The 57,671-nt window shown below is 29.9% G+C and carries 52 protein-coding genes (2 of these 52 running past the window's edge); 50 read left to right on the forward strand and 2 right to left on the reverse strand.

Features of this window, described 5'->3' with window-relative positions:
• From DMB68_RS16550 to DMB68_RS16795, 50 genes are all read left to right on the forward strand, one after another.
• Nucleotides 1-2,334, forward strand: the 3' portion of a protein-coding gene (locus DMB68_RS16550) for an SLBB domain-containing protein (protein ID WP_110347752.1). 90 nt of this gene lie to the left of the window's left edge; the window shows 2,334 of its 2,424 coding nt (coding positions 91-2,424); its start codon lies beyond the left edge, outside the window; it ends in the stop codon at nucleotides 2,332-2,334.
• 112 nt (nucleotides 2,335-2,446) lie between these two features.
• Nucleotides 2,447-3,502, forward strand: coding sequence for a Wzz/FepE/Etk N-terminal domain-containing protein (locus DMB68_RS16555; RefSeq protein WP_110347753.1), 1,056 nt, complete (start codon nucleotides 2,447-2,449; stop codon nucleotides 3,500-3,502).
• Between the two features lie 10 nt (nucleotides 3,503-3,512).
• On the forward strand, nucleotides 3,513-4,478 hold the full coding sequence (locus DMB68_RS16560) for an SDR family oxidoreductase (protein WP_110347754.1): 966 nt from the start codon (nucleotides 3,513-3,515) through the stop codon (nucleotides 4,476-4,478).
• 55 nt (nucleotides 4,479-4,533) lie between these two features.
• The gene (locus DMB68_RS16565; RefSeq protein ID WP_110347755.1) at nucleotides 4,534-5,808 is read left to right on the forward strand and encodes a nucleotide sugar dehydrogenase; all 1,275 of its coding nucleotides are present in this window, start codon (nucleotides 4,534-4,536) and stop codon (nucleotides 5,806-5,808) included.
• A gap of 20 nt (nucleotides 5,809-5,828) precedes the next feature.
• Nucleotides 5,829-6,737: a hypothetical protein gene (locus DMB68_RS16570; protein WP_110347756.1), complete on the forward strand. Its 909-nt coding sequence runs from the start codon at nucleotides 5,829-5,831 to the stop codon at nucleotides 6,735-6,737.
• An 8-nt stretch (nucleotides 6,738-6,745) separates the two neighbouring features.
• Entirely contained in the window at nucleotides 6,746-8,167 is a 1,422-nt protein-coding gene (locus DMB68_RS16575) for a lipopolysaccharide biosynthesis protein (RefSeq protein ID WP_110347757.1), read from the forward strand.
• A 20-nt stretch (nucleotides 8,168-8,187) separates the two neighbouring features.
• Nucleotides 8,188-9,342, forward strand: a complete 1,155-nt coding sequence (locus DMB68_RS16580) for an EpsG family protein (protein WP_110347758.1) — start codon at nucleotides 8,188-8,190, stop codon at nucleotides 9,340-9,342.
• A gap of 131 nt (nucleotides 9,343-9,473) precedes the next feature.
• Entirely contained in the window at nucleotides 9,474-11,297 is a 1,824-nt protein-coding gene (gene asnB / locus DMB68_RS16585) for an asparagine synthase (glutamine-hydrolyzing) (RefSeq protein ID WP_110347759.1), read from the forward strand.
• Nucleotides 11,287-12,357 carry a glycosyltransferase gene (locus DMB68_RS16590; RefSeq protein ID WP_165830155.1) on the forward strand — a complete coding sequence of 357 codons (1,071 nt, stop codon included), beginning with the start codon at nucleotides 11,287-11,289 and terminating at the stop codon, nucleotides 12,355-12,357. The genes asnB (DMB68_RS16585) and DMB68_RS16590 overlap by 11 nt, the downstream gene beginning before the upstream one ends.
• Nucleotides 12,358-13,500 (forward strand): glycosyltransferase, encoded by a 1,143-nt coding sequence (locus DMB68_RS16595; protein WP_110347761.1) that lies wholly within the window; start codon nucleotides 12,358-12,360, stop codon nucleotides 13,498-13,500.
• 82 nt (nucleotides 13,501-13,582) lie between these two features.
• Nucleotides 13,583-15,469: an asparagine synthase (glutamine-hydrolyzing) gene (gene asnB, locus DMB68_RS16600; RefSeq protein ID WP_110347762.1), complete on the forward strand. Its 1,887-nt coding sequence runs from the start codon at nucleotides 13,583-13,585 to the stop codon at nucleotides 15,467-15,469.
• 134 nt (nucleotides 15,470-15,603) lie between these two features.
• Nucleotides 15,604-16,737 (forward strand): glycosyltransferase family 4 protein, encoded by a 1,134-nt coding sequence (locus DMB68_RS16605; protein WP_231131669.1) that lies wholly within the window; start codon nucleotides 15,604-15,606, stop codon nucleotides 16,735-16,737.
• Nucleotides 16,734-17,633, forward strand: coding sequence for an NAD-dependent epimerase/dehydratase family protein (locus tag DMB68_RS16610; protein ID WP_110347763.1), 900 nt, complete (start codon nucleotides 16,734-16,736; stop codon nucleotides 17,631-17,633). The genes DMB68_RS16605 and DMB68_RS16610 overlap by 4 nt, the downstream gene beginning before the upstream one ends.
• Nucleotides 17,633-18,604 carry an MraY family glycosyltransferase gene (locus DMB68_RS16615; RefSeq protein ID WP_110347764.1) on the forward strand — a complete coding sequence of 324 codons (972 nt, stop codon included), beginning with the start codon at nucleotides 17,633-17,635 and terminating at the stop codon, nucleotides 18,602-18,604. Before DMB68_RS16610 ends, DMB68_RS16615 begins: the two co-directional genes overlap by 1 nt.
• Nucleotides 18,594-19,019 (forward strand): WxcM-like domain-containing protein, encoded by a 426-nt coding sequence (locus DMB68_RS16620; RefSeq protein WP_110347765.1) that lies wholly within the window; start codon nucleotides 18,594-18,596, stop codon nucleotides 19,017-19,019. The genes DMB68_RS16615 and DMB68_RS16620 overlap by 11 nt, the downstream gene beginning before the upstream one ends.
• Nucleotides 19,012-20,151, forward strand: coding sequence for a DegT/DnrJ/EryC1/StrS family aminotransferase (locus DMB68_RS16625; protein WP_110348046.1), 1,140 nt, complete (start codon nucleotides 19,012-19,014; stop codon nucleotides 20,149-20,151). The genes DMB68_RS16620 and DMB68_RS16625 overlap by 8 nt, the downstream gene beginning before the upstream one ends.
• 17 nt (nucleotides 20,152-20,168) lie before the next feature.
• Nucleotides 20,169-20,717, forward strand: coding sequence for a dTDP-4-dehydrorhamnose 3,5-epimerase (gene rfbC, locus DMB68_RS16630; RefSeq protein ID WP_110347766.1), 549 nt, complete (start codon nucleotides 20,169-20,171; stop codon nucleotides 20,715-20,717).
• Complete coding sequence (gene rfbD / locus DMB68_RS16635) at nucleotides 20,717-21,562, forward strand: dTDP-4-dehydrorhamnose reductase (protein ID WP_110347767.1); 846 nt, start codon at nucleotides 20,717-20,719, stop codon at nucleotides 21,560-21,562. Before rfbC ends, rfbD begins: the two co-directional genes overlap by 1 nt.
• A 65-nt stretch (nucleotides 21,563-21,627) precedes the next feature.
• Nucleotides 21,628-22,512 carry a glucose-1-phosphate thymidylyltransferase RfbA gene (gene rfbA, locus DMB68_RS16640; protein ID WP_110347768.1) on the forward strand — a complete coding sequence of 295 codons (885 nt, stop codon included), beginning with the start codon at nucleotides 21,628-21,630 and terminating at the stop codon, nucleotides 22,510-22,512.
• An 82-nt stretch (nucleotides 22,513-22,594) separates the two neighbouring features.
• On the forward strand, nucleotides 22,595-24,562 hold the full coding sequence (locus DMB68_RS16645; RefSeq protein ID WP_110347769.1) for a polysaccharide biosynthesis protein: 1,968 nt from the start codon (nucleotides 22,595-22,597) through the stop codon (nucleotides 24,560-24,562).
• Between the two features lie 109 nt (nucleotides 24,563-24,671).
• Entirely contained in the window at nucleotides 24,672-25,538 is an 867-nt protein-coding gene (locus DMB68_RS16650; protein ID WP_110347770.1) for an ABC transporter permease, read from the forward strand.
• Nucleotides 25,539-25,598: 60 nt separating this feature from the next.
• Nucleotides 25,599-26,867 (forward strand): ABC transporter ATP-binding protein, encoded by a 1,269-nt coding sequence (locus tag DMB68_RS16655; RefSeq protein WP_110347771.1) that lies wholly within the window; start codon nucleotides 25,599-25,601, stop codon nucleotides 26,865-26,867.
• Nucleotides 26,868-26,871: 4 nt separating this feature from the next.
• Nucleotides 26,872-27,945: a DegT/DnrJ/EryC1/StrS family aminotransferase gene (locus tag DMB68_RS16660; RefSeq protein WP_110347772.1), complete on the forward strand. Its 1,074-nt coding sequence runs from the start codon at nucleotides 26,872-26,874 to the stop codon at nucleotides 27,943-27,945.
• The gene (locus DMB68_RS16665) at nucleotides 27,942-28,646 is read left to right on the forward strand and encodes a WbqC family protein (protein WP_110347773.1); all 705 of its coding nucleotides are present in this window, start codon (nucleotides 27,942-27,944) and stop codon (nucleotides 28,644-28,646) included. Before DMB68_RS16660 ends, DMB68_RS16665 begins: the two co-directional genes overlap by 4 nt.
• A gap of 2 nt (nucleotides 28,647-28,648) precedes the next feature.
• A complete protein-coding gene (locus DMB68_RS16670; RefSeq protein ID WP_110347774.1) occupies nucleotides 28,649-29,362 on the forward strand; it encodes a methyltransferase domain-containing protein in 714 nt (237 codons plus the stop codon).
• Nucleotides 29,349-29,792, forward strand: a complete 444-nt coding sequence (locus DMB68_RS16675) for a flavodoxin family protein (protein WP_124019446.1) — start codon at nucleotides 29,349-29,351, stop codon at nucleotides 29,790-29,792. The genes DMB68_RS16670 and DMB68_RS16675 overlap by 14 nt, the downstream gene beginning before the upstream one ends.
• A 7-nt stretch (nucleotides 29,793-29,799) precedes the next feature.
• Nucleotides 29,800-30,780 carry a leucine-rich repeat domain-containing protein gene (locus DMB68_RS16680; RefSeq protein WP_110347776.1) on the forward strand — a complete coding sequence of 327 codons (981 nt, stop codon included), beginning with the start codon at nucleotides 29,800-29,802 and terminating at the stop codon, nucleotides 30,778-30,780.
• Nucleotides 30,765-31,772, forward strand: a complete 1,008-nt coding sequence (locus DMB68_RS16685) for a glycosyltransferase (RefSeq protein WP_110347777.1) — start codon at nucleotides 30,765-30,767, stop codon at nucleotides 31,770-31,772. Before DMB68_RS16680 ends, DMB68_RS16685 begins: the two co-directional genes overlap by 16 nt.
• Before the next feature lie 139 nt (nucleotides 31,773-31,911).
• On the forward strand, nucleotides 31,912-32,805 hold the full coding sequence (locus tag DMB68_RS16690; RefSeq protein WP_110347778.1) for a glycosyltransferase family 2 protein: 894 nt from the start codon (nucleotides 31,912-31,914) through the stop codon (nucleotides 32,803-32,805).
• The gene (locus tag DMB68_RS16695) at nucleotides 32,805-33,539 is read left to right on the forward strand and encodes a glycosyltransferase family 2 protein (protein ID WP_110347779.1); all 735 of its coding nucleotides are present in this window, start codon (nucleotides 32,805-32,807) and stop codon (nucleotides 33,537-33,539) included. The genes DMB68_RS16690 and DMB68_RS16695 overlap by 1 nt, the downstream gene beginning before the upstream one ends.
• Nucleotides 33,540-33,596: 57 nt before the next feature.
• Nucleotides 33,597-34,682: a glycosyltransferase family 2 protein gene (locus DMB68_RS16700; protein WP_110347780.1), complete on the forward strand. Its 1,086-nt coding sequence runs from the start codon at nucleotides 33,597-33,599 to the stop codon at nucleotides 34,680-34,682.
• A 14-nt stretch (nucleotides 34,683-34,696) separates the two neighbouring features.
• A complete protein-coding gene (locus tag DMB68_RS16705; RefSeq protein WP_110347781.1) occupies nucleotides 34,697-35,791 on the forward strand; it encodes a glycosyltransferase family 4 protein in 1,095 nt (364 codons plus the stop codon).
• An 89-nt stretch (nucleotides 35,792-35,880) separates the two neighbouring features.
• Entirely contained in the window at nucleotides 35,881-36,978 is a 1,098-nt protein-coding gene (locus tag DMB68_RS16710) for an acyltransferase family protein (protein ID WP_110347782.1), read from the forward strand.
• 14 nt (nucleotides 36,979-36,992) lie between these two features.
• Nucleotides 36,993-38,051 carry an N-acetylneuraminate synthase family protein gene (locus tag DMB68_RS16715; RefSeq protein WP_110347783.1) on the forward strand — a complete coding sequence of 353 codons (1,059 nt, stop codon included), beginning with the start codon at nucleotides 36,993-36,995 and terminating at the stop codon, nucleotides 38,049-38,051.
• The gene (neuC, locus tag DMB68_RS16720; protein WP_110347784.1) at nucleotides 38,041-39,201 is read left to right on the forward strand and encodes a UDP-N-acetylglucosamine 2-epimerase; all 1,161 of its coding nucleotides are present in this window, start codon (nucleotides 38,041-38,043) and stop codon (nucleotides 39,199-39,201) included. Before DMB68_RS16715 ends, neuC begins: the two co-directional genes overlap by 11 nt.
• On the forward strand, nucleotides 39,202-39,903 hold the full coding sequence (locus tag DMB68_RS16725) for an acylneuraminate cytidylyltransferase family protein (protein ID WP_110347785.1): 702 nt from the start codon (nucleotides 39,202-39,204) through the stop codon (nucleotides 39,901-39,903).
• Nucleotides 39,884-40,825 (forward strand): NAD(P)-dependent oxidoreductase, encoded by a 942-nt coding sequence (locus DMB68_RS16730; protein ID WP_165830156.1) that lies wholly within the window; start codon nucleotides 39,884-39,886, stop codon nucleotides 40,823-40,825. Before DMB68_RS16725 ends, DMB68_RS16730 begins: the two co-directional genes overlap by 20 nt.
• A gap of 83 nt (nucleotides 40,826-40,908) precedes the next feature.
• Nucleotides 40,909-42,321, forward strand: coding sequence for a UDP-glycosyltransferase (locus DMB68_RS16735; protein ID WP_110347787.1), 1,413 nt, complete (start codon nucleotides 40,909-40,911; stop codon nucleotides 42,319-42,321).
• Between the two features lie 44 nt (nucleotides 42,322-42,365).
• Entirely contained in the window at nucleotides 42,366-43,799 is a 1,434-nt protein-coding gene (locus tag DMB68_RS16740) for an MBOAT family O-acyltransferase (protein ID WP_110347788.1), read from the forward strand.
• Nucleotides 43,799-44,680, forward strand: coding sequence for a hypothetical protein (locus DMB68_RS16745; RefSeq protein ID WP_110347789.1), 882 nt, complete (start codon nucleotides 43,799-43,801; stop codon nucleotides 44,678-44,680). The genes DMB68_RS16740 and DMB68_RS16745 overlap by 1 nt, the downstream gene beginning before the upstream one ends.
• A gap of 2 nt (nucleotides 44,681-44,682) precedes the next feature.
• Nucleotides 44,683-45,846, forward strand: a complete 1,164-nt coding sequence (locus tag DMB68_RS16750) for a glycosyltransferase family 4 protein (protein ID WP_110347790.1) — start codon at nucleotides 44,683-44,685, stop codon at nucleotides 45,844-45,846.
• The gene (locus DMB68_RS16755; RefSeq protein ID WP_110347791.1) at nucleotides 45,843-47,381 is read left to right on the forward strand and encodes a glycosyltransferase family 2 protein; all 1,539 of its coding nucleotides are present in this window, start codon (nucleotides 45,843-45,845) and stop codon (nucleotides 47,379-47,381) included. Before DMB68_RS16750 ends, DMB68_RS16755 begins: the two co-directional genes overlap by 4 nt.
• Nucleotides 47,378-48,361: a glycosyltransferase family 2 protein gene (locus DMB68_RS16760; RefSeq protein WP_110347792.1), complete on the forward strand. Its 984-nt coding sequence runs from the start codon at nucleotides 47,378-47,380 to the stop codon at nucleotides 48,359-48,361. The genes DMB68_RS16755 and DMB68_RS16760 overlap by 4 nt, the downstream gene beginning before the upstream one ends.
• A gap of 2 nt (nucleotides 48,362-48,363) precedes the next feature.
• On the forward strand, nucleotides 48,364-49,293 hold the full coding sequence (locus tag DMB68_RS16765; protein ID WP_165830157.1) for a methyltransferase domain-containing protein: 930 nt from the start codon (nucleotides 48,364-48,366) through the stop codon (nucleotides 49,291-49,293).
• A 192-nt stretch (nucleotides 49,294-49,485) separates the two neighbouring features.
• The gene (locus tag DMB68_RS16770) at nucleotides 49,486-50,277 is read left to right on the forward strand and encodes a hypothetical protein (RefSeq protein WP_110347794.1); all 792 of its coding nucleotides are present in this window, start codon (nucleotides 49,486-49,488) and stop codon (nucleotides 50,275-50,277) included.
• On the forward strand, nucleotides 50,261-51,100 hold the full coding sequence (locus tag DMB68_RS16775) for a class I SAM-dependent methyltransferase (protein ID WP_110347795.1): 840 nt from the start codon (nucleotides 50,261-50,263) through the stop codon (nucleotides 51,098-51,100). The genes DMB68_RS16770 and DMB68_RS16775 overlap by 17 nt, the downstream gene beginning before the upstream one ends.
• A gap of 98 nt (nucleotides 51,101-51,198) precedes the next feature.
• Nucleotides 51,199-52,233 carry a glycosyltransferase gene (locus DMB68_RS16780; protein WP_110347796.1) on the forward strand — a complete coding sequence of 345 codons (1,035 nt, stop codon included), beginning with the start codon at nucleotides 51,199-51,201 and terminating at the stop codon, nucleotides 52,231-52,233.
• Entirely contained in the window at nucleotides 52,230-53,300 is a 1,071-nt protein-coding gene (locus tag DMB68_RS16785; RefSeq protein ID WP_110347797.1) for a glycosyltransferase family 4 protein, read from the forward strand. The genes DMB68_RS16780 and DMB68_RS16785 overlap by 4 nt, the downstream gene beginning before the upstream one ends.
• 29 nt (nucleotides 53,301-53,329) lie before the next feature.
• Nucleotides 53,330-54,679, forward strand: coding sequence for an O-antigen ligase family protein (locus tag DMB68_RS16790; protein WP_110347798.1), 1,350 nt, complete (start codon nucleotides 53,330-53,332; stop codon nucleotides 54,677-54,679).
• Nucleotides 54,680-54,739: 60 nt separating this feature from the next.
• On the forward strand, nucleotides 54,740-56,134 hold the full coding sequence (locus DMB68_RS16795; RefSeq protein WP_110347799.1) for a sugar transferase: 1,395 nt from the start codon (nucleotides 54,740-54,742) through the stop codon (nucleotides 56,132-56,134).
• 2 nt (nucleotides 56,135-56,136) lie between these two features.
• Here DMB68_RS16795 and DMB68_RS16800 read toward each other — a convergent pair whose 3' ends face one another.
• Together DMB68_RS16800 and DMB68_RS16805 are read right to left on the reverse strand one after the other, a co-directional pair.
• Entirely contained in the window at nucleotides 56,137-57,267 is a 1,131-nt protein-coding gene (locus tag DMB68_RS16800; RefSeq protein WP_110347800.1) for a lipoprotein N-acyltransferase Lnb domain-containing protein, read from the reverse strand.
• A 25-nt stretch (nucleotides 57,268-57,292) separates the two neighbouring features.
• Nucleotides 57,293-57,671: the 3' end of a putative type IX sorting system protein PorV2 gene (locus DMB68_RS16805; protein ID WP_449404079.1), read on the reverse strand. 689 nt of this gene lie beyond the right edge of the window; 379 of the gene's 1,068 nt are visible here — the last part of the coding sequence; its start codon lies beyond the right edge, outside the window — the gene reads right to left on this strand; the stop codon is at nucleotides 57,293-57,295.

A 57,671-nucleotide genomic window follows, 5' to 3' on the forward strand; every position in this document is an offset into this window, starting at 1 on the left:
AGTACTTTAAAAGTAGATTACTTATCTGATGCTGATATTGCTAAAATACGAACTCAACTGCAAAGTAATAACACGACTATTGAGCAGGCAGAACCTATGGCCATATCAAAAGGGATGAGTGTTACAGAATTCGCAAAATTAAAAGCAAGAATAAATGAAGTGCCAGCAAGTCCCTCTAATAAAAAAAACATTGAAAAAAATAGTGCCGCAAACAAAAAAGAGTCTGGACGTACGCAGGATAAAATTGTAAATAATAAGGTTAAAGATTCTGCTAATGCATTAATATTTGGTTCTGAATTGTTTGATAATCCAACTTTAAATTTTGAGCCTGATTCAAATTTAGCTACTCCAATGAATTATGTTTTAGGTCCGGGAGATGAACTTCAGGTAAGTGTTTATGGCGTTCAGGAGTATAATGCCAGTATACCCGTTAGTGTCGAAGGAAAAATTACTATTCAGTATGTTGGTCAAATTTCAGTTTCCGGAATATCAATTGAAGCTGCAACGCAAAAAATTAAAGCAGCAATTGCAAAAGTCTATAGTACGGTAAGATCTGGCCAGTCTCAGGTAAGTGTAAGTTTAAGCAGAATCAGAACTATTAAAATTACTATTGTTGGTGGAAAACAGCCTGGAAATTATTCTATATCCTCTTTAGCAACAGTTTATAATGCTTTGCATTTAGCAGGAGGCCCCGGAAAAAATGGCAGTTACAGAAATATTGAATTAATCAGAAATAATAAAGTTTATAAAAACATAGATATTTATCGTTTTTTAGTTAAAGGAGATCAATCTGATAATGTGAATTTAAAGGAAAATGATGTGATCCGAATTCCGGTTTATGCACAAAGAGTTACTGTAGAAGGACAAGTAAAGAGACCTGGGATTTTTGAAATGAAAAAAGGTGAAAAATTTTCAGACTTATTAAATTTTGCTTCCGGATTTAATGAATTTGCGTATACAGCATCAGTAAATGTTTTACAAAAAACTGGAAAAGAATTTAAGGTTCATGATATTAATGAAAATGAATTTTCTTCATATATACCACAATCCGGTGATGTTTTTAGAATAACTAAAATTTTAAATAGATTTGAAAATCGTATAAAAATAGAAGGAGCTGTTTTTAGACCGGATTATTATTCTTATACTGAGGGAATGAGAATTTCAGGTCTTATTACCAGAGCAGAAGGCCTTAAAGAAGATGCTTATACCAAAAGAGCCAGAATTATTCGTTTAAAATCGGATTTAACAACAGAGATAGTTAATGTTGATTTAGCAAGTGCTTTGTCAGGAGATATCAATGCTGATATTGAATTAAAAAGAGAAGATGAAGTAACAGTATATTCGATTCTGGATTTTAGAGAAGAATATAAAATTACTATTGATGGAGAAGTAAAAAATCCGGGAGTTTATGATTTTTATGATAATTTGACATTGAACGATTTAGTTGTACAGGTGGGAGGGCTAACAGGTTCAGCTTCAAAAAGAGTAGAAATAGCGAGAATGATAAAGTCTGATGAAATTGATGATGCTAATCCTAAACGTATTGAGTTAGTAGAATTAGAAATCACAGCAGATAATAATGAGCAGGTGAAAAACTTTGTTTTAAAGCCCTTTGACGTTATTAATATTAGAAGAATGGCTGTTTATGAAAAACCACAAATGGTGTCAATTAGTGGTGCAGTTGCTTATCCGGGAAAATATGTTTTGGCTAATAAAAAAGAATCAGTTTATAATGTAGTGATGAGAGCAGGAGGTTTAACATCTGTTGCTAACTTAGAGGGAATGAAAATTAAGAGACCTATTAAACAAGAACAAATTGATGACATAAAGAGAGTAGATTTGAATTTGTCTAAAAACGATACTTTAAAACAAGATCTTGTTAAAAAATTAAAAGAAGAATTAAAATATGCGACAATTCCTTTGGATTGGAAAAAAATTGTAGAAGACAAAGCACATTATTCGAATGTTACTTTGTTTCCAAATGACGAAATAGAAGTGTCTACATTTAATGAAGGTGTTAAAGTTACTGGAAATGTCTTGCTTAATTCTGAAATTCCATACAGAAGTGGTAAGAGTTTTAAGTATTATATAAATGCAGTTGGTGGAGTTGACAGCAAAGGATGGAAGAAAAAAGCATACATTATTTATCCTAATGGAAAAGCTTCAGTAACAGGTTCATTTTTATTCTTTAGATCTTATCCAAAAGTATTGCCTGATTCTCAGATTGTAGTGCCAGAAAAGCCAGAAACAAGAAAAATGAGCACTGGTGAATGGGTGAGTATTGGTAGTGTAATTAGTAGTTTGGCATTATTAATTGTAACTGCATTTAAATAAAAATGTTACTAAATAAGAAATATAATATTTAAGATTAAATTATGTCATCTTAAGTTACATATAAAAACATAAAGAATACATTTCCTTACCAAGCTAGAAAATTTTACCGAAAATGGAACAACAACAGCAAAACAATGAAATTTCGTTGTATGAAATATTAAAAAATGTAAGGGATTGGTATGCCTATTTGCTACTTCAATGGAAAAAAATTATAATTATAGGATTTATCGGCGCTTTACTTGGCGTGGGGTATTCTATTCTTAAAAAACCTATTTATACTGCCAGACTTACATTTGCGTTGGAAGACGGGAAATCTAGCGGTGGGCTTGGGGGGGCATTAGGATTGGCAAGTACTTTTGGTATTGATGTTGGTAGTTCAGGTGGAAATATATTTGTTGGTGCAAATCTAAATGAATTGTTTAAATCGCGTTTGATGGTTGAACGTACTTTGTTACAGCCCGTGTTGCAGGATGGAAAAACCATTTCACTTGCTGAAAGATTTATTCAAATAAATAAATGGCGTAAAAATTGGGAGAAAAAATCAAATTTAGCAAAGTTGACTTTTGACCCCCTTGCTGACAGGAAAAAATTTACGCGTACACAAGACAGTATCTTGGGAGAAATATATAAAAGTCTTGTCGAAGGTAGCCTAACTGTAGGTCAGAAAGAGAAAAAGATTGATATAATTACAATGGAAGTAAAGTCTAAAGATGAACTTTTTGCTAAAGATTTTTGTTTGACTCTTGCTAAAGAAGTTTCTGAATTTTATGTAAATACCAAAACTAAGAAATCACAAGAAAATTTAAAAATTTTGACCAAACAGACCGATTCGATACGAGGTGAGCTCAATGCAGCCATTACGGGGGTTGCAATTGCAAACGACAATACTTTTAACCTAAATCCAGCCTTAAATGTACGTAGAACCCCATCTGCACGCAGGCAAGTTGATGTTCAAGCCAACACAGCAATTCTTACCGAATTGATTAAACAATCAGAATTGGCAAAAGTAACACTTAGAAAAGAAACTCCGTTAATACAAGGGATTGATAAGCCTATTTTACCATTAGAAAACAATAAGATTAGAAAAAGTACTGGGTTTTTAGGAGGTGGTTTCTTATTTGGATTTTTAGCAATTATTTTTTTATCAATAAAAAAAATCTATTTTTAAATATATACAAATGAATATTTTAATAACGGGAGGAGCAGGTTTCATTGGTTCAAATCTAACAGAGTATTTTTTAAGTAAAGGACATATTGTAACTTGTCTCGATAATTTTTCGACGGGACATAAACATAATATACGTGAATTTTTGAATAACCAAAACTACAGATTATTAGAAGGAGATATTCGAATAGTAGAGGATTGTGAGAAAGCTGTTATGAATATAGATTATGTGTTTCATCAAGCAGCTTTAGGTTCTGTCCCAAGATCAATCAATGATCCAATAACAACAAACCAAGTCAATGTTTCAGGATTTTTAAATATGCTTACTGCCTCAAGGGATGCAAAAGTAAAGCGTTTTATATATGCGGCAAGTTCATCTACTTATGGAGATTCACAAGGTCTTCCTAAGGTAGAGGAGGTAATTGGAAAACCACTATCTCCGTATGCAATTACAAAGTATGTAAATGAATTATACGCTGAAATTTTCAGCAAAACTTATGGTATTGAAACTATAGGTTTAAGATATTTTAATGTATTTGGGAGAAGACAAGATCCTAATGGTGCTTATGCAGCAGTTATTCCAAAGTTTGTTATGCAATTAATGAGGCATGAGAGTCCCGTGATTAACGGTGATGGTAATTATTCTAGGGATTTTACATATATAGATAACGTTATTAAAATGAATGAGTTAGCTATGACAACTGAAAATCCAGAAGCTATAAACACAATTTATAATACAGCATATGGAGATAGAACTACCCTAATTGAATTAGTAGGTTTATTGAAAAAATACTTATCCGATTACGATACTAAAATAAGCAATATTGACATAATACATGGTCCTAATAGAGTAGGTGATATCCCACATTCTTTAGCTAGTATTGCCAAGGCACAAAATTTATTGGGTTATAACCCACAGTTTTCTATTGAAGATGGCTTAAAAGAAGCTGTTGAATGGTATTTTAATAATTTGAAATAAATAAACTCAACAACCTAATTAAAGAGTAGGTTTGGCTATTAAAAAGATATTTCATATGAAAAAAATTGCCGTTATTGGATTGGGTTATGTTGGGCTTCCTTTAGCCAGATTATTCGCTACTAAACATCCAACGATTGGATTTGATATAAATAAATTTAGAGTTTCTCAGTTAAATTCCGGACACGATAGCACACTTGAAGTAGAAAGTACTGCTTTAAGAGCTGTTTTAGTGGATAAAATGCCCCAATCAAAAGGATTATTTTGTACAGATGATTTAACAGTACTCAAAAATTGCTCGGTTTATATTATTACTGTTCCAACTCCGGTAGATAAAAATAATAGACCCGACTTGACACCACTTTATAAAGCAAGCGAGACAGTAGGGAAAGTTCTTAAAAGAGGAGATATAGTAATTTATGAGTCTACAGTATATCCTGGAGTGACCGAAGATGAATGTATTCCAGTGTTGGAAAGAATTTCGGATTTGAAATTTAATGTAGATTTCTTTGCAGGCTACTCTCCTGAAAGAATTAATCCTGGGGATAAAGAGCATACAGTTGAAAAAATTTTAAAAGTTACTTCTGGTTCTACTCCTGAAATAGGAAAAATTATAGATAATTTGTACAAGAGTGTTATTACTGCTGGTACATATTTGGCTCCAAGTATTAAAGTGGCAGAGGCAGCTAAAGTTATAGAAAATTCACAAAGAGATATTAATATTGCTTTTGTAAATGAACTGGCTAAAATTTTTAATTTAATGAATATTGATACGAACGCTGTGTTGGAAGCTGCTGGAACGAAATGGAATTTCTTACCTTTCAAACCTGGCTTAGTTGGAGGACATTGTATAGGCGTAGATCCTTATTATTTGGCGCAAAGAGCTCAAGAATTTGGTTACCATCCAGAGATTATATTGGCTGGACGCAGAGTGAATGATAGTATGGGTGAATATGTAGCCTCTCAAGTAGTTAAATTGATGATTAAAAAAGGAATTTTCGTAAAAGGGTCCAGTTTATTAATGTTAGGTATTACGTTTAAAGAAAATTGCCCTGATGTAAGAAATACAAAGATTGTAGATGTGATAAACGCTTTACAGGATTATGGTATTCAAGTTACAATATTTGATCCTATAGCAAATTCTTCTGAGGTTAAAAATGAGTACAATTTAGAAACAGCATCTGTATTGCCACATGATGTATTTGACGCAATAGTTTTAGGAGTAGCACATACTCAATTTAATGAAATTGATATTAGTGTATTACGTAAAGAGAACTCTATAATTTATGATGTTAAAGGACGATTTCGAGGAGATGTAGATGGTAAATTGTAATAAATTTATTAGATGATAGTATGATTTCTAATAGAAGAATTCTTATCCTATATAATTCAGTGTCTTATTTCATTCCTTTAATTGAATCTACAGGTGTTAGATGTTCAACAGCCTTTCGTCAATTGAATTTGATTGAAAAAATCGTAAGAAAATTATCTATTTTTTTACATATGCCAAAACATTATTGGTTTGGTGACTGGAAAAAAGAGTTGAATAATATCGAAACAGTTATTTGTTTTTCGACAAATGACATTGATGCTTTTGAATATATAAAAAAGAAAAATCCAAAAATTCGTTTAATTTTTTGGTATTGGGATCCTGTTTATAGAAACAAGGTTCAGCCTAATGATATTTCAGATACATTATGTGAAAAATGGTCTTTTGACATCAATGATTGTAAAAATTATAATATGATTTATAATACTACATTTTACTTTGATAAAATATTATTACCCGAAATCAATTTAAAGTATGATGCAGTATTTGTAGGACAGGATAAAGGTAGAGGGACTATAATTAATGATTTAAAACTTAATCTTGTAAACTTAAATTTAAAATTATTCTTTCATATTGTCGAAGATATTGATTCGTTAACTAATCCTAGAAGAAATAGACCGATATTATACTCTGATTATTTAAATATTTTATCAACAAGTTCAGCTATAATTGATATAATTCAAAGTGGACAGAATGGCATTTCATTGAGGCCAATGGAGTCAATTTTCTTAAAAAAGAAACTGATAACGAATGATAAAAATATTATAAATGCAGATTTCTATGATAGTAATAATATATTTATATTAGATGTTGACGATATTGATATTATTCACAACTTTTTGAAATCCCCATATAATGATGTTCCTGTAGAAATTATATCTAATTATAACTTTGATAATTGGTTGAACAGATTTTTTAATGAACATCAGTAACTTTTTATATGAGAGAATTTATTAGATCCTTCTTTTTATTAGGAATTGCTACAACTATTGAAAAAATTATAGCTTTTGTATTATTACCTATTTATACAAGCTATTTTGATGTAGTAGAATATGCTGTAATTGATTTAATTTTTGTTTTCATTAGTACTACTTCAATATTTGCAGAATTACAATTAGAAACAGCTTTGCAGAGGTATTATTATGATTTTACAGGAAAAGATAAGAGGATGCTTATATCCACAAATTTTATGGTAATAATATTATTATCAATTCTTTTAACAGCTATTATTATAGTTTTCTCTGAAACAATATCCATAACATTATTTGATAAGCCAAACTACAATAATATTATAAAAATTGCATCTTTACAATTACCGTTTATTAACTTTTCGATGTTGTCATTCATTGTGTTGCGATATGAAAAGAAAAATAAATTATTCCTTATTTTGATGTTAATAAAGGTTATAATAACATTAATATTTACTCTATTATTTGTAGTTGTTTTCAAACTTGGGGTTATTGGAGTATTTTACTCTCAAGTTATTGGATTACTCATCTCATCCTTATTTCTTTTTTTTGCGGTAAAAGAACATCTTAGCCTTAAAAGTTCTTCTTTCTTTTTAAATAAAAGTTTTAGTTATGCTCTACCACAATTTCCTGCAAGAATAGGAAGTACTTTGTTGTCTTTTGCAAATCGGTTTTTCATGGTCAATTATTTAACTTTAACTTCTATAGGGTTATTTTCCTTGTCTTTAAAATTAGCTTCTGTAATTCAATTATTAAATACTGCATTCGTAATGGCATGGGCTCCTTTTATGTTTGAGCAATTCAAAATAATTACACACAGACAGAATTTTGCAAAAGTTCTAATTCTCGCAACATGCCCAATATATTGTATTGTATGTGGAATCACTTTATTTTCAAAAGAGATAATCGAATTGGTGTCGACTAAAGAATTTTATGAATCCTATAAATATATTGGAGGCTTAGCTTTATATTTTTCTCTTTACATATTTAAAGAAATTGTAGATATTGGACCAAAGTACAAAGAACAAACAAAATACCTATCTTATACATTTTTCGCTTCAGTGGTTTTTAATTTGATTTTTTTATTTTTATTAATTAAAAATTTTGAATTACCAGGAGTTGTGCTTGCAATGATACTCACCAATGTATTTTTACTTGTAGTAAGTTGGATTGTTTCAAACCATTTATATTTCATTCCACACAGGCATATTCAATTTATGGTTTTATCTATTCCAACATTTATCATTGCTATAGGATCTATGTATGTATATCCAAGTGTTGTATATAGGATTTCATTGTTCTTTGTAATGTTTTTTCTTTATTCCATTTCTTTTTATAAACACTTAAAAACTTCGAGTTTGAATATAGAACAGTATAATACGGGGTTAAATTAGGATTTAATTCAAAACTTAAAATGTTATATTTTCTTGTTTTTATTTACTTATTTTTCTTAGCTATATATTACGATCTTGGAGATTCAAAAAGAAATAGTAATTTTAGTTACTTTCTAAGTTTATTTATTTTAATTATAATTTCTGGTTTGCGATATAAAGTAGGTGGAGATACCTTACTTTATTTTGAAAGTTTTGAAAAAACACCTTTAGTGTACGAGCTATTTAATTATGATTTTTCAGAAGAAAGATATGATCCATTCTGGATCATATTTCAATCTATTTCAAAGACTATTTGCAATGACTTTGCTTTTTTTCAATTACTTCATTCTATTTTCGTTAACACTGTAGTTTTTTATTTTTTTAGAAAAAATACTCATTATTATTTCACTGCTATTCTCTTATACTTTTGCGGTAATTATTTTTATTTTAATATGGAGATAATGAGAGAGTCCCTGTCAATAAGTTTTTTTCTAATTGCTTATCCTTATCTAATAACAAAAAAATGGGTTAAATACTATTTGATAATTTTTGTTTCTTATTTATTTCATTCTTCTGCGATTATACTTTTTTTCCTTCCTCTTTTAGCTAAAGTTAAATTAGATTCGAAAGGTATTGTCCTACTATTAATATCTTTTGCCTGTTCTAGTTATCTGGGACAATTGATAGAATTAGGTTTATTTGCAGCAAGAATAACTGAAAAATTCGTTATATATTCTCAGACACAAGCGTTAAATATTTTTGGAGTCATAACTGGATTAATATTATATTGTTTTATCCCCTTGCTTTTTATTAATTTTTATAATAGGTACTACGGTAAATATTTAAAATTTGTAACTCTCCTTTTTTCCTATTTTTTTCTTTCTGTATTAGCTTTAAGTGTTCAAGGATTTTATAGATTTTTAAATTATTTCATAATATTTCAAATAATTTTTTTGAGTGATTTTTTTATTACCTTATTGAGGTCTAAAAATGATTTATTAAAAGTTAAATTTTTGTTTTTTGCTTTTTTTGCTTTGTGGGTAGTAGTTCCAAAAGTATTATATTATAACTACGACACCTCCATGTGGTCTAAAGGGACCAAAAAATATAACCTTTATTATCCTTATAGTTCAATCATTGATAAAGAAGAATATTTTTTCCGTAAAGAGATACACGATGGTACTTTTTATGAATAAATACTACACAAAAGATTAGAATAAGAGATATGTTTTTTCAATTTTCTTTGTATAGACTTCTAGACTTATTATAGGTTGAAATTTGTTTTTTCGCTATAGAAATATTTTAATTTGAATAATATTTAAAAATAATGTGTGGAATTTATGCAACAAATATTCCTTTTTGTAAAGAAGAGGTACAAGCTAAATTAGAATCCATTCAATTCAGAGGCCCTGATTACACTGGATTTACATCGATTGATGATTTAATATTAGGGCATTTGAGATTGTCCATTTTAGATTTAGACGAACGCTCACATCAACCTATGCTATTTGAAGAGCTTTCTATTGTCTTTAATGGGGAAATTTACAATTTTCAGGAAATAAGAGAGGAGCTTGAATGTCTTGGTCATAATTTTATTACTTCTGGAGATACAGAAGTATTGTTAAAAGGCTATAAACAATGGGGTGAAGGGATTTTGCCCAAATTAAACGGGATGTTCGCTTTTGTAATTTACAATAAAAACACACAAAATCTTTTTTGTGCTCGTGATAGATTTGGGATTAAGCCTTTTTATTATTCATGGATTGATGGGAAAATAGAAATTTGTAGTCAATTAAGGCCAATTTGTCAAAATAAAATAATAGATCAAAAAGCTATAGGAATGTTTCTCGACTGTACGTATATTCCAAGCCCATATACTATTTATAAAGACGTTTTTAAATTACCACCAGGTAATATTCTTGAGCTTAATTTAAATACAAATGTTTTAGTTGTAAAAGAATATTGGAATTTAAAAAAAATTATTCCTCTTCAATTATCCTATAATCAGGCTAAAGATCAATTACATGAATTATTAAAAGATGCTGTAAAAATAAGATTGCAGTCTGATGTGCCTTTTGGTACTTTCCTTTCTGGAGGTATTGATTCAGCATTGGTATCTAGTATTGCATCAAAAGTTTCTAAAGATAGGATTAAAACATTTTCTATTGGATTTGATGACCCTAAGTATGATGAAAGTAAAATAGCGGCTCAGTTTGCTAATATTATAAATTCGGAACATACAGAAACAATATGCAGGCCTGAAGATATTCTGGAAATGATTCCGAAATTGGTTTCAGTTTATGATGAGCCCTTTGCTGATAGTTCTGCTTTACCATCATTGTTGCTAAATAAAGTAACTAAACAATATGTAACTATGGCCTTATCAGGCGACGGAGGTGATGAAAGTTTTTTGGGTTATAATCACTTTGATTGGGTCAATAAGTTTAAGTTTTTTATTAAAATACCATATTTACTAAGAAAGAATTTATCTAAACTATTGGTTTTTAATGTTTTTAAATCCAGAACGGAACCTATTAAAAGGATTTTTAATATTAAGTCTAAGAATGAATTTATCGCAGGCATTTTTGTGGGCTATAATTCTATTGTAAAAAATAGGAATCTGGATTGGTTATCAAATTACGAGGGCTATAAAATATGGGCAAATGATTGGATACAATCCACAGCTGATTTAAATATAAAATTATGGCTAGAGAATGACAGTAATGTGAAAGTAGACAGAGCGAGTATGGCTTATTCAGTTGAAGTAAGAAGTCCATTTTTAGATTACAGAATAGTGGAGTTTGCACGAACACTCCCAATTTCATATCGATACATTCCTGGACGAAAGAAAAGAATATTAAGAGATATTTTAAAAGAATACATATCAGAAGAAATCTTTGATCAACCCAAAAAAGGTTTTGCAGTACCTATTGGAAAATGGATTCGTGAAGAATTAAGAGAAGAATTTGTTGGAAACTTATCAGATGAATTTTTGAATGAGGTACCTAATCTTAATGTAGTAAAATTTAAGAAAATGTTTAAAGAACATTTAGATGGAAAAGGAGACTATTCCTCTTATGTTTGGAGGGTATATGTCTTGTCTAAATGGTATCAGGAATTTGGGTTTTATAAAAAGACAGATGCAAAATAGAAAGAAAATATTATTTGTTTTGCCTAATTTATGTGCCGGTGGTGCGGAACGTGTTTTGTCATTTGTTTCACAGAAGTTAAATACAAATAATTTTGATGTTAAATTAATTGTGTTGGGCTTTAAAAAAGATGCTGTATATAATGTTAATGAAGTAGAAGTACAATATCTTAATAAAGAAAGGCTGTTGACTTCAATTATAGCTTTGTTTTGTCTTTTTAAAAAAGAAAAACCATCAATTGTAATAAGCTCGATAGTACACGTAAATATTACGATGGGTTTTTTTAGTCTATTTTTTAGAGAGATAAAGTTTGTTGGGAGAGAAGCGAGTGTAATTTCTAAGATGAATGAATTCTCTAAATTGAATTCTAAATTAAATTTAACCTTAATTAAAATTTTTTATCCAAGATTGTCTGCAATTATTTGCCAATCTGAAGATATGAAAACTGATTTTATTAAAATTCTTCGACTTGATTCTTCAAAATTAGTTTTGATTCATAATCCTGTTACACAAAGTTTTATAAGTGCTTTATCAAATAATTTTGGCAATAAGATAAATTTCATAACAGTTGGTAGATTAAGTGAAGAAAAAGGATATTTAAGAATTTTAGAAGGGTTGTCAAAAATTTACAACTATGATTTTCATTATACAATTGTTGGCTCTGGACCACAATTAGAGGATCTAAAAGATTGTGTAAGTAATTATAAATTAAATGGAAAGGTTAGTTTTATTCCTTACACATCTAAAGTTTTAGAGGAAGTTAGTAAAAATGATTTTTTTCTTCAAGGTTCTTATGTTGAGGGATTTCCAAATGCTTTGTTAGAAAGTTGTACTGTCGGCACACCTGTAATAGCATTTAATTGTCCTGGTGGTACAAAAGATATCGTAATTACTGGTGCAAATGGTTTTTTAGTTCAAGATGAGTTAGAATTTATTGCTGTTTTAAATAATATTGATAAACTTAAAACAATAGATAAAAATGCGGTAAGAATGTCTGTAAGTTCTAAATTTAATGCAGAAAAGATTGTACGCAAATATGAAAATTTATTCGAACAGTTATAAATGAAAGTAGCAATTTTTATTTATTCATTAGCTGGTGGTGGTGCAGAACGAATAGTTTCACAATTAGTCCCGTATCTCGAAAGTAAAGAATTAGATGTTTATTTAGTTTTAATGAATAATACTTGTGCTTATTCTTTTACTACTAAGAGAGAACCATTTTTTTTAGAACATTCAAAGCCAACAGAGAATGGTATATTAAAACTGTTGAAGATTCCTTTATTGGCTTATAAGTATCATGTTTTACTTAAAAAGAATAATATAGAAAAAAGTATATCATTCTTAACAAGACCAGGGTTTATATCTGTTTTAACTAAATTCTTTAACAAACAAAGAACTATAATAATTTCTGAAAGGTCAAATTCTAGTAATCAGTATGGATATAAGAATTTACAATCTTGGATCAATATTTTTTTAATTAAAAAGCTATACCCTATTGCCGATCTAATAATAACAAATTCTAAAGGTAATGCTGAAGATTTGATTTCGAATTTTAATGTACCATCTCATAAACTATTCACTGTTTATAATCCTGTTTCTATAAAGACAATTGATGCAATTGAATCTAAAAAAGATTTTTTTGATAAAAATTTTTTTAATTTAATTAGTGTGGGACGTTTAGATAAAGGAAAAAACCATCAATTATTAATTAGATCTGTCGAAAAATTAAAGGATAAAAAAGTAAGACTGTATATTTTTGGTGATGGGGAACTTAAAAATGAACTTCAAAGGTTAATAGGAAATTTAAGATTGGAAAAAAGTGTTTTTTTAATGGGCTTTGATTCTAATCCATATCAGTATTTAAAAGCAGCTGATTTATTTGTTTTCTCTTCAAATCATGAAGGATTTCCAAATGTTCTTTTAGAAGCAATGACTTGCAGTTTGCCTATAATTAGTACTAATTGTCCTTCAGGGCCTAATGAAATTTTGGAAGCTGAAATTGAATATGACTTTAAAGAAATATTTTTCACTAAATATGGTCTTTTGATACCAAGAAATGATGAACAGAAAATGACCGAAGCAATAGTTTATATGATGGGAAATGTCACATATTATGCAGATTGTAAAGCCTCGCTAAAAAAACGGATCTTGGATTTTGAAAATGAAAAAATATTAGAAAATTTTTATAATATATTTTCTGCTTAAGAACAAATAAGGCTTTTAACTTTTTTACAGAAAATAAAGCATTGAAAAATAATAGACAAATAAATAAAATAAACCAACAACTATGTGTGGAATTAATGGGTTTATAAGTCATCATCCAAATATCGAAATGCAAAAAGTGCTCTGTGATATGAATAATGCTATCATACACCGTGGACCAGATCAAGACGGTTTTTTTGAAGATAACTCTTCAAATTGTAAAATTGGAATGGCTATGAGACGATTATCTATCATAGATTTAAATTTAGGGAAGCAGCCTATTTTTACAGAGGATAAACAAAAGGTTGTTATTTTTAATGGAGAAATTTACAACTTTAAAGTTCTTAAAAACGATCTAGAAAAAAAAGGTATTGAGTTTGTAACTAATTCAGACACAGAAGTAATTGTGAAGTTGTATGAATGTTATGGTATTAAAGCATTCTCAATGCTTGATGGAATGTTTGCCTTTAGTATTTATGATAAAACTTTAAATAAAGTTTTAATTGCCAGAGACTTTTTTGGAGAAAAACCATTATATTATACCAAAACAAATGATAGTTTTATTTGGGCCTCAGAATTGAAATCCATTATAAAAGTGCTACCTGTAAAACCTAGTATTAATGCGAGAAGTTTAAATCTTTTTTTGCAGCTAACTTATATTCCTGCACCCTACACTATTTATGATAATATTCATAAATTAGAATCCAATCATTACATTGAATTTGATTGTTCGAATTTTGAATTTGAAATTCACGAAATTGAACAAAAACATAAAGATTATTCTGAAATTTCAAAATTGGAAGCAACAAAAATCACGCATGATTTAATTCAAGATAGTATAAATTCAAGATCTATTTCAGACGTATCTTTAGGAACATTTCTTTCAGGGGGTGTAGATTCGTCAATTATCTCTTTATGTTTGGCGCAGCAATCAAGTACGAAAATTGAAACTTTTTCAATTGGTTTTGATAAAAAATCTTTTGATGAAACTGAAAAATCCAGGACTGTTGCAAAACTTATAAATAGTAATCATCATGAATTTATAATATCTGAAAAAGACTTAACAACAAACATAAATGAGATAATATTAAATTTTGATGAACCTTTTGCAGATTCTTCAGCATTGGCAAGTTATATTGTTTCAAGCAAAACAAAAGAGTTTGTAAAAGTAGCCTTAACTGGTGATGGTGGTGATGAAGTTTTTGGAGGATACAATAAATATTATATGGGGAGATTAAACGATAAGTATATAAATTTAATTCCTAAGACACTACATAATACCTTTTCATCAACAATTAGCAAAGTATTAAATACAAATGAAGATAACAGAGGAGGTCGTTTTAAGATTAATAAACTGTTAAAATCAATAAATTATGAAGGTGATTTTTATTACAATATAATTTCATTAGGATTTTATGAGAATGAAATTAGAGAAATTTTGAAACGTAATAAGTATGTCGAAAATTCATTGTCTTTTTATAAAGATAAAATAGGAAATCATAATAAAAATTTAACTGATTTTAGAAATATTGATAAAATGATCAGTCTGGAAGGAGATATGATTGTAAAAGTAGATAGAACTAGTATGTTGACATCTCTAGAATGTCGTGCTCCGTTCTTGAATAAGGAAATATGGAATTTTACAAGTCAATTGCCTGAAGATTTTCTAATTAAAGGATGGGATAAAAAGCATATTTTGAAAGAATCATTCAAAAAATATTTCCCAAAAGATTTTCTTAATAAACCAAAGAAAGGTTTTGGAGTGCCTGTTGGTGATTGGCTAAGAGGGAATTTGAAAAATGAATTGCTGTTATATGTTGATAAAATATTTATTGAAGACCAAAATATTTTTCATTTTGAAACAATATGGAATTTAGTAAATAATCATTTAGAAGGGAAAATTGATAATACATTTAAAGTATGGACGTTTTTTTGTTTTCAAAAGTGGTATAGAGAAAGTTATGAAAAGTAAAATTTCTCTTTTTGGGTCTTTCTTGCTAATAGCAAATTTGATATATAATAATTCATTCATAAAAACGAAAACTTCTAATAAAAAGATCTAAATTTTAAATACTTAAAAAGTAATGATTAAAATAGCTAATTAATATGGGTACCCTTTTGATGATAGCCAATGTAGATTGGTTTGTTATTTCACACAGATTATGCATAGCACAAGAAGCCTCTCGGTTAGGATGGAAAGTTTTTGTTGCAGCCGAAGATACTGGAAGAAGAAAAGAAATAGAGGTAGATGGAATAGTGTTTATTGATTTTAAATTTTCTCGTTCAGGGATTAATCCAATTAGTGAATTAAAAACATTATTAGGTTTTAGAAAATTATACAAACAAATTGCACCTGATGTTGTCCATCATATTACTTTAAAGCCTGTTATTTATGGCTCTGTAATGGCTAAATTGTTGAAGATAAATGGAGTTGTTAATGCTATTAGCGGATTAGGGTATAATTTTACGGGTGATAGAAAAAGTTTAGTGCAAAAGACAATGCTGAAATTAATGAAGTTTGGGTTTAAAAGAAAAAAACTCACAGTAATTTTTCAGAATTTGGAAGATCAATCTGAGCTCGAAAAATTAGGAGTTATTAATCAGTTAAATTCTATAGTAAGAATTAAGGGCTCGGGTGTAGATTTAATTAATTTTAAACAATTTGATTTGCCATCTTTTGAAAGAATAAAAATTTTGCTTCCTATTCGAATGTTATGGGATAAAGGCGTTAAAGAATTAAAAGAGGCATCGGATATATTAAAAGAAAAATATAATGGGAAAATTCAATTTATTTTGGCAGGTTTGGCCGACGAAGATAATAACGCTGGAGTTTCAGCTTCATATTTGAATAATTGGCAAGATGGGAATTATGTAATTTGGATTGGATATCAGAAAAATATGATTGAAGTTTATAAAGACTCTCACGTAGTTGTTTTGCCATCGTATAGAGAAGGAATGCCAAAAACTTTAATCGAAGCATGTGCTATTGGAAGAGCAATTGTGACGACAGATGCAATTGGATGTAAAGAATGTGTAGATGAGGGAATTAACGGTTTTAAAGTCCCAGTTTATTCAATAAATGAATTGGCTATAGCATTAGAAAAATTAGTTTCTAACGTAGACTTAATCAAGGAGATGGGGCAAAATTCGAGACTAAAAGCAGAAAAAGAATTTGATGTAAATAATGTTATATCCATGCACTTAAATATTTATAAAGATTTGTATGTAAATAGAGTATGAATATAATAATAACTGGTATTTCTGGTTTTGTTGGACAAAATCTTTCTAATTATTTAAGAAAAAAATCTTTCTTAATAGACTCTTTATCCTTGCGTAATCAATTTTTGAATTTTAATTCTAATGCTGATGCAATTGTTCATTTGGCAGGTAAAGCTCATGATACAAAAGGTATAAATGATGCTTCTGAATATTTTGCAATTAATACAGAATTAACTAAAAAATTGTTTGACGCTTTTTTAAAAAGCAATGTTAAAGACTTTATTTATTTTAGCAGTGTAAAAGCTGTAGCTGATAATGTTTCAGATATTTTGGATGAAGATATTGAGCCAAAGCCTAAAACACCTTACGGCCAATCGAAATTAAGTTCGGAAGAATATCTTTTATCAAAGGAAATTCCAGATGATAAACGAGTTATTATTATAAGACCATGTATGATACACGGTCCTGGTAATAAAGGAAATCTTAACCTGCTTTATAATGTGATAAAAAATAGAATTCCTTATCCTTTAGCCGCTTTTCATAATGAAAGATCTTTTTTAGGTATAGATAACCTTAATTTTTTGATTGAAAAAATTCTTCTTTCTAAAAAAATTACTTCCGGGATTTATAATTTTGCTGATGACGAAGTTTTATCAACAAATGAACTAATTGAAATTATATCTTCAGTTTTAAATAAGAAAAAAGTTTCAATAGCATTTCATAAAGAAATAATAAATACTGTTGCCAAAGTGGGTGATTTAATAAATTTACCAATGAATTCAGAAAATGTTCAAAAATTAACTGAAAATTATAGGGTTTCAAATAAAAAAATAAAATTAGCTTTAGAAATTGACAAGTTACCCAATACCGCCCAAAAAGGATTAGAAAAAACAATAAAAAGCTTCAAAAAGAAATAATGGCACATACAATATTGAGTTTTATCTTAATGATTTTAATGCTACTCTATTTTAAAATCGCAAACCACTTTAATATTATTGACAAACCCAACGGAAGAAGTTCACATACTGAAGTTACTTTACGAGGCGGCGGTATTATTTTTTGGTTCTCTGCATTGATTTATTTTGTACAGCATATACAAAACAACTATTTTTTCTTTACCGGGATTACATTGGTAAGTTTAGTAAGTTTTTGGGATGATATACAGAGTTTATCTAATAAAATAAGGATTTCAATTCATTTTCTGGCAATTTCTTTAGTGTTTTATGATTTAGGGGTTTTTCATGAAATCTCTATTTTTGTGATTCTGGTGATTTATATTGCGGCCATTGGTTTTTTAAATATATATAATTTCATGGACGGTATAAACGGTATTACCGGTTTGTATACTCTGGTTATTATGGGATCATTGTTATATGTAAATAAAAATCTTCAGTTATTTACTGACAGTGATTTTATAAAATATGCGATGATTGCCAGTTTGGTTTTTCTTTTCTTTAATTATAGAAAAAAGGCGAAATGCTTTGCCGGTGATGTAGGCAGCATAGCAATTGCTTTTTGGATCATTTATTTTATTTTGAAACTTATTTTAGTAACAAATTCGGTAATCTGGATTTTGTTTTTTGCAGTTTATGGAACAGATGGGGTTTGTACTATTTTGCATCGTTTGTACCTGAAACAAAATATTTTTGAAGCTCACCGTTTACACTTATATCAGGTTTTAACTAACGAATATAAAATTCAGCACAGATTAGTAGCTTTATATTATGCCTTGGTACAAATAATAGTGTCCGGCGTAGTCATATCTTTATATCAAAAAGTTCATGAGGGACTAATATTTACAATAGTTATAAGTCCTTTGTTTTGTATCTATATTTCGAAATTTTATTTGTTGAAAAAAAGCCATTTAAAGTTAAATCATGGATCCTAAAATAATTCAGGGAGATAATTTCTCAGATCATCGCGGAACAATTTCGTTTGTAAACGATTTTAGTTTTAAAGACATAGAAAGATTTTACATCATTAGTAATTCTGATGAAAATCCAATTCGTGCCTGGCAGGGACATAAATTAGATGCTAAAAATTTCTATTGCATAAACGGATCTTTTAAAATTCATTTTGTAAAAATTGATAATTGGGAAGACCCTTCTAAAGATTTACATATAGAAACTATAATCTTAAGTGCTTTAGAAAGCAAAATAGTACATATTCCAGCTGGTTATGCAAATGCAATAGAATCACTGCAAACAGGTTCTAAGTTGATAACATTTTCGACCTTGGCATTAGCAAATACTAATGAGGAGTATGTTCGTTTTAGTTCAGATTATTGGAAAATTAATGAGTAATAAAAGAATTTTTTTATCCTTGCCGAAAAAAAGTGGTTTTGAAGATAAATACATTCAGAAAGCGCTTGATGATGACTGGATAACGACCGGTGGTCCAAATGTTAATGATTTTGAGGGAATTCTCGAAAAATATCTCGGAAATGAATCATATGTCGCTGCTTTAAATTCAGGAACGTCAGCGGTTCATCTGGCATTGGTTTTATTAGGAGTAAAATCAGGTGATGAGGTTATTTGTCAAAGTCTTACGTTTTCGGCATCAGCTAACCCTATTTTATATCAGGGAGCTATCCCGGTTTTTGTAGATAGTGAACCTGAAACCTGGAATATTTGTCCTGAAAACCTTGAAGTTGCAATTCAGGATAGAATTAAGAAAGGTAAAAAACCTAAAGCTATCATAGCGGTTCATCTGTATGGAAATCCATATAAGGTTGAAGAAATCCATAGAATTGCAGACCAATATGAAATTCCAATTATTGAAGACAGTGCAGAGGCTCTTGGGAGCTCTTACAAGGGCAAGATGTGCGGCACTTTAGGTGCTTTTGGAGTTCTGTCTTTTAATGGAAATAAAATTATTACGACCTCTAGTGGCGGGGCTTTAATTTCTAACTCGAAATTATCAAAAGAGAAAGCTGTTTTTTATGCAACTCAATCAAAAGATGATGCTGTACATTACCAGCATAGCCAAATAGGATATAATTACAGGATGAGTAATGTTTGTGCGGGCATAGGTCTTGGACAGATGAAAATTCTAAAGCAAAATATCGATGACAGAAGAGAAATAAATTGCTTTTATCAAACAATTTTTAAAAGCATAGATGAAATTGAACTTTTTCAGATAACTAATAATGATTGTTTTTCAAATTATTGGTTAAGCACAATTTTAGTAGAAAACAGCGCTAAAAAAAATATAAACAGGGAAAATTTAAGACTCGCTTTTGAGAATGCAAATATTGAATGCCGTCCGCTTTGGAAACCAATGCATTTGCAGCCTGTTTTTTCAGATTATCCATATTATGGCAATAATGTTGCTGGTGATCTATTCGAAAGAGGTCTGTGTCTTCCTTCAGGATCTAATTTAACAACAGAGGATAAAAATAGAATTAAGAAAGTAATTACTACTTTCACCAAATAAATAGACATAATATTAATATGAAAATTGAAGAAACATTTATAAAAGATTTGATAATAATAGAGCCAACTGTTTTTGGAGATGAGAGAGGTTATTTTTTTGAATGTTACAGTAAAACTAAATTTGAAGATTTAGGCATAGATATTGATTTTGTTCAGGATAATCAATCTTTTTCTAAAAAGGGAACTTTAAGGGGACTACATTATCAAAACCCTCCTTTCGCTCAAACTAAATTAATTCGTGTTTTAGAAGGCGAAATTATTGATGTTGCTGTAGATTTAAGAAAAGGCTCTCTAACTTATGGAAAATCATTTAGCATTTCGCTTTCGGCAGAAAATAAAAAACAATTATTAGTACCTCAGGGTTTTGCGCATGGCTTTTCTGTTATTACCGAAACGGCTTCGGTAATGTACAAATGTGATCAGTTTTATAATAAAGAGTCTGAAGGCGGAATTAAATTTGATGATCCATCTTTAAATATTGATTGGGGTATGAATCTGGGAGAAGCAATAGTTTCTGAAAAAGATCAGATTTTGCCTTTTATAGAAAATTGTAACAGTTTGTTTTAATGAAGAAAATATTAGTAACAGGAGCTAACGGACAATTAGGATCTGAACTTTCTGAACTTTCCTCAGGTTATTCTCAGTACGAATGGGTTTTTGCTGACAGATCTCAAATTACATTAGATAATTTAAATTTACTAAAAACACAATTAAGTAAAATACATCCGGATATAATTTTAAACTGTGGAGCTTATACAGCTGTTGATAAGGCAGAATCAGAAAAAGATCTAGCTTTTACTATAAACCATTTGGCAGTAGAAGTGATAGCAAAGTATGCAAAAATTAATGATATAAAATTAATCCATATTTCTACAGATTATGTTTTTGACGGAACTTCTTCTGTAGCTTTAAATGAGGAAGCTGAAACAAATCCGATAAACATTTATGGAGCAAGTAAACGTGCTGGCGAAATAGCTTGCTTAAAAGAAAATCCAGACTCAATAATTATAAGAACTTCTTGGGTTTATAGTAAATTTGGAAATAATTTTGTTAAAACAATGCAGGGTTTGATGAAGGAAAGAGAATCCTTAAATGTGGTTAATGATCAAATAGGTTCTCCAACTTATGCTGCTGATTTGGCATTTGCTATGGCAATTATTTTAGGATCTGACAAATGGGTGCCCGGTATCTATAATTATTCGAACGAAGGAGAAATAAGTTGGTATGAATTTGCGTTGAGCATAAAAGAATTTGGAAATTATAATTGTAATGTGGAAGGAATTCCATCAGTCTCATATCCAACTCCAGCCAAACGCCCTGAGTTTTCATTGTTGGATAAGAAAAAAATAAAAAGAATTTATAATTTAGATGTTCCGAATTATAAAGAGAGCTTAAAAAAGATGTTTATTTAAAAAATTTTTAGGTTTAGAATTAAAATTTCTAGTCAGGAAATCTAAAACTAAAATCTTAATTATATATGAAAGGAATTATATTAGCCGGCGGATCAGGAACAAGATTACACCCCCTGACTCTTGCAATGAGTAAACAAATGATGCCGGTGTATGATAAACCAATGATTTATTATCCATTGTCAACATTGATGATGTCGGGAATAAATGAAATACTGATTATTTCTACACCTCATGATTTACCAAATTTTAAAAAATTATTAGGAGATGGTACTAATTTAGGATGTAAATTTAGTTATGCCGAACAAACTATTCCAAATGGTTTGGCACAGGCTTTTGTAATTGGAGAAGATTTTATAGGAAATGATGATGTAGCTTTAATATTAGGAGACAACATATTTTTCGGATCTAATATGCAGGAGCTTTTGAAATCAAATACAAAACCAAACGGAGGCGTCGTTTTTGCTTACCATGTTTCCGATCCTGAAAGATATGGAGTAGTAGAATTTGATGAGAAATTGAAAGCGGTATCTATTGAAGAAAAACCGAAATATCCAAAGTCAAGTTACGCCGTTCCCGGATTGTATTTTTATGACAATTCAGTTGTTGAAATAGCTAAAAATATTCAGCCAAGTGCTCGGGGCGAATATGAAATCACAGACGTCAATAAAGTTTATTTAGAAAAAGGACTATTGAAAGTAGGCATTTTAAGCAGAGGAACTGCATGGTTAGACACAGGAACCTTCAACAGCTTGATGCAAGCCGGACAGTTTGTTCAGGTTTTAGAAGAAAGACAAGGTTTAAAAGTGGGGTGCATTGAGGAAATTGCCTGGAGACAAGGTTTTATTTCGGATCAGCAATTAGAAGAACTCGCATTACCATTGGTAAAATCTGGTTATGGATCTTATCTCATCGAATTTTTAAAACAAAAGAAAAAAGGAAGCAGATTTTAATTTTAGAGAGAAATATATTTTTAGAATCATTAATTAGTACTTTTGTAAGTGTGCTGAGTTTTCAATACTAAATAAAAAGAATTTGAATACCGATAAACCAACCAAAATGTCTGCTTTGCTGCATAACAGTTTTTCGCCAAGAAATCTTAAAGCAAATATTAATAACCTTAGTTATTTGCCAAGATGGATTATCGTTGGTATTGATATAATGGTTCTTATCTTTTCATTTACATTTACTTATATGCTGTTTGAAGGAACAGCATTAGGTTACATTATAACATCATATCATTTTTATTTTGTATCCAGCCTTATTTTTGTCAATGTATTTTTCTTCTGGCTATTTAGGACATATTCAGGAATAATCAGGCACTCCTCTTATATTGATGCAATAAAGTTGTTGTTTTCTCAAATGTCGGTTTTGATTTTCTTTTTAATTTTCAATTTAGTTTTTGAATTATATTCAGGTCATAAGGCATTTTTAAATACGGCACTTTTTATAAATTTAGTACTTTCTTTTTGTGGATTATTCTTATATAGAGTAGTTGTAAAACAAACTTTTGAAATCTATTTTTCAGAAAAAGCAGATTCTAAATTAATACGGACAGTTATCTATGGTACAGATGCTAATGCAATTTCAGTTGCAAACGCATTAAAATTCGAAACTCCTTCGAGGTTTAAGATTGTTGGTTTTGTAGATAAGAACAATCAAAATGCTTCTAAACGAATGTTAGATTTGCCTATATTGATTCAAAAGAAAAAATTACCGGCGTTAATGCGATCAGTAGCAGCTGAAGCTGTTATTATCGCAGATAAAAGTTTATCAAAAGAAGAACAGTTAATTATTGTTGATCAGTGTTTAGAATTCAATTACAGAGTCTATACTGTGCCATTAATTTCGGATTGGGAGAACCAAAAAGAAATTTCTCAAAAGGTAAAAAATATTCAGATTGAGGATTTATTAGAAAGAAAACCAATTGTATTAGACAGTAAATTAATATCTAAACAATTAAAGGATAAGGTTATACTTATTACTGGTGCCGCTGGTTCTATTGGAAGCGAAATTGTAAGACAGGTTTTAGGATTTAATCCCAAAACAATTGTGATTTTAGATCACGCAGAAACGCCTTTGCATAATTTATGTTTGGAAACCCTCGCATTAGATTCTCAAACTAAAATAAGAGCTGTTATTGCAGATGTTAAAAGTAAGAAAGCTTTAGAAAAAGTATTTGATGATTTTAGGCCACAGGTGGTTTTTCATGCCGCAGCTTATAAACACGTCCCGTTAATGGAAGAGAATCCTTCACAAGCAATCCTTACAAACGTTAAGGGGACAAAAAATTTAGCCGATTTATCTTGTAAGTATAAGGTGAAGAAATTTGTAATGGTTTCTACTGATAAAGCTGTAAATCCTAGTAATGTTATGGGAGCCAGCAAACGCATTGCCGAAAAATATGTTCAGTCTTTATTTTTGAAAAATAAAAGAGAAAAAGTAGAAGGTGTTACAAAATTTATTACAACCCGGTTTGGGAATGTTTTAGGTTCTAATGGTTCTGTAGTTCCATTATTTACAAGACAAATAGCAGAGGGAGGTCCTGTTACCATAACCCATCAGGATATTATTCGTTACTTTATGACTATTCCTGAAGCCTGTCAGTTGGTTCTGGAAGCCGGAGCAATGGGAAATGGCGGAGAAATATATATCTTTGACATGGGAAAACCGGTAAGGATTATTGATTTAGCAAAAAAAATGATTAAGTTAGCCGGTTTCATTCCTGATAAAGAGATAAAAATAAAAATTGTAGGCCTTAGGCCCGGTGAAAAATTATACGAAGAATTATTAAATGATACTTCGAAAACTTTGCCTACATATCATAACAAAATTATGATAGCTCAAGAAATTCAGGATGAATATGAAAATTTACATACTGAAATTGAAGAGCTCATAGCAATTGCTAATTTTTACAGTAATGATGAGATAGTAGGGAAAATGAAAAAAATTGTTCCTGAATTTAAAAGTATGAATTCTACTTTTGAAGTTTTGGATAAATAAATGGTTGAATATTAGTTATATTATAATATATAAAAAAGGTGTTTTATGAAAACGCCTTTTTGTTTTTTAATTCTTTTCTGAGCAGGTAAAAATCCTGTTAATTTGTAACATGAGTAATATTAAAAGTAATAAAGACTGGTTGTTTGAAATAACACCAAAAAATAATTTCTTCTCCCTTAATTTTAAAGAAATTTGGCAATATAGGGATTTATTATTTTTGTTTGTAAAACGAGATGTTATCACGGTTTATAAACAAACAGTTTTGGGGCCGCTTTGGTATTTAATTCAGCCTTTGTTTACATCGGTTACTTTTACTATAATTTTTAATAATGTTGCCGGAATCAATACAGGAACAATACCTCCGTTTTTATTTAATTTAGCCGGAGTAACGGTTTGGAATTATTTCACTGCATGTCTTAATGGTACATCAGATACTTTTAAAGCAAACGCAAATATTTTTGGAAAAGTTTATTTTCCCAGAATCATAACACCACTCTCAGTTGTAATTTCTAATTTAATTAAATTCGGAATTCAATTTATTATTTTCATTGTTTTTTATATTTTTTATTACATAAAAGGCGCTAATTTAGGAGTGAACTGGTTAGTATTGTTTTTTCCAATTTTGATTGCGGTTATGGGACTTTTAGGATTGGGATTAGGGATGCTGATTTCTTCTATGGTTACTAAATACCGTGATTTAAGTAATTTGGTAACTTTTGGTGTACAATTATTAATGTATTTGTCCGCTGTTATGTATCCTATGGCATTAGTAGTGGATAAATTACCCAAATTTGGCTGGCTGGTTCACTATAATCCATTAGCTTATATCATTGAAACTGCCCGTTTTATGCTTTTAAACACCGGAGAAATTTCAATTTTAGGATTAGGCTATACTTTACTGGTTACAGTAGCTGTGTTTTTTGGCGGGATTTTGATTTTTAATAAAACAGAGAAAAGTTTTATAGACACTGTTTAGAAGTTAATTTAACCAGATGGCGTTTTCAAACAATTTACAATTCATAATTACAATTCATAGTTGGAAAAAGATATCATATTAAAAGCCGAAAATATTTCTAAACAATATCGTTTAGGACAAGTAGGAACTGGCACTCTAAGTCATGATTTGAATAGGTGGTGGCATCAGATAAGAGGTAAAGAAAATCCATATTTAAAAATTGGTGATACGAATGATCGTTCAACCAAAGGAACTTCTGATTATGTTTGGGCTCTGCAGGATATAAATTTTGAGGTTGAACGTGGAGAAGTACTCGGAATTATTGGTAAAAATGGAGCAGGAAAATCAACACTTTTAAAAATACTTTCAAAAGTAACAGCACCAACAACAGGAACAATAAAATCGCGTGGTCGAATTGCATCTCTTTTAGAAGTTGGAACGGGTTTTAATGGAGAAATGACTGGTCGGGAAAATATTTTCTTAAACGGAGCTATTTTAGGAATGACCAAAAAAGAAATAACTTCAAAACTAGATGAAATTATTGATTTCTCAGGCTGTGAACGTTATATTGATACTCCTGTAAAAAGATATAGTTCAGGAATGACTGTTCGTCTCGCATTTGCAGTAGCTGCTTTTTTAGAGCCTGAAGTACTAGTTGTCGATGAGGTTTTAGCTGTAGGTGATGCGGAATTTCAAAAAAAAGCAATTGGAAAAATGCAGGATATTTCCAGAACTGGTGGTAGGACCGTCTTGTTTGTGAGTCATAATATGGCGGCAGTGAAGAGTTTGTGTACCAGAGGAATTGTTTTGGAGCACGGGAAAGTGGTTTTAGATAGCGAAATAGATAGAGCAGTTTCGTACTATTTAGGTGGAAGTGATACAGAAAGATCAAACAGTAAAAAATTTAAAAATTTAAAAAATGAAATTTTTAGCCTGAATGAGATAGGGCTTCAGAATTTTGATAAAAGTTTTGATGATCCATTAATTGAAAATGAAAAAATTGAGTTAATAACTAAAATTAATTTTAATACTGATGATGCTCCACGATATATTATAACATATCATTTATATAATGAAGAAGGGGAACCATTGTTTTCTTTTTCGAATAGTAGTTCTGATGTAGTATTAAAAAAAGGTGAAAATTATTTAAAATGTGTTTTTCCTGAGTATTTTTTTCAATCGGGTAATTTTAGTTTATCAATTTTTATTGTTGAAGATAAAAGGCAATCAATTTTTATGGAGAGGGATATAATACATTTTACAGTTGTAGATGGCGGGAGAGATTTTGGTGTTTATATGGGGAGGGAGCCAGGTTTTATCAGACCAAAATTTGATTGGTATTTAAATTAAGATAATGATAAACGTAACTAAAACTTTTTTACCGCCCATTGAGGAATATCATAATCATTTACAGCGTGCCTGGGATAATCAATGGCTTACTAATCGTGGAGAATTGGTTTTGGAACTCGAAGCAAAACTAAAGAATTACTTGTCAGTACCTAATATTATTGCAACCAATAATGGTACAATTCCGCTTCAGATTGCTTTAAAATTATTAGGTAATGGAGGTGAAATAATTACAACGCCATTTTCTTATGTTGCGACAACTGCTGCAATAGTTTGGGAAAATTGCACACCAGTTTTTGTCGATATTCATCCAGAATATTTGACAATAGACGAAACAAAAATTGAAGAAGCAATTACCCCTAAAACAACTGCCATTTTAGCTACTCATGTCTTTGGTAATCCTTGCAATGTTGCTGCTGTTGAGGTGATTGCAAAAAAATATAATTTAAAAGTTATTTACGATGCTGCACATGCTTTTGGAGTAACTTACAACGGAAAGTCTATTTTTGAATATGGGGATATAAGTACCTGTAGTTTTCATGCCACTAAATTATTTCATACAGGTGAAGGAGGAGCTATGTTTACTAATGATTCTGATTTACAACATAAAATGTTTTACAGTCATAATTTTGGACATAAAGATCAATTACAGTTTTATGGATTAGGAATAAATGGAAAAATATCAGAACTCCAGGCAGCAATGGGATTATCGGTTTTTCCTTTTATAGATTTTATAATTGACGAAAGAAAAAAAATAGTAAATTACTATAATCAGAATCTTAACTTTTCTAAGTTGAAAGGTTTAAAGTTACGAAAAGATGTTGAATGGAATTATAGTTATTTTCCCGTTATTTTTGAAAGTGAAAATAAATTGCTAAGAGTTCAGAAAAAAATGAACGAAAACGAGATTTTTCCAAGAAGATATTTTTATCCTTCATTAAATACATTGCCTTACTTGGAGAAAGTAAAAATGGAAATTTCTGAAGAAATCTCAGTTAAAATTCTTTGTCTGCCGTTATATGTAGGATTGTCAGAAGTTGATTTAAATAAGATTGTAGAATTGATAAATGAAAATATATGAAATTGGCAATAATGCAGCCTTATCTTTTTCCGTATATTGGATATTTTCAATTAATAAATGCTGTAGATGCTTTTGTTGTATATGATGACGTAAATTATATTAAGCAAGGCTGGATTAACAGAAATAATATTTTAGTTAATAATGTATCCTTTTTATTTACACTTCCGTTGGCAAATGCGAGTTCATTCGCAACAATTAATAGTATCAAAATTGATAAGAAAGAATATCAAATATGGGTTCGCAAATTTTTAAAAACACTAGAACAATCATATACCAAAGCTCCATTTTTTTTAGAGGTTTTTCCATTAGTGAAAGATCTATTAGAAAGTGACAACGAAAAAATGGTAGAATTAATTAACAAAAGTTTATTCTCTATCACCAAATATTTAAATATAAAGACAAGGATAATTACTTCATCGGATATATTTAATAATAATTTTTTAAAAGGAAAGGAAAGAGTAGTTGATATTTGTATTCAGGAAAAAGCTACGGATTACATTAATTTAATTGGTGGTCAGGAATTATATTCAAAGGATTTTTTTTCAAATGAAAATATTGACCTTCATTTTATAAAAACTAATGAAATTAAGTATCAACAGTATAATGATAATTTTGTTCCATGGTTGTCAATAATTGACATAATGATGTTTAATTCCCCAAATGAAATCAATGTTATGCTAAATAATTATCAATTAATTTAAGAATGGAAAAAATAAATTGGGAAATATTTTGGTCAAATTATAGAAATGTAGAATCAAATCAAGAAGATGATTTGTTTTTTCAGGTTGGGAAAACTATAAATAAGGCACCAATTTCTAATGATGTTTTCATTGAAATGATTCAGAATTTAGAAAGTACATTACAGCTTAAAGATACTGATGTTCTATTGGAAATGTGTTGCGGAAATGGACTTTTGACAAAACCGTTAAGTGCAATCTGTAAAAATGTCTATGCTTTTGATTTTACATCTCATTTAATTGAAACAGCAAAAAAGTTTAAAATAAGCGATAACATTGTCTATAAAACAGGTGATGCAAAGTCTGATTTTTTTAGTTTATTTAATTTTGAAAAGTTACCAAATAAATATCTGATGAATGATTCTTTGGGATATTTTACCCCTTATGAATTAAAAAACATACTCCTTTTGATCTTAGAAAAAGTGGATGTCTTTTCTTTTTATATAACCGGAATTCCTGCCGATGAACTTAAATGGAATTTTTATAATACTCCGGAAAGAAAGAAAGTCTATCTGTCGTATTCCGAAAATTCTGATGAATCCAACAATGGTATGGGAAGATGGTGGAAGTCCGAGGAATTTATAAGTATTTCTGAAGATCTGAATTTAAAAGTTTCTTTAGCTAGCCAATCTAAAACAATTTCAAATTATAGAATGAATGTGCTTTTTGAAACAAAATAAAACTTTAATCGTTTTTTCTTCAAAAGGAAATTCTGCTAAAAATTCTGCATTCCGTATTTTAGATAATTTGAATAAGGAGACAGAGATCTTGTGTCTCAATGATAATTTTACTTTAGCACAAAATTTAGAATTCAAAAACTTGATTTTAGTTTGTCCAACTTATGGGGATGAAGAAATGGAGCGGAGAATGGAAGATTTCCTTGTTAAAAGTGACTGGAATAACCATCAAAAAAAGAATTTTGCTATTTGTGAACTTGGTTTATATCGTGGTTATCTTGAAACTGAACAAGGAGCAGGGATTATCATTAAAAAATATTTACTAAATAAAAATTTATTTTTTTTGGGTAATTTACTTTCAGTAGATTCTATTCCACTTGATGATTTTTCTTTGATAGATAAATGGAGTCAGGAAATTTCATCAATTTTATAAAGATTTTATGGACGATTTATTTATAATAGAAAGGCTCAAAAAAAAAATTAGCTCTCCTTTTTTGTATGAAATGAAAGGAAACCATTGCATAAGCTTAGATTTATCACAAGAGTCTATATTTGGAGGTAATTTTAGGCATCATTCTGAAACAGAGAAAGAAAAAATTCTTCTGCTTATTTCTGAATTAGAGTATCTCGAAACGTTAGACTTAAGAAAAAATCTTATTCAAAAAATTCCTCAGTCTTTTTTTAATCTAAAGAGTTTAAGAGATATTAATTTAGGTAGTAATGACCTCGTAGAGTTTCCTGAATTTTTACTTCAAAATGAAAATCTAGAAATGTTGTTTTTAGGGTGTAATCAAATTAAAAGCATACCAGAAAAGTTTTTTTTGTTGAAAAAAATAAAATCATTGCATTTACACAAAAATTGCATTGAACATTTGCCGGACGAATTTACAGAGTTTAAAAATCTTGAGGTTATACATCTTTATTTGAGTATGATCAAAGAATATCCAGAATCCTTATTTAATTGTAATAAGATTAAAACAATTAGTTTTGGTTTTAACGAGTTTGAACACTTACCGAAAGAAATTGGAAATTTAAGTGAATTGGAATATCTTACACTTATTTGTACAAACATTAATTCACTACCAGAGGAGTTTTGTAATTTAAAAAAATTAAAGGCAACGCGTTTGTTTAAAAATAAAATTACCAGCTTGCCAAAAAATATTGGTAATCTTGTTAATCTTGAGCAGATTTCTCTTTATCAAAATGATTTGAAAAAGCTGCCGGAAAGTTTTAAAAATCTTCAAAACCTAAAATTGTTAAATTTGGCAAAAAATAAATTCGATTATTTTCCAGGCGAAATAAGTTTGCTCAGTAATTTAGAATGGCTGAGTTTTCATGATAATCCACATGAGATAATACAACCTATGGATAGTTCTTATAAGGTAATCTCAAATAAATATGATTTATGGAAGGTTTTATAGTGAAACTTGAGGATAATAATTTTAAGATTAATAATATTGATACAATTTTAATAGACGAAACAGGTGATGGTATCCCAATGGTTTCTGTAACGATGATAACTTATAATCATCAGGCTTACATTGCTGAAGCTATTGAAAGTGTTTTGATGCAAAAAACTAATTTTAAGTTTGTCTTAGTTATTGGCGAGGATTGCGGAACTGATAAAACCAGAGAAATTATCTTGGAGTATCAAAGGAAGTATCCACAAAAAATTATCCTGAAATTGCCAAAGTCAAACTTAGGAATGATGGAAAATTCTATTTCAAATAAAATGTTTTGTAACGGGAACTATATTGCTGAATGTGAAGGAGACGACTATTGGACAGACTCGTTGAAGCTGCAAAAACAAGTTGATTTTTTGGAAAAAAACCAAGATTTTGTTATCAGCTGCAGTAATAGCCAGATGGTTAACCCTGAGGGCAGCTTTATTAGGATATTTAATGAAAATGAAATCCCTGAAATTACAGATATAAATTACATTCTAACTAATGAGTGGTATATTCCAACTGCGAGTGCGGTTTTTAGGAATATCAATATTATTGAGTTGCCAAAATGGTTTTGGAAAGTACTAAATGGAGATTATTGTCTTTATCTGATTCTTACAGCTAATGGAGGCTTAGTTCATTATATAAATGAAGCAAGATGTAATTATCGATTACATGAAAATGGCGTCTCGAATATTTTTAAAAGTGAAAAGGTATATCATTATTCAAAATTATTTATTTACAAGAAGTTTAATGTCTATAGTAATAGAAAATACGCTTATTTAATAAAAAATAAAATAGAAAGACATTCGATTAATATTTTAAAATCATTACCTGTTTTATCAAAAGAATTCTGGAAAATTTCATTTCATTTATTCTGGTTTGATAAGACTTTAAGTAAAAAATATGTTGATTATTTTATGAGACGATTATTTAAAGAAATAAAAATGTTATTAAAAATATCTTAAGCGCTTGTTAAACATCAAGACTGGTTTAAATTTGAAATTTCAAAATTAATTGCCCAATCTATACTATCAATAAGAAAATGCGGATTTGTAAAGCAACTATTCATGAATATCAATTTTACCAATAAAGGCAGTTAATTAAATGAATTACCCAAAAATATCAATCGTAACACCAAATTTTAATGGAGGACAATATCTTGAGGAAACTATTAAGTCAGTTTTATCTCAAAATTATCCTGATTTAGAATATATTATTATCGACGGTGGGAGTACTGACAATTCAGTTGATATAATTAAAAAATATGAAAGTCAATTAACATATTGGGTAAGCGAACCAGATAAAGGTTTGTATGAAGCCATTCAAAAAGGATTTGATAAATCAACTGGTCAAATCATGGCCTGGATAAATTCCGACGATGTATATCATCCAAAAGCTTTTTTTACTGTTGCTGAAATATTTAACTTAGAAGGTGTAAACTGGCTGCAGGGAGTTCCCTCTACTTTAGATGAAATGGGAAGGACAATAGCAGTTGGTAAAGTTAAAAGATGGTCTAAGCTGAATTACTATTTAGGGAGTTTTCATTGGATTCAGCAGGAATCTGTTTTTTGGAGACGATCTTTATGGGATATGTCCGGATCGAAATTGGATACTGAAATGAAATATGCAAGCGATTTAGAGTTATGGATTCGTTTTTTTAGACACGAAAAATTGTTTGTTACAAATGCTTTACTGGCAGGTTTTAGAATAAGATCAAAAAATCAATTGTCTTTAGACTATAAAGAAGCATATTTCGAAGAAGCAACCGATAAAATAAAGAATGAGGTCAACGATATTATATCAAATGAAGAAAGAGAAATACTTAAACAGATAAAAAAATATAACCTTATAATGCGCAAATTGCGATTCAAACTTTTACAAAGAATTTTTAGCAGTATTTTTTATCGAAAAACTAATAAAAAGAAAGAATCCATGTTTGGTTATCCGCCTATGATAATTTTTGATAGAATAAAACAAGAATTTAAAATTACTACCTAATGTTGAGACTATCAATTGTTACAATCAATTACAATAATAGAGAAGGGTTAAAAAAGACTGTTGAAAGTGTAATTAATCAAACTTACACAGAATTTGAATACATTGTAATAGATGGGGGATCTACTGACGGTAGTGTTGAGTATTTACACAATCAGAATCAAAATTTAAATTATTGGAGTGAACCTGATACCGGTATATATAATGCCATGAACAAGGGGATTGTAAAAGCGACAGGAGAATATTTATTATTTTTGAATAGTGGAGATGCATTATTGAATGATGAAATACTAAAAAACATTGCTTTAAATTTAGATCAAAAAGCGGTGTATTACGCACCGATATATTTGGACCAGAATAATGAAACTAAAAAAAAGGTTGAATATCCGCTAAACATAGATGAAAAGTTTGCATTTACAAATACAATATGCCAACAAGCCGTAATTTATCATAACTCGGTTTTTAAGAATAATTTTTTTGATGAAAAATTAAAATATATTTCAGACTGGAAAATGCATTTTGTTTTATTTAAGGCAAAAATTAATTTTATTCATTTAAACATTCCGTTTGCCATATATGATCTAAACGGATTGACCAGCAAGGGAGAAACAAAATATAATGCCCACAAGGAGAGATTAAAAGTACAGTTTTTAGAGTTTTTGTTTCATTTTTTAAAATATTACGGAACAAATAAAAGGGTACTTTTTAGAGTATTAAAAATATTTCTGAGAGTTTAATTTTTAATTATCACAGGAATTTTATTATCAGGCTAAGTAAAGCTATAGACTTTTGAAATGATAACTATTTTATATGCATACCGAAATAGGGAGATTAGTCGCATCAAGCAATCTCTCGATTCATTAGCTTCTCAAAAAAAGCAAAATTTTAGGGTTGTTTTTGTCGATTACGGATCTGAATTGTCTATTGCTCATGAGGTATTGAGTTTGACAAAAAGATATTTATTTATTCAATATTATTATTTAAATACTGCCCATCAGCCATGGAATAAAAGTAAAGCATTTAATTATGTTTTGAAAAATCTTGATTCTGAATATTGTTTTACTGCTGATGTAGATATGATTTTCCATCCTGAATTTACATTAGTTTTAGAAGAAAAGTGTAATCCAGACAAAGCAACTTTTTTTCAGGTAGGTTACATGTCTGATGATGAAAACAAGAAGGAAAGTGTCAATTATGATAATTATAATATTAAATTTTTAAGTACTGAAGAAGCTACAGGAATGACACTTTTTCCAGTTCAACGGCTAAAAAATATTCAGGGATTTGATGAGTTTTTTCATTTTTGGGGAGCTGAGGATACTGAAATTCATAATCGGATAAGAAAAACAGGATGTGAATTAGTTTTTTATGATCAAAAAGTCCTGATGCTGCATCAATGGCATAAAAATTACAGAAACAGGGAAACGTTACGATTAAATACTGAACTGCAATTATCCGGAATTGTAGAAATAAACCACCGTCATTTAAAATGTAATGCTGAAACTGAAATTGAGAATGTAAATTCAGAAAGCTGGGGAGAAATAATCTCAGAGTCAGATTTTAATGCATTAGAGGGTTTTGATAATGAGTTGGTTTTGATTAATAAAACAGAAGTAATCGAACATTTTTTGTTTGTTGAACTTCCACGATTCCAAAATAGTATTTTATCAGTTCGTTTTGTTGAAGATAATTTTCAAAATTCCTTAAAGTACAGATTCAAAAAGAGAATAGGTAAAAAAGTACCAAAATATTATAGTTTAAAAGAAATTAATGATAAGTTGCTTCTGCATATTATTTCGTTTTATCATCAATTTCCCTATACCTATAAAGTCAGTAATGATCTAAAAAGTATAAGTTTTAAAATAAAAAAGAAGAATTAATTTTCAAAAAATAAATGGCAAAAGTAATCCTTATATCACAATTTCCTCTTCCCTATTCTAAAATTGGTAGTTGGAGTACAATGTATTACAATTATTTAATGAATAATCATCTAATAGATTATGTAATTTGCCAAAAACCTGAGAGCATCCTCAATACAGTAAAATATCAATTTGTCTCTGAAAATATAATTGATAAAATAAAAAGGAAATTTTTTAAAAAACCATATCTAAGATATTTAAAAGCCCTTAATCAGGTAATCAAAAAGGATAATAAATATATTATTCAGATTGTTGATAATTTTGGGATAGTGAAGCCTTTACAAGAATTTTTGATACAAAATAGTTTAAGAGAAAATTGTCAGGTTCAATTTTTTTATCATGGCTTTCCACCCTATTTAGAGAATTTTCGGGGAAGATGGTTTTTTGAAAATATTGACGAAATGATTTTACTGACACTCGACAGTTATAAAGTACATAAGGATACCTATACTACATTGCCTTGTAAATTTTCAGTATTGCATAATGGAATAAATACAGATCAATTCCATAAAATTTCCGCTGAAGAAAAGTTAATTTTTAAAAATCAATTAGGTTTAAAGGAAAAAAAAGTTTTTATCTGGTGTTCTAAAGATATTCCTAAAAAAGGATTAGATTTTATATTGGAAGTTTGGAAAAAGATACAGGAACAAAATAAAAATACAGCTTTATTGGTTGTTGGAGCTACGAGAAATTACCAAATTGAAGGAGTTCATTTTTTAGGGAGAATTCCAAATAATGAACTTTCAAAATATTATCAAATGTCTGATTGTTATTTATTTCCAACACTTTGTCATGAAGGTTTTGGTATGAGTTTAATAGAAGCGCTGCATTCGGGCTGCTATTGTATTGCTTCGGCAATAGGTGGTGTTCCGGAAGTTTTGCAATATGGAAAATTAGGCAGGTTAATAGAAAATCCGCATTTTCAGCAAGAATGGGAAGATGCTATTTTAGAGTTTCTCAATCAAAAAGAAATAAAAGAAACTGTAATTCCGGATAATTTATATTCAACTCAAAGTTGGAATTCAGGGATGAATAAAATTATTGAAAATGCAAAAGACAGATTTAAATAAATGAAATATCAATTGTTTAGTCTGATGATTTTAAAGATAATTATGTAAATGTAAAATTATAGATGCCAAGGAGTGCATATAGATAAAACATGCAAAAAAATAATTTTTATTTTCCAAATCTTAATGGAGTTCGGTGTATTGCCTCATTAATGGTTATTATAAGTCATATTGAACTCAATAAATCCTATTTCGGCATTTCAAATAATTTTCAGAATGTAAAGCATTTAGGCGGGTTGGGAGTTTCTTTGTTTTTTGTTTTAAGTGGTTTTTTGATAACTTATTTATTATTGTTAGAGAAGGAAAAATATGGGAAAATCAATATTAAGTTTTTCTATCTAAGAAGGGTTTTGAGAATTTGGCCAGTTTATTATTTAGTAGTACTACTTTCATTGTTTGTATTGCCCGCTCTTTCAATTTTTAAAATACCCTATTTTCATTTGGATTTTGATACAAATTATCAATTTTATATGATTTGTTGCATGTTTGTTTTTTTTCTTCCAAATGTTTTGATTAGTTTAAAATTAGTCCCATTTGCTACTCAAACATGGTCTATAGGGACAGAGGAACAATTTTATCTTGTCTGGCCTTTATTAATCAATAGAGTTTTAAATTTTAAAAAATGGTTATGGAGTATATTTTTGTTGTACAATTTGGTTTTGATAGTTTTAAACAATTCCATTTTTGACAACATACGCTATATTGATTTAATAAGAAGTTATATTGATTTGATGCAAATGAATGCACTTAGTTTGGGGGCTATAACGGCTTTTTTTCTTTATACAAAAAATAAGATTTTATCTTTTTTTATAAAAACGGGTGTTTTTTTTGTCGTTCTTTTTCTGTTGCTGATATCTATATTTTATAATGTTCAAATTAAATATTTTAGCTCATCGTATTATTCTGTTTTATTTTCAGTTCTTATTCTGAGTTTAACATCAAACGTTGATTTGATAAAAAGTTTAGAAAATAAAATCTTTGTTTATTTGGGAAAGATTTCTTATGGGTTGTATATGTATCACCAAATGATGATTGTATTGTGTATTAACGTTCTAAAAAAATGGGATATTGTTAATGATTTTTTTATTTATCTATTTTCAATTCTTACTACAATATTAATTTCCGGTTTGTCATATCAATTTATAGAAAAACCTTTTCTTAATTATAAAAAATACTTTTTGAAAATTTAATCGTAACTCATTTTATGAATAATCCATCAGATAACAAAAATGTACCCCAAAAAAGATTACAAAGTTATTCACCATTAGTTATTGCTGAAATAGGGCAGGCTCATGAGGGAAGTTTAGGTATGGTACATTCCTATATTGATGCTTTGTCTACTACCGGAGTCGATGCGACCAAGTTTCAAATGCATATTGCAGAAGCTGAAAGCAGTTTAGAAGAGCCATTTAGAATAAAGTTTTCTTATGAAGATGCAACCCGATTTGATTATTGGAAACGTATGAGTTTTACGTTAGAACAATGGAAAGAAATTAAAAAGCATTGTGATGCTGTAGGATTAGAATTTATATGCTCCCCTTTTAGTAATTTGGCTGTTGATTGGTTAGAAGAAATTGGGGTAGAACGATACAAAATAGGTTCAGGTGAAATCACTAATTTTTTACTTTTAGAGAAAATAGCGCAAACGAAAAAACCTATAATTTTATCTTCAGGAATGAGTAGCTTTGCTGAATTAGACAGCACGGTTGAATTTTTGCAAAACAGAAAAGTTTCGTACTCAATTTTACAATGTACGACAGCATACCCAACTCAGCCTGAACAATACGGATTAAATGTGATAACAGAATTGCAAAAGCGTTATAAGGTTGCTATTGGTTATTCTGATCATTCAGCTAAAATTGCTACTGCTATTGCCGCAACAGCTCTGGGCGCATCCATTTTAGAATTTCATGTGGTTTTTGACAGAAGACAATTTGGGCCTGATTCGAACTCATCGCTGACTATTGACGAAACAAAACAATTAGTTGAAAGCGTTCGAAATATAAGTAAAGCCATTCATCATCCAATTGATAAAAATGATGTATCAGCTTTTGAAAACCTAAAAAATATATTTGAAAAATCATTAGCGGTGAACAAAAAAATACCAGAAGGTCATATATTGACTTTTGATGATTTAGAAGCCAAAAAACCAAAAGGTTTTGGAATATCTGCTGTGGATTTTGAAAGAGTTATAGGCAAAAAAGTAAAATTAGAAAAGGAGCAGTGGGATTTTTTAAATATCGAAGACTTATATGAGTTTTAAAAGAAAAATAGCAGTTGTTATTACTGCAAGACCATCTTACAGCAGGGTAAAAACAGTATTGGCAGCCATAAATAAGCATTCTGAACTGGAGTTACAATTAATAGTGGCTGCATCGGCCTTATTGGATCGCTATGGTTCAGCAGTTAATTATATTGAAAAAGATGGTTTTACTATTGCTGCCAAAGTGTTTAATGTGCTGGAAGGAGAGAATCTGACTGCCGCTGCAAAAACTACAGGGATAGGTATTTTAGAACTATCGACTGTTTTTGATAATCTAAAACCTGATATTGTCGTAACAGTTGCAGACCGGTTTGAAACTATGGCAACAGCTATTGCTGCTTCTTATATGAATATTCCTCTGGCGCACATACAGGGAGGAGAAGTGACCGGAAATATTGACGAAAAAGTACGCCATGCCATTACAAAGCTGGCTGATTACCATTTTGTAGCTTCAGAAAATGCCAAAGAAAGAGTAATCAAATTAGGTGAAGATCCAACGATGGTTTTTAATACAGGCTGCCCTTCCATCGATTTGGCAGAGGAGGTGATTAATAGCAAAGAACTTCCATTTGATCCCTATGAAAAATATGGAGGTGTGGGTGCAAAACCTGATTTGACTCAGGGGTATCTGGTTGTAATGCAGCACCCGGTTACCACTGAATACAAAGATTCCAGAAAACATATTGAAGCTACATTAGAAGCTGTTTACAAATTAGAGCGACCAACTCTTTGGTTTTGGCCTAATGTCGATGCAGGAGCCGATGGAACTTCAACGGGGATTCGTGCTTTTAGGGAGCAACATCAATTGCCTAATGTTCATTTTTTCAAAAATATGGAAGGAAAAGACTTTCTGCACTTATTAAAACACAGTGATTGTCTGATAGGAAATTCCAGTGTTGGAATACGCGAATGTGCTTTTTTAGGGGTCCCTGTTATTAATATTGGCTCACGTCAAAATAGAAGAGACCGTGGTAATAATGTCGTGGATGTTTCATATAATCTAAAAGAAATCATTGCAGCTATTCAGGACAGTATTGCTAACGGAAAATTTGATCCTTCAAATGTTTATGGGGGAGGTGATGCCGGACAGAAAATAGCGAATTTATTAGCGGAACTCCCATTGCAGTTTCATAAAACAATATCCTATTAAATGAAAATTTTAGCCATTATACCTGCCAGGGGAGGCTCAAAAGGTGTACCCGGAAAAAACATCAAATTATTAGGTGAAAAACCGCTGCTTTTGTACGCTTATGAATGTGCTCATAATTCTAAATATGAGATTGATATAATTGTTTCTACAGATGACGATGAAATAAAAAACATTTGTATTAAGAATAATGTTAAAGTTATTGACAGACCTGCGGTATTGGCCGAAGATTCAAGCTCGGTTACAAGTGCGATTCATCACGTTCTGCAAAATTTGACTGTTAGCTATGATTTAATCGTATTGTTGCAGCCAACTTCTCCTTTTAGAAAAAGTGAGCAACTGGATGAAATTATAGATTTTTTTGAAAAAGACAGCTCTTTAGAAGGTGTTATAAGTGTTGTAGGTGTTGATGATGCACATCCTGCCAGAATGTATAGTCTGGATTCTGATTTTATGATGAAACCTTTCTTAAATTATAAAGGGGAAGCTATCAGAAGACAAGATTTAGATCCTGTTTATCTTAGAAATGGTTGTTTTTATGTGGTAACAACACAATCATTTTTAGCTCAAAATTCGGTAATGCCTTTGCGAAAAAAAGCATATTTAATGGATTCTAAATATCATGTAAATATAGATACTCCTAAAGATTTTATGCTTGCCAGTTTAATTTATGATGAATGGAAAAATGAAAATAGCAATAACTGAATCAGAAAATTTCACTAAAATTGGTCTTGAAAAACTGAAAACAATTGGTCAGGTTCAGGAGAATGATTTTAAGAGTATGGAAGAACTAATTCATATATGCGAAAAAGTTGAGGTTCTTTTTGTCCGTTTGCGTTTTAAATTCACGCAAGAAATCTTAATGCAGCTTCCCGATTTAAAATTTATTCTTTCAGCAACTACCGGAACAGATCATATAGATGAAGATTTTTTTGTAAAACGTGGAGGTAAAGTAATCTGCCTAAAGGGAGAAACAGAATTTTTAGAGCAAATACCATCGACAGCAGAACATACCTGGGCGTTACTTTTATCATTATACAAAAAAATTCCATTTTCATTTGATGATGTAAAGCAGGGTAATTGGAATAGAGATGCATTTAAAGGGAATAACCTTAAAAATAAAAAAATTGCGATTCTTGGAATGGGAAGAGTTGGCAAACAAGTTGCTAACATTGCCACTTGTTTTAATATGCAGGTTGGGTATTATGATATTAAAGAAATGGACCAGCCATATCTTAAATTTAGTACACCTTCAGCTTTATTTGAATGGGCTGATATTATTACTATTCATATTCCGCAAAATGATTCAAACCAAAATTTTATAGATAAAGATCTATTATCATATATTAAGAAAACGGCAGTACTAATTAATACATCAAGAGGCGGGATCTGGGATGAATCTAAACTCTGTGAAATGATAGTAAACAATGAAATTAGAGGTGTTGCTACAGATGTTTTAAAAAACGAATTAGACAACAAAATTAAGGAAAATCGATTAGTTGCTTTATCACAAAAAAGTTTTCCAATAATTATTACACCTCATATTGCAGGCGCAACTATTGAATCAATGGAAATGACTGAAGATTTCATTGTAGAGAAATTTATAAGAGATTGGAATTATAAATAGTAAGCGATTCTTATTGTAGAAGATAATTATGTATAAATAAACTATTGATAGTTTTAATTTTTAAAATTATTGTAAAAATATAAATGAAAGATCAAACACCAAATTTTAAAATATTCATCTTATTACCTGACGGAATTGGGCTTCGGAATTTTGCTTTTTCTAATTTTCATAAAATAGGTTTAGATAAAAATTTTGACATAACCTATTGGAATAATACACCGTTTGACTTAGCAACATTGGGTTTTAACGAAATTAAAATCAAAAAGGCAAAATTAAATCCTTTAACGGACAGTTATAAAAATGCCCGTAAACATATCGAACTTAATTTAAATGTAAAAAAAGAAAACGACCCTGTTTATAATGCGTACCGATTTCCGTTTTCTTATAAAAAATGGAAATCATCCTTAAAAAATTTATTTTCAAAATTTTTAATTACTTTTTATTCCTCAGATAAAGGATTAGAAAAAGTTCGAAAAAAAATTGTAAAATTAGAAAGTAGTACTTCTTATTTTAATGAATGTCTGGAAACTCTTCAAAATCAAAAACCGGATTTTGTGTTTTGCACGAATCAGCGGCCTGTCTTTGCAATCGCTCCCTTATTAGCGGCAAAAAAATTAAATATTCCAACGGCGACATTCATCTTTTCCTGGGATAATTTGCCAAAAGCAACCATGGTGGTGGAAACTGATTTTTATTTTGTGTGGAGTGAACACATGAAAAAGGAATTGCTTCATTATTACCCCTACATAAACGAAAAACAGATAATTATAACTGGAACACCGCAATTTGAAAACCATTTTGACAGCAATCTGCGTGTTTCAAAAGAGCAATTTTATAAAGAATATCAACTCGATTTAAATAAAAAATACATTTGCTATTCTGGTGACGATATAACAACTTGTCCGGATGACCCACAATATTTAAGTGATGTTGCAGAAGCTGTGAGAAAGTTGAATGTAAAGGGATATTCTCTTGGGATACTTTTGAGACGTTGCCCTGTAGATTTTTCGAATCGATTTGATTCTGTAATAGCTAAATACCAAGACATTATAACGCCAATTACGCCCTTATGGGAAAAAATTGGAGAAGGGTGGAACACCATTTTACCAACCAAAGCAGATATGGTTTTGCAGACCAACACGATACAACATACCGAAATGGTTATAAATTTAGGTTCCTCGATGGTATTTGATTATGCAGCCTATCAAAAACCTTGTGCTTTTATAAATTATGATGCAAAAGTTAAAATTGATGAAAACTGGTCAGTTTCAAAAATTTACAAATACATTCATTTTCGATCGATGCCCAATAAAAATGCGGTGATTTGGTTAGATTCCGCAAATACAATCGCTGATAAGGTTGAATTTGGTTTACAACACCCACAGCATAGTATTGAAGATGCACAGTTGTGGTTCGAAAAAATTAACAGACATCCTCCAGAAGAATCTTCAAAACGCATTTGGGAAGGAATTATGAGTATAATTTCTGGTAAATAGCCTTTCTTTGCAGTTCAAATTAGAATAAATATTACAGTTAATTTATGTTTTTTAACTCCATAGCATTTGCTATTTTTTTACCCATTGTTTTCTATCTATATTGGTTCGTTTTCAATAAAACAAAAAGCACCCAAAATGCTCTATTAATAATTGCCAGTTATTATTTTTATTCTTGTTGGGACTGGAGATTTCTTTTTTTATTAGTGTTTTCAACTTTCCTGGACTATTATACCGGAATTCAAATTGAAAAAGGAAAATCAGAAAGAGATCGAAAATTTTGGTTTTGGCTAAGTATTTTGGTCAATTTAGGATTTTTAGGAATATTTAAATACTATAACTTTTTTGCAGTTTCATTTTCAGAATTATTAAATTCAGTTGGATTACAGGCGAGTCCAATTCTATTAAATGTAATTCTTCCTGTTGGAATTTCATTTTATACATTTCATGGATTGTCGTATGTAATTGATATCTATTATAAGCGAATTAAAGCCGAATATAATTTTGTAGATTATTCACTGTTTGTAAGCTACTTTCCGCTTCTTGTGGCCGGTCCAATTGAAAGAGCCACTCATTTATTGCCTCAGGTAAAAGTAAAACGGGAGTTTAATTTTGAAAATGCGAAAGAAGGTATTTATCAAATTATTTGGGGATTGGTCAAAAAAGTAGTCATTGCAGATACTTGTGCCACTTACGCTAATGCCATTTTTGATCATTATACTTCGATGAATTCCTTCTCATTGATATTAGGAGCAGTTTATTTTGCATTTCAAATTTATGGCGATTTTTCAGGTTATTCGGATATTGCTTTGGGGACTTCAAAATTGTTTGGTTTAGATTTATTAAAAAATTTCAACTATCCTTATTTTTCAAGAGATATTGCCGAATTTTGGCGTCGCTGGCACATTTCGCTCTCCTCATGGTTCCGTGATTATTTGTACATTCCGTTAGGTGGAAGTAAAGGCGGACTTTGGATGAAAATTAGAAATACTTTTATCATTTTTGTAGTTAGCGGTTTTTGGCATGGAGCCAATTGGACATACATAGCCTGGGGATTTATAAATGCAGTTTACTTTTTGCCTTTGCTTTTGCGTAATAGTAACCGAAACAATATGGATGCAATAGAACTTTCGTGGAATTTTAATTCCGTGAAAACAATCGTAAGTATCCTTTTTACCTTTATGATTACTTGTGTGGCCTGGATATTTTTTAGAGCTAAAACCATAACTGATGCTGTTTTGTATGTAAAAGGAATTTTTACTAATAAAGATTTTGGCTTTCAGTATTTAGACAACGAGCGTTATAATTACGAGCTCCTTCTTTTAATTGGATTATTTGTTTTGGTAGAATGGAACAGCCGAACTAAAATTGAGCCTCTTTCAGGTAAAAAAAGCATGTTGAAATTAGCTTTGGCAATTATGGCAATCATGGCTTTTGGTACTTTTTCTGATTACAAAGAATTTATATATTTTCAGTTTTAATGAAGCATTTTCTAATTTATACAATCAAAATCCTTATTGTAGTTCTGCTAACCGCTATAGCTTTAGACGGATTATACACTTATATTTTTCTGCAATCTGAAAACAGAGGAAAGATTGAAACAGTTTTTAATTCAGAACAGCAAAATTATGATGTTATAATTTTGGGATCCTCACGCGCTAATAATCATTTTGTATCCCAAATGTTTGAGGATAAAGGATTAAAAACATTTAATTACGGAATGAGCGGAGGTCATTTGTTTGAAGCTTCCCTGATGCTGAAATTGATGATTGAAAGAAAATATACAATCAAAAATGTAATTTTAGAAGCCGATTTAAATCTTTCAAACGACCACGAATCAGAAGGGATTTCAGCTAAATTTTTACCTTACATTCACAATTCAGCAGTAATAAAGAATCATTTCGAAACTGAGAAAAATTTTAATGAATTGTACTATATCCCTTTTTACAGATATGTAAAATATGATGGTAAAATTGGATTTAGAGAAACTTATAAAATTGTAACTGGAGAAAAAACAAATGCTTTAGATAATTTAGGATATTATCCATTAATAAAACACAAAAACGGGAATATGAAAAATAATATTCACAATTTAAATCCTTTAAAACGTAACAAATATTACGAAGAAATCAAGAATATTTGCAAAGCCAATAGTATCAATTTTATTGCTGTAATGACGCCAATGTGCGAGAATGTTGTGGGAATGAACTATTTTGATAAAGTAAAAAAAGCGTACCCCGAAATTCATAATTATGAAAACGTAGTGGTAGAAAATAAATACTTTTCGTCTTGTGGGCACATGACAGATGCGGGTGCCAAAATGTTTACAACGAGAATTTTAAAAGATTTTTTTTATAAATAAGAATGAAAATAGCTTTTTTAACTCCGGAATACCCACACTCCAAAACAGGAAACTCAGGAGGAATCGGGACAAGTATTAAAAATTTAGCAATTGGACTTTTAGCTAAAGGAGTTTCGGTGCGTATATTAGTATATGGACAAAAAGAAGATGATGCATTTAATGATGACGGAATTCATATTCAGCAAATAAAAAACATTAGGTTTAAAGGTTTATCCTGGTTTTTGACAAGAAAAAAGATTGAAAAAATAATCAATCAACTACATGCAAATAATGAAATTGATTTGGTTGAAGCAGCAGACTGGACAGGGATAACTTCATTTATAAAACCCAAATCATGTCCGTTAATTATAAGATTGAACGGGTCTGATACCTATTTTTGCCATTTGGATAATCGTCAAGTAAAATGGGTTAATAAATTTCATGAAAAAAGAGCATTAGAAAATGCTGATGGATTATTGTCTGTGAGCCAGTTTACAGCTGATACCACAAATATGATTTTTGGTTTGAAGAAGAAATTTACAATTATTCCAAACCCTATTGATATTAATTTGTTTCAGGTAAATAATGAAGATTACCCGAAACAGAAAACCATACTATATTTTGGAAGTCTAATTCGAAAAAAAGGACTTTTAGAATTGCCGTTGATTTTTAATAAAGTGATAGAAAATAATCCTGATGCCAAATTGATTTTGATTGGCAGGGATGTTCCGGATATTATTTCGGGAAATTCTTCTACCTGGCAAATGATGCAGGAATTATTTTCAGACAAGGCAAGGCAAAAGACAGAATATTTGGGGAGCGTTCCGTATATCGAAATAAAAGAAAAAATTCAACAGGCAACAGTTTGTGTTTTTCCTTCTTTTGCAGAGGCTTTTCCGGTTTCGTGGCTGGAAGCAATGGCAATGAAAAAACCAATTGTAGCCTCAAACGTAGGATGGGCCCAGGAAATGATCGATGATAATAAAAATGGCTTTTTAGAATATCCGGCAGATCATGAGAATTTTGCTCAAAAAATTAATAATTTTCTGGAGGATGAGATTTTGTGTCATAAATTAGCACAAGCCGCGAGAAATAAAGTAGAAAAATATTTTGATATACATGTAATAGCCAATCAGAACATAGATTTTTACAAAAAAATAATTAGCCAAAAAAACAGACAAAAATGATAATTGTATATCATGAAAACAATAAAGTAATTAGCGTTAGTGATACCAATAAAAGTTCACTTTTTTCGGGTAAAAATATTGTAGCAACTTTATTTGAAATTGCAATTGCTTTTCCTGAAGAGTTGGTGATTTGGTGTCTTTTTGATTTGAAATCTAATTTGAATTTTTCTGAATTTGAGAAAATTTTTCATCATCAAAAGATAATGGCTTCTTACAATCCATTCCAAAATTCATTTTTATCAGATGCTATTGGCTATGTAGAAGAATCTGTTTTTATAAATATCAATAAAAAAGTTGCTTATCCTACATGGCAAATGAGTAGTTGTGTTGGGGGTATTCAGGCGTCTGTTCTGTTAGCATTGAAAGAGGAAATTAATGTTTCAAATAACTTTGATTATTTTTTGCATTCTTTGGCAAAACTCGCAATGTCAAAAGGTCTTTTGTGTCATTCAGAACCAAAATTGTTAAAGAAAATACCTCATCTAAATAAATTTCATAAAAACAGTAATTTTATTTTATTTCGATTTGTAAAACAACATTATAAAACGCGGTGGTCATTTTTATTGTTTTTAAATTTGTTTTTTTACGAAAGAAAAATTCTCATTTTGCCTTTCGTTTTTTCACTGCTTTATTCCCGAAGAAAGTTAAAAAACGACTTATTAGATAATATTAAAGTTGAGTCAACAAAAAAAGTAGTTGAGTCAGGAACCATGGATGTTATTATTCCCACCATTGGAAGGAAGGAATATTTGTATGATGTTTTAAAAGATTTATCGCAGCAGACTCATCTTCCTGAAAATGTTATTATTGTTGAACAGAACCCCAACCCGGAAAGTGTTTCTGAATTGGATTATCTTGCAAATGAAATTTGGAATTTTGGGATAAAACATATTTTTACACATCAGGCAGGTGCTTGTAATGCGCGCAATTTAGCTTTGGCCGAAGTAAAGAGCGAATGGGTATTTTTAAATGATGATGATAATAGATTCAACAGTGATTTAATTGAGAAAACACTGGAGAATTGTATAAAATACGGAACCCAAGTTGCCAGTAATTCATATTTGAGATTAAATGAAAAAAAAGAAGTCAATGAAGTGATTCAATCCTCTGTTTTTGGTTCCGGAAATAGTTTCTTGAAGTCTGATTTGTTAAATTTAGTTTCTTTTAGAAAAGGTTTTGAGTTTGGTTATGGAGAAGATAGTGATTTTGGAATGCAATTAAGGAATTTAGGAACTGACATTTTGTATTTTCCAAACCCGGAAATTATCCATTTAAAAGCACCAATTGGCGGATTCAGAACCAAGCCAGTTTTGGGATGGCAAAATGATGAGATTCAGCCTAAACCATCACCAACAGTTATGCTGTATAAGATATTACATTTAAATGAAAAGCAAATATCGGGTTATAAAACGATTCTGTTTTTTAAATTTTATAAAGTGCAGCCAATAAAAAATCCAATCAGCTATTTCTTTAATTTTAAAAAGCAATGGAATAGAAGTTTATACTGGGCAAATCTACTAAAAAATCAGAGATGAAATTTTCGTTAATTATTTGTACCTACATGCGTCCAGAACCGTTGCTGAAATTATTAGATTCGGTTCAAAAACAATCATTATATCCGGATGAAATTTTAATTATTGATGGTTCGACAAATAATCTTACAGAAAGTATTTTAAATAAAGATCAATTTAAAGAGCTAAAGTATTTTTTGGTTGCAGAAGAAAACAGAGGTCTTACCAAACAAAGAAATTTTGGTATTTCTAAAGTAGCAAATAATATTGATGTTGTTTGTTTTTTAGATGACGATACTGTTTTGGAACCTGATTATTTTAAAAATTTACTTGACACATATGAACAATATCCGGAAGCTTTAGGTGTAGGAGGATATATTTCTAATGAAATCCAATGGATAAAAGTAGAGGAGAATTATTCCCCAAAAATAAATGAATTTTATTTTGACGGATGGAAAAGAAAAGAAGCGGCCCGATTTGTTTTAAGAAAAAAATTAGGATTAGATAGTGATTGCCTACCAGGATTTTCGCCTTCATTTTCTCATGCAAGAAGTGTTGCATTTTTACCACCTTGTGATAAAATATATGAAGCTGAGCTATTGATGGGCGGTGTCTCTTCGTTTAAAAAACAGGTATTAGATAAGTTTCAATTCTCTACTTATTTTGAAGGATATGGTTTATATGAGGATGCCGATTTTTGCTTAAGAGTTGCAAAAACAGGAAAGTTGTTTCTCAACACTAAGGCAAAGTTAAATCATTACCATGAAGCTTCAGGAAGGCCAAATCAATACTTATATGGTAAGATGATAGTTAGAAATGGTTGGTACGTTTGGCGTGTTAAAAACCCAAATCCAAATTGGAAAGACAGGTTTAAATGGCATTCTATTACAGGGTTTTTAACGATTCTTAGATTTAGTAATATATTTACGACTGCAAATCGCAAACAAGCTTTCACAGAGACAGCAGGAAGAATTGTTGGGTGGTTTCAGATTTTAATAAAATGATAATGACAGAAAATATAATACATCCCGATTCTCACTCAAAATTAAAAGAGATAACTAATGATTTTTTTCTTTTTGAAGATGGATCTAAGCTACTTATTCACGACGGTACTCCAATTTTGTTTAGTACTGAATCGATATTTAGCCAAGACGATATTATCAATTCAAAAAAAACAACACAAGACAGTTCACACCTGGATACTACTAATTTTAAAAATTACATTCGAAGAAAACTGCTTCCATCAATTTGCGTTGATTTTAATATAGAAAAAAGATACGATGAACTTTATAAATTAGTTCCGGCTAATAGTAAAATGTTAATCCTGGGAGCTGGTGAGAAAATTAGTTATTATAAAAATAAATTCCCGGATTGTGAAGTAATTACTTCTGATGTCCATAATCAATTTAAGCCAGATTATATTTTTGATGGTCATTTTATTCCGTTCAGCGATAATTCTTTTGATGTAGTTTTGGCGGCTCAGGTTATAGAGCACACAATCAATCCATGGAAGTTTTGTTTAGAATTGCAAAGAGTTACAAAAGTTGGAGGTTTACTTCAAATAGAAGCGCCTCAGAGTTTTCCGTATCATGCTGAACCCTATGATTTTTTTAGATTCACATATACAGGATTTAGAAGTTTATTTTCTCAATGCGAAGTGTTAAAAGTTGATATAACAGAAGGGAATGCCGCTAATATGGCAGTTACAATATCAAATTATTTTATAAATCTTAGTTCAAAAAAAATAATCAGAAGTTGCTGGTTGTTTGTAACCAGAATACTATTTGGTTGGATCAAGTATTTAGACAAATTTCAAAGAACACCGAATAGAAGAAGCGTTTCTATGCCAAAAGGTTATGCTTTTAGATTCAAAAAGGATACGATTAAAAGAAGTTCAAAAGATTTATTAAAAGAGTTTTATAATCTGAAGAAGTAAAATCTCAGACAAACCCACATATTTTATCTTTTATTAAAATAAATTGGGGATTTAGTGGTAAGAAAGCTTGTTTAATCAGTCAGAACGCAATGATGTTTTTAATAAAAAAGAAGATTCAAAAAAAGCTTTTACAGAATCCATTGGAAGAAGTATTGGCTGATTAAGTTTGTTCTTAAAAAAACCTAAAATACAGTGAAAATTATATCCCTTTTTAGTACAAGAAACTATACATATCTTTATTATCTTTTTAAACGATCTCCAAAAGAAGTTAAAAAAGATTGTAACACATATGATGAGTTTACCAATCTTTCGAGTATTATTGATTACCTTACCGTAAAAGATTATAAGAAAATAGTTGTTGTAGCAAGTGGACCCTCAGCTAAAAATGTAACATTAGAGAAAGATACTTTGTATTTTACAACTAATAGCGCACTTGAATTAGTGAAGTCTGTTCCGCATGTTTATGTATTAAATGATTCCTATTATATTTTAAAATATTTAAAATCTATTACGAATTCTAAAGAATGGAAAACAACTATTTTTTGGTATGTTTCTACTACATCAAAAAGAAATGAACGTGCAGTAAAAATACTTGAGAGATATTTTGAAACAAAATCAAGAGAGAAGAAGGAATTTTTGATTACAAATATTGACAAGTCATTTATGCTAAAAAATGTTCATGTTGAACTCGTCGAATTTCTGAAACAAAATCTGGATATTAACTATTACGGTGTGAATTCAGGGTTTGTAACACTTGTTTTGGCGTATGTTATTTCTGTTATTTCGAATCTTGAAATTGAGATTTATGGTTTGGACATGGGAGAAAAAGAGGAAGGATATTTTGATAGAAAAAAGAAGCTTGGTAAAAGTGTAAAAGGGGAAAAAAATCGAGAAGTTGTGAAATCTTTTTTGTTAAAAGCTTATCAATCGAAAACTAAAATTATTAACCATTCAAATTTCATGACTTATGGAATTAATAAATGAATTTTCATGTTGCAAAGTATGTAACGGTAGAATTTCTAATGTAAATTCAACATTCAATCTTGTTAAATGTCAGGAATGTAAATTTGTATTTTCGAAAAAAAAATTTTCAACTGAAGATTTTATCTTAACTTATGATAGATTATATAATGCAAAAGAAAATTTAATATATAAGAAGCATTCAATTGAAGAATATAATCAGCTCAAAAAGGGTATAATTCGTATTGGGTACAACAGGAAAAGAATTATAAAAAGTATTATTACAAAACAAACTAAAAATGTTTTAGAAGTTGGATCAGGAGTTGGTTTGATTGGTATGTACTTAAAGAGATTTTATAACTTATCTTATTATGGTTTGGAGTTGGATGAAAAAACGCACCAACGTGCCCTGTCTCTTGGTGTGAATTCTGTTAACGGGGATTTTTCTAAAATGAAAACATTTAATGAAAAATTTGATGTAATTATGATGTGGGAGGTTTTAGAGCATTTACAAGATCTGGATTTGTTTTTTCAATTGGCTAAGGAAAGATTGAATACTAAAGGTATTTTTGTGTTTTCTGTTCCTAATTTTGCTAAAATTCATAATTATAAAAATGTCACAGATCAAATATACCAAAGTGGCCCTCCGGTTCATCTTAATTTTTTTACGGAAGAATCTGTGAAAGAAGTTTTGAAAAGGTATGGATTTGATAATGTTGTGATTAAAGAAAAGAAATTTCCGTATTTTAATTTTAAAGCTTCAAACTTTTATAAAATGTTTTTGAAGTCTTTAATAGGTAAATACAATGGACCAACACTATATGTTACTGCTAAGTTAAATAAATAAGAAAAGTAATTTTGTCATTCAGTTTTTGTATTATAACACATGTCATTCATCATAAGAAAGCAGAAAAGTATTTTGCTTATGGCCCTTATGTTTGGGAAATGAACATATGGTTTAAATATGTTGAAAAGGGGATTTTGGTGGCTCCATTGGAAAACAAAGAGATAACAGCAATTGATTTGCCGTATAATCATGAAAAAATTGATTTTAGAGTTATTCCAAATTTCAATTTTGTAGGTATTAAGAATGCTTTTTTTGCACTACTGAAATTGCCGAAAATTTTCTGGAAGATATTTTGGGCGATGAAAAATGCAGATCATATTCATTTGCGTTGTCCCGGAAATGTTGGCTTGGTTGGCTGTATGGTTCAGATTTTATTTCCAAATAAAATAAAAACTGCAAAATATGCCGGAAATTGGGATCCGGAAAGTAAACAGCCCTGGACTTATCGTTTGCAAAAATATATTTTGAATAACACTTTTTTAACTCGAAATATGCAAGTACTGGTTTATGGAGTTTGGGAAAATCAGTCAAAAAATATAAAACCTTTTTTTACTGCTACATATTCAGAATCAGAGAAGGAAACAATTAAAAAGACAAATCTGGATTTAGGTATTCGTTTTATTTTTGTAGGAAGTTTAGTTTTAGGGAAAAATCCATTATATGCTGTCAAATTGGCTGAAGAACTAATTAAAAAAGGGAAAAAAATTACTCTGGAATTATATGGTGATGGCTCAGAAAGACAAAATTTAGAAAATTATATTCGGGAGAATTTGCTGGAAAATCATGTAATTTTAAAAGGGAATCAGAACCAGGATGTCGTAAAAAAAGCTTACCAAAGAAGTCATTTTGTAATATTGCCTTCTAAAAGCGAAGGTTGGCCAAAAGCTATTGCCGAAGGAATGTTTTGGGGTTGTATACCAGTTGCAACTAAAGTTTCATGTGTTCCGTTTATGCTGGATTATGAAAATAGAGGTATTTTGCTGGAGATGAATTTAAAAAACGATGGAGAAAAAATAAAAGAGCTGCTGAATGATGAAAACAGTTTTTTTACTAAAAGTAAACTAGCAATTGACTGGTCACAAAAATACACTACAGATGTTTTTGAAGCTGAAATTAAAAAGCTGCTAAAATGAGGGTAGTGCAAATTATAGATTCTCTGGAAGCTGGCGGAGCAGAACGTATGGCTGTGAACTATGCAAATGCGTTAGCTAAAAAAATTGAGTTTTCAGCATTAGTTGCAACCAGAAAAGAGGGTGTTTTGAAAAATCAAATTGATTTAAAAGTACCGTATTTATTTTTGGAAAAAAAGAAAAGGATTGATGTAAAAGCCGTTTTTAAACTAAGAAAGTTTATAAAAGATAATAATGTTGATATAATTCATGCCCATAGTTCCTCTTTTTTTATTGCTGTTTTAGTAAAATTGACTTTGCTGCGTTTAAAAATTATTTGGCATGACCATTATGGAATTTCACAGGATTTGACTTTTAGAAAAAATTTGGGGCTAAAGTGGGGATCTCTTTTTTTTACCGGAACTATCGCAGTAAATGAATCATTAAAAAAATGGGCAGAATCTTATCTATGGTGTTCTAAAGTTGTTTATTTCCCAAATTTCATTCTAAATGTTTTTCAGGCAAATGAAAAAATAGAATTAAAAGGGATTACAGGTAAAAGAATAATTTGTGTAGCCAATCTTCGTCCGCAAAAAAACCATAAATTACTTATTGAGGTCGCTGATTTAATTAAAGAAAAATTTCCTGATTGGACATTTCATTTGTTTGGTAAGGACTTTGAAGACGATTATTCGGACCAAATTAAGAATAGCATCAAAAACTTAAAATTAGAAAAAAACACTTTTTTTTACGGAACGGTACAAGACGTAAGTACTGTGTTAAAACAATGCGATATTGCTGTTTTGCCTTCGCTATCAGAAGGGTTGCCATTGTCCCTTTTGGAATATGGTTTGCATCAAATGCCGGTTGTTGCAACCAATGTTGGTGAAATACCTAAAATTATTACTTCTAATAAAGAAGGTTTGATTGTAGAATCAAATAATGTGAATCAATTTGCAGATGCTCTTATTGAATTTATCCAAAATGAAAATTACAGAAATGAAGCAGGATTGATGTTAAAGCAAAAGATAATATTTAATTTTAGTGAAGAATCAGTTATTCAACAATACATTTTATGGGTGAACTCATGATTTATTTGTGTAAAATATTTTGAAATTAAATGAAAAACATTCGATTATCGTATAGTTATCTCCTTATAATCCATGCAGTAATTGCTATGGTAATTTTTATAGTGCCATTTTTATCTAAGATTTATGCACTATTAATTCCTTTAATTGGTTTTTATGCAGTGTATACTACTAAAAATAAAAATAATGAAGTTCTTTTGGTAACAGCTTACATGGTTGGGGTTGAGGTTTTTTTGCGGATGACAGGTGGTAACTTCAATAATGAATTCGTTAAGGTTAATGTGATTGTTTTCATGATTTTAGGAATGATATACAGTAATTTTTCGATTAATGCATTTGTATATTGGGTGTTTTTATTGTTATTAATTCCGAGCATATTAGTGACATCAGTTACCGCTGATTTTAATTCAGACATTCGAAAATTATTAGTTTTTAATTTATCAGGGCCTGTTTGCTTAGCAATTTCTGCGATTTACACGTATAGAAGGAAGATTTTATTTCCTGATTTACAAAATGTTGTCATTGCAATGGGATTACCGATTGTTACCACTGTAGCTTATTTGTTTTTATATAATCCAAGTGTTCGGGATGTTGTTACGGGAACACAATCAAATTTTGAGACATCAGGGGGCTTTGGACCTAATCAGGTTTCGACAATTTTAGGTTTAGGAATGTTTGTCTTTTTTTTACAATTGATTTTATTTTCAAAATCCAAAAAAATGATGCTTTTGAACGGAGTTTTATTGCTTTTTATAAGTTACAGGGCAGTGGTTACTTTTTCGAGAGGTGGTGTTATTACAGCAATAGTTATGATTATTTGCTTGTTATTTTTATTGTATTTCTTTTCGAATGCAAAAGGCAAAAGTAAATTTACTTTAGTTTTTATACTAACAGCGGTAATGGCTGGAGGGATTTGGACTTATAGTTCATTGCAAACATCAGGTCTGATTAATAAGCGGTATGCAAATAAGGATGCAATTGGAAGAACAAAAAAAGATCGTTTGGGAGGAAGAGAGAAAATCATGAATGAGGAACTGGACATTTTTATTGATAATCCTGTTACAGGTGTTGGGGCCGGAATGGGTAAAAAGATTAGGAAAGAAATTAATGGAAAAGAAGTCGCTTCACATAATGAAATAACACGTATGATAAGTGAACATGGTTTATTTGGTGTTTTTGGACTGCTGATACTTTTTATAACTCCCTTTGTTCTGTATATTAATAACAGACAACATCTGTATTTTTTATCTTTTTACTTTTTTTGGCTTTTGACTATTAATCATGCAGCTATGCGAACTGCAGCTCCGGCTTTTGTTTATGCATTATCCCTTCTCTTGGTTCAGGTTAAAGTTCCTGAAAAAGAAGAAAATTCACGCAAGTAAATTCTGTTTTTTATAATACATTTGTCTCAAATTAAAGAGCTTAAAATCAAAAAACAATATATGCAAACAAACAAAAAAATGCATTTTGAAATTTCAGAAAGAAAAGTGCTTCTTCGGCTTTTTGATATTGCTTTTATTTTGTTAGCTCTATATTTAATGGATAAGCTATTTTATTACCCGTACTTCAATTTAAGTAGTAAAGATTATTTCAGGCCAATTTTACTCATCATTTACTTGAACGGTTTCGGAGCCATCTTTGAGATATACAATCTTCAGGTAGCCAGTAATCAGTTTCAGATTCTTCGAAGTATAATCTTAACTGTAACAACAGCTGCTTTAGTATATTTATTTACACCTATTTTGTCGCCAGAACTTCCAAAACAGCGATTGGTTATTCTTATTTTTTATTTTACGATTCTTGGGGCTTTATTGCTATGGCGTTTTTTTTATGTTTATTTTCTGGCAACCCAGCGATTTTCTCAAAACGTAATTTTAATATGTAATAAGCATCAGGTTGATGAACTCGTTTTGGGTCTTGAAAATGTTGATCCCCATTACAAAATCATTGGCTTTGTAAATTCAGATTTTTTGGCGGAAAAGGATTTTTCCTTAAATTATATAAAAGAAATTGAAAAGGATGATTTATTGGCTTTTGTGAGTAAAAATAACATCTCTGAAATTATTATAGCTTCACAAAAAACTGAGGGTATTACAGCCGATTTGTATCAGCATCTGCTTCATTTACTAGAGAAAGGAAATATTATTAGAGAATACACACAGGTATACGAAAGTAAAACCCAACGTATTCCGGTTCAGTATATCGCAAGGGATTTTTATCGCTTTTTCCCGTTTAGCCGTAGTAATAATAATAAACTGTATTTATTATTAGTGAGTTTTCTTGAATTTGTTTTTTCATTAACAGGTTTGTTTCTGTGTGCCTTTTTTATTCCATTGATTTTTATTGCAAATATCTTTTGGAATAAAGGAACTTTGTTTTATACACAAGAGAGGGTAGGTAAAAACGGAAGAGTTTTCCAGATTTATAAGTTCAGGACAATGGTTGAAAATTCTGAAAGCAATGGTGCTGTTTTTGCAAAATCAAATGATAAAAGGATTACACCATTTGGTAAATTCATGCGTAAAACAAGAATTGATGAATTACCTCAGTTTATCAATGTTTTAAAGGGAGATATGGCAGTTATTGGTCCAAGACCGGAAAGACCATTTTTTGTTAAGGAAATCGCAGAAGTAATGCCATTTTATGAAACTCGCCACGTAATTAAACCTGGACTTACCGGTTGGGCACAAGTAAATTATTCATACGGGGAGTCCATAGAAGAAAGTTTGATAAAACTACAATATGATCTATATTACATCAAACATCGAAGTATATTTCTGGACTTAAGTATTACTTTCAAAACCATCACGACAGTTTTATTCTACCGAGGCCAATAATCTTATATTATTATTGGAATTCTTTTTTTATTTCTAACAGCTATTCTCACCAAAACAATTATACTGCTAATAATTAATGGTAAAACTATAAAAAAGTGTGCTTTGTTAATTATGAAAAGTGTATAGATAATCAATAAAATCAAATGTAAAACAGCAAATTTATATGTCCATTTTTTATTATTGATAGCCGATAAAATAATTAAAACAAGTAAAAATGGGCTAAATAAAAGAATGTTGTAATTCATTGCTAATTCATGATGGAAAGAATAAAATCCCATTGAAACAAAAAAGATTCCAATTAAGGATAAAATAAATAAATAGATTTTATCAATAAACTTTTTGTTTATCAGGATAATAAATGTTAGTAAAATAATATAAGTGTAAATATTATTCCACCAGGAAGCTGGTGTTTCTTTTTCAAAATTTAATAATGTTTTGCTTTTACTCACAAAAGCATGATCTTGAAAAGTTGTTTTTTCTAAACTATTTTTCAATTCAAAAGGCAGGAATATTTTTGTGCCTAACTGATCTACTTTCGTTCCGAAAATAATGCTTGTTCCTAACTGCTCGTAAAAATGACCGTCAAAATAAGGAAATAAAATACTTCTGTATGTTTTATCAGTGTCTCCTTTTTTAGTAATTATCTTTTTATCTAATGATTTATTAATGATGTCAACCACCATTGAAGTACAATTTTTATCAATAAATTTATAAGTGTAATAGCGATCTTCCGAAAGTAGCGTAGTATTTAAATTGTCAAAAAGCTTTTGTTTTATATCTTGTGGAATAAGTAGTTCTTGTTCGTAAACGCTTCTTTTTTCATAATTATACTCATTTATAAAATCAGCATATGAATGAGCAATTACAAAATATTGTAAATCACCTTTTGCAAATTTTGCTACAAAATTAGGAGTTCTAAAATCGAAAGCACCATAATTATATACAACATCAATATTGTTTGCAGTATCCGCAACACGAATGGCTGTATGCCCGAAAAAAGAATAAGATTCATTACCAAGACCGCACGTTAATACACTTATACGAGTTTCTTTTGATAATGGTAAATTTTGTCCAAAACTAAAATTGAAGATTAGTAACAGGAACATTATTTTTAGAAATGTAAAACTTTTCATTTTTGATTTTTTAAATAATAAATCCTTATCTAAAGATGCCTAAATCTACTTTAAGCGAAAAAATATTGGAGTACAAAGCAGTGCTTTGATTGCCTAAATCAGTAAGAGCATAATCAACCTGAATCCCTTTGTATTTAAATCCAAGTCCGATGTTTGGCTGAAAATTTAACTTTTCAGAATTATCCAATTGCGTAACATTCTGAAAATTGCCAGCTCCCGCTCTTAAAAAAACAAGTTCTGTATAACCAAATTCAAATCCCAACGCAGGATCAACACTTACTATATTTGATGAAATAATATCGTTAGTCTGTTCAAAACGCATATTTAAATTTGTAGCAACCAAAAGGCTGGTGTCATTATGAAACTCAAACTTTCTTGAAATTCCTAATTGTGCTTTTGGCAAT

Source organism: Flavobacterium hydrophilum (assembly GCF_003202405.1).
GTDB lineage: Bacteria > Bacteroidota > Bacteroidia > Flavobacteriales > Flavobacteriaceae > Flavobacterium > Flavobacterium hydrophilum.

Excerpts from the sequence above, each read along its gene's own strand:
- DMB68_RS16555 (WP_110347753.1), top strand. The coding sequence starts at position 2,447 with ATGGAACAACAACAGCAAAACAATGAAATTTCGTTGTATGAAATATTA.
- DMB68_RS16560 (WP_110347754.1), top strand. The coding sequence starts at position 3,513 with ATGAATATTTTAATAACGGGAGGAGCAGGTTTCATTGGTTCAAATCTA.
- DMB68_RS16565 (WP_110347755.1), top strand. The coding sequence starts at position 4,534 with ATGAAAAAAATTGCCGTTATTGGATTGGGTTATGTTGGGCTTCCTTTA.
- DMB68_RS16570 (WP_110347756.1), top strand. The coding sequence starts at position 5,829 with ATGATTTCTAATAGAAGAATTCTTATCCTATATAATTCAGTGTCTTAT.
- DMB68_RS16575 (WP_110347757.1), top strand. The coding sequence starts at position 6,746 with ATGAGAGAATTTATTAGATCCTTCTTTTTATTAGGAATTGCTACAACT.
- DMB68_RS16580 (WP_110347758.1), top strand. The coding sequence starts at position 8,188 with ATGTTATATTTTCTTGTTTTTATTTACTTATTTTTCTTAGCTATATAT.
- asnB (WP_110347759.1), top strand. The coding sequence starts at position 9,474 with ATGTGTGGAATTTATGCAACAAATATTCCTTTTTGTAAAGAAGAGGTA.
- DMB68_RS16590 (WP_165830155.1), top strand. The coding sequence starts at position 11,287 with ATGCAAAATAGAAAGAAAATATTATTTGTTTTGCCTAATTTATGTGCC.
- DMB68_RS16595 (WP_110347761.1), top strand. The coding sequence starts at position 12,358 with ATGAAAGTAGCAATTTTTATTTATTCATTAGCTGGTGGTGGTGCAGAA.
- asnB (WP_110347762.1), top strand. The coding sequence starts at position 13,583 with ATGTGTGGAATTAATGGGTTTATAAGTCATCATCCAAATATCGAAATG.
- DMB68_RS16605 (WP_231131669.1), top strand. The coding sequence starts at position 15,604 with ATGGGTACCCTTTTGATGATAGCCAATGTAGATTGGTTTGTTATTTCA.
- DMB68_RS16610 (WP_110347763.1), top strand. The coding sequence starts at position 16,734 with ATGAATATAATAATAACTGGTATTTCTGGTTTTGTTGGACAAAATCTT.
- DMB68_RS16615 (WP_110347764.1), top strand. The coding sequence starts at position 17,633 with ATGGCACATACAATATTGAGTTTTATCTTAATGATTTTAATGCTACTC.
- DMB68_RS16620 (WP_110347765.1), top strand. The coding sequence starts at position 18,594 with ATGGATCCTAAAATAATTCAGGGAGATAATTTCTCAGATCATCGCGGA.
- DMB68_RS16625 (WP_110348046.1), top strand. The coding sequence starts at position 19,012 with ATGAGTAATAAAAGAATTTTTTTATCCTTGCCGAAAAAAAGTGGTTTT.
- rfbC (WP_110347766.1), top strand. The coding sequence starts at position 20,169 with ATGAAAATTGAAGAAACATTTATAAAAGATTTGATAATAATAGAGCCA.
- rfbD (WP_110347767.1), top strand. The coding sequence starts at position 20,717 with ATGAAGAAAATATTAGTAACAGGAGCTAACGGACAATTAGGATCTGAA.
- rfbA (WP_110347768.1), top strand. The coding sequence starts at position 21,628 with ATGAAAGGAATTATATTAGCCGGCGGATCAGGAACAAGATTACACCCC.
- DMB68_RS16650 (WP_110347770.1), top strand. The coding sequence starts at position 24,672 with ATGAGTAATATTAAAAGTAATAAAGACTGGTTGTTTGAAATAACACCA.
- DMB68_RS16660 (WP_110347772.1), top strand. The coding sequence starts at position 26,872 with ATGATAAACGTAACTAAAACTTTTTTACCGCCCATTGAGGAATATCAT.
- DMB68_RS16665 (WP_110347773.1), top strand. The coding sequence starts at position 27,942 with ATGAAATTGGCAATAATGCAGCCTTATCTTTTTCCGTATATTGGATAT.
- DMB68_RS16670 (WP_110347774.1), top strand. The coding sequence starts at position 28,649 with ATGGAAAAAATAAATTGGGAAATATTTTGGTCAAATTATAGAAATGTA.
- DMB68_RS16680 (WP_110347776.1), top strand. The coding sequence starts at position 29,800 with ATGGACGATTTATTTATAATAGAAAGGCTCAAAAAAAAAATTAGCTCT.
- DMB68_RS16685 (WP_110347777.1), top strand. The coding sequence starts at position 30,765 with ATGGAAGGTTTTATAGTGAAACTTGAGGATAATAATTTTAAGATTAAT.
- DMB68_RS16690 (WP_110347778.1), top strand. The coding sequence starts at position 31,912 with ATGAATTACCCAAAAATATCAATCGTAACACCAAATTTTAATGGAGGA.
- DMB68_RS16695 (WP_110347779.1), top strand. The coding sequence starts at position 32,805 with ATGTTGAGACTATCAATTGTTACAATCAATTACAATAATAGAGAAGGG.
- DMB68_RS16700 (WP_110347780.1), top strand. The coding sequence starts at position 33,597 with ATGATAACTATTTTATATGCATACCGAAATAGGGAGATTAGTCGCATC.
- DMB68_RS16705 (WP_110347781.1), top strand. The coding sequence starts at position 34,697 with ATGGCAAAAGTAATCCTTATATCACAATTTCCTCTTCCCTATTCTAAA.
- DMB68_RS16710 (WP_110347782.1), top strand. The coding sequence starts at position 35,881 with ATGCAAAAAAATAATTTTTATTTTCCAAATCTTAATGGAGTTCGGTGT.
- DMB68_RS16715 (WP_110347783.1), top strand. The coding sequence starts at position 36,993 with ATGAATAATCCATCAGATAACAAAAATGTACCCCAAAAAAGATTACAA.
- neuC (WP_110347784.1), top strand. The coding sequence starts at position 38,041 with ATGAGTTTTAAAAGAAAAATAGCAGTTGTTATTACTGCAAGACCATCT.
- DMB68_RS16725 (WP_110347785.1), top strand. The coding sequence starts at position 39,202 with ATGAAAATTTTAGCCATTATACCTGCCAGGGGAGGCTCAAAAGGTGTA.
- DMB68_RS16730 (WP_165830156.1), top strand. The coding sequence starts at position 39,884 with ATGAAAATAGCAATAACTGAATCAGAAAATTTCACTAAAATTGGTCTT.
- DMB68_RS16735 (WP_110347787.1), top strand. The coding sequence starts at position 40,909 with ATGAAAGATCAAACACCAAATTTTAAAATATTCATCTTATTACCTGAC.
- DMB68_RS16740 (WP_110347788.1), top strand. The coding sequence starts at position 42,366 with ATGTTTTTTAACTCCATAGCATTTGCTATTTTTTTACCCATTGTTTTC.
- DMB68_RS16745 (WP_110347789.1), top strand. The coding sequence starts at position 43,799 with ATGAAGCATTTTCTAATTTATACAATCAAAATCCTTATTGTAGTTCTG.
- DMB68_RS16750 (WP_110347790.1), top strand. The coding sequence starts at position 44,683 with ATGAAAATAGCTTTTTTAACTCCGGAATACCCACACTCCAAAACAGGA.
- DMB68_RS16755 (WP_110347791.1), top strand. The coding sequence starts at position 45,843 with ATGATAATTGTATATCATGAAAACAATAAAGTAATTAGCGTTAGTGAT.
- DMB68_RS16760 (WP_110347792.1), top strand. The coding sequence starts at position 47,378 with ATGAAATTTTCGTTAATTATTTGTACCTACATGCGTCCAGAACCGTTG.
- DMB68_RS16765 (WP_165830157.1), top strand. The coding sequence starts at position 48,364 with ATGACAGAAAATATAATACATCCCGATTCTCACTCAAAATTAAAAGAG.
- DMB68_RS16775 (WP_110347795.1), top strand. The coding sequence starts at position 50,261 with ATGGAATTAATAAATGAATTTTCATGTTGCAAAGTATGTAACGGTAGA.
- DMB68_RS16780 (WP_110347796.1), top strand. The coding sequence starts at position 51,199 with ATGAACATATGGTTTAAATATGTTGAAAAGGGGATTTTGGTGGCTCCA.
- DMB68_RS16785 (WP_110347797.1), top strand. The coding sequence starts at position 52,230 with ATGAGGGTAGTGCAAATTATAGATTCTCTGGAAGCTGGCGGAGCAGAA.
- DMB68_RS16790 (WP_110347798.1), top strand. The coding sequence starts at position 53,330 with ATGAAAAACATTCGATTATCGTATAGTTATCTCCTTATAATCCATGCA.
- DMB68_RS16795 (WP_110347799.1), top strand. The coding sequence starts at position 54,740 with ATGCAAACAAACAAAAAAATGCATTTTGAAATTTCAGAAAGAAAAGTG.
- DMB68_RS16800 (WP_110347800.1), bottom strand. The coding sequence starts at position 57,267 with ATGAAAAGTTTTACATTTCTAAAAATAATGTTCCTGTTACTAATCTTC.